Origin of the sequence: Gilliamella sp. Nev3-1, assembly GCF_001690435.1 — a bacterium.
Lineage (GTDB): Bacteria > Pseudomonadota > Gammaproteobacteria > Enterobacterales > Orbaceae > Gilliamella > Gilliamella apicola_C.
The window spans coordinates 1-40,380 of record NZ_LZHN01000025.1 but is presented as its reverse complement, the minus strand read 5'-3'; the positions used below and the strand labels follow the sequence as shown (position 1 = coordinate 40,380).

General features: G+C 36.0%; 34 protein-coding genes, 1 rRNA gene and 1 pseudogene. 18 read left to right on the top strand and 18 right to left on the bottom strand.

Translation table 11 applies throughout. The features are described 5' to 3' along the window. Positions 1–41: 41 nt before the first annotated feature. The 7 genes from A9G40_RS04975 to murA all read right to left on the bottom strand — a co-directional run bounded on the left by A9G40_RS04975 (position 42) and on the right by murA (position 7,629). Positions 42–1,579 (bottom strand): 16S ribosomal RNA (locus A9G40_RS04975). 563 nt (positions 1,580–2,142) lie between these two features. Next, positions 2,143–3,213, bottom strand: coding sequence for an acyltransferase (locus A9G40_RS04970; RefSeq protein ID WP_176700439.1), 1,071 nt, complete (start codon positions 3,211–3,213; stop codon positions 2,143–2,145). A 148-nt stretch (positions 3,214–3,361) separates the two neighbouring features. Continuing rightward, a complete protein-coding gene (locus A9G40_RS04965; protein WP_065579610.1) occupies positions 3,362–3,613 on the bottom strand; it encodes a GNAT family N-acetyltransferase in 252 nt (83 codons plus the stop codon). Positions 3,614–3,832: 219 nt separating this feature from the next. Further along, positions 3,833–4,795: a 6-phosphofructokinase gene (gene pfkA / locus A9G40_RS04960; RefSeq protein ID WP_065567323.1), complete on the bottom strand. Its 963-nt coding sequence runs from the start codon at positions 4,793–4,795 to the stop codon at positions 3,833–3,835. A 93-nt stretch (positions 4,796–4,888) separates the two neighbouring features. Further along, positions 4,889–5,785 carry a cation diffusion facilitator family transporter gene (locus tag A9G40_RS04955; RefSeq protein ID WP_065582146.1) on the bottom strand — a complete coding sequence of 299 codons (897 nt, stop codon included), beginning with the start codon at positions 5,783–5,785 and terminating at the stop codon, positions 4,889–4,891. Between the two features lie 12 nt (positions 5,786–5,797). Further along, positions 5,798–6,373 (bottom strand): protein deglycase YajL, encoded by a 576-nt coding sequence (yajL, locus tag A9G40_RS04950; RefSeq protein WP_065582145.1) that lies wholly within the window; start codon positions 6,371–6,373, stop codon positions 5,798–5,800. After that, entirely contained in the window at positions 6,373–7,629 is a 1,257-nt protein-coding gene (gene murA, locus A9G40_RS04945) for a UDP-N-acetylglucosamine 1-carboxyvinyltransferase (RefSeq protein WP_065582144.1), read from the bottom strand. The genes yajL and murA overlap by 1 nt, the downstream gene beginning before the upstream one ends. Before the next feature lie 308 nt (positions 7,630–7,937). Between murA and A9G40_RS14200 the strand changes: the two are divergent. From A9G40_RS14200 to can, 4 genes and pseudogenes are all read left to right on the top strand, one after another. Continuing rightward, positions 7,938–8,134 (top strand): annotated as a pseudogene (locus A9G40_RS14200) (CstA-like transporter-associated (seleno)protein). A gap of 132 nt (positions 8,135–8,266) precedes the next feature. After that, complete coding sequence (locus A9G40_RS15755) at positions 8,267–8,401, top strand: GTP-binding protein (protein ID WP_081295765.1); 135 nt, start codon at positions 8,267–8,269, stop codon at positions 8,399–8,401. A 626-nt stretch (positions 8,402–9,027) separates the two neighbouring features. Then, entirely contained in the window at positions 9,028–10,089 is a 1,062-nt protein-coding gene (locus A9G40_RS04935) for an FAD-binding protein (protein ID WP_065579615.1), read from the top strand. 62 nt (positions 10,090–10,151) lie between these two features. Continuing rightward, complete coding sequence (can, locus tag A9G40_RS04930; RefSeq protein ID WP_065567317.1) at positions 10,152–10,811, top strand: carbonate dehydratase; 660 nt, start codon at positions 10,152–10,154, stop codon at positions 10,809–10,811. 14 nt (positions 10,812–10,825) lie between these two features. Here can and nrdG read toward each other — a convergent pair whose 3' ends face one another. From nrdG to trxA, 5 genes are all read right to left on the bottom strand, one after another. After that, positions 10,826–11,290, bottom strand: a complete 465-nt coding sequence (nrdG, locus tag A9G40_RS04925) for an anaerobic ribonucleoside-triphosphate reductase-activating protein (protein ID WP_065582142.1) — start codon at positions 11,288–11,290, stop codon at positions 10,826–10,828. Between the two features lie 16 nt (positions 11,291–11,306). Then, a complete protein-coding gene (gene nrdD / locus A9G40_RS04920) occupies positions 11,307–13,445 on the bottom strand; it encodes an anaerobic ribonucleoside-triphosphate reductase (RefSeq protein WP_065582150.1) in 2,139 nt (712 codons plus the stop codon). A gap of 340 nt (positions 13,446–13,785) precedes the next feature. Continuing rightward, positions 13,786–15,201, bottom strand: coding sequence for an NADP-dependent phosphogluconate dehydrogenase (gene gndA / locus A9G40_RS04915; RefSeq protein WP_065582141.1), 1,416 nt, complete (start codon positions 15,199–15,201; stop codon positions 13,786–13,788). A 176-nt stretch (positions 15,202–15,377) separates the two neighbouring features. Then, positions 15,378–16,640 carry a transcription termination factor Rho gene (gene rho / locus A9G40_RS04910; RefSeq protein WP_034910472.1) on the bottom strand — a complete coding sequence of 421 codons (1,263 nt, stop codon included), beginning with the start codon at positions 16,638–16,640 and terminating at the stop codon, positions 15,378–15,380. Positions 16,641–17,019: 379 nt separating this feature from the next. Further along, positions 17,020–17,346 (bottom strand): thioredoxin TrxA, encoded by a 327-nt coding sequence (gene trxA / locus A9G40_RS04905; RefSeq protein ID WP_065582140.1) that lies wholly within the window; start codon positions 17,344–17,346, stop codon positions 17,020–17,022. 151 nt (positions 17,347–17,497) lie between these two features. On the opposite strand from trxA, the gene rhlB reads away from it, so the two are divergent. The 3 genes from rhlB to A9G40_RS04890 all read left to right on the top strand — a co-directional run bounded on the left by rhlB (position 17,498) and on the right by A9G40_RS04890 (position 20,723). Beyond that, on the top strand, positions 17,498–18,727 hold the full coding sequence (gene rhlB, locus A9G40_RS04900) for an ATP-dependent RNA helicase RhlB (RefSeq protein ID WP_065582139.1): 1,230 nt from the start codon (positions 17,498–17,500) through the stop codon (positions 18,725–18,727). Between the two features lie 928 nt (positions 18,728–19,655). After that, a complete protein-coding gene (locus tag A9G40_RS04895) occupies positions 19,656–19,907 on the top strand; it encodes a hypothetical protein (protein ID WP_065582138.1) in 252 nt (83 codons plus the stop codon). Between the two features lie 297 nt (positions 19,908–20,204). Next, positions 20,205–20,723, top strand: a complete 519-nt coding sequence (locus A9G40_RS04890) for an endonuclease V (RefSeq protein WP_065582137.1) — start codon at positions 20,205–20,207, stop codon at positions 20,721–20,723. 56 nt (positions 20,724–20,779) lie between these two features. Here the strand turns inward: A9G40_RS04890 and glnS are convergent, their stop codons facing one another. From glnS to A9G40_RS04875, 3 genes are all read right to left on the bottom strand, one after another. Next, the gene (gene glnS, locus A9G40_RS04885; protein WP_065579731.1) at positions 20,780–22,456 is read right to left on the bottom strand and encodes a glutamine--tRNA ligase; all 1,677 of its coding nucleotides are present in this window, start codon (positions 22,454–22,456) and stop codon (positions 20,780–20,782) included. A 283-nt stretch (positions 22,457–22,739) separates the two neighbouring features. Beyond that, complete coding sequence (locus A9G40_RS04880) at positions 22,740–24,083, bottom strand: ATP-binding protein (protein WP_065582136.1); 1,344 nt, start codon at positions 24,081–24,083, stop codon at positions 22,740–22,742. Continuing rightward, complete coding sequence (locus A9G40_RS04875) at positions 24,080–24,808, bottom strand: response regulator transcription factor (RefSeq protein WP_065582135.1); 729 nt, start codon at positions 24,806–24,808, stop codon at positions 24,080–24,082. The genes A9G40_RS04880 and A9G40_RS04875 overlap by 4 nt, the downstream gene beginning before the upstream one ends. Positions 24,809–24,917: 109 nt before the next feature. On the opposite strand from A9G40_RS04875, the gene A9G40_RS04870 reads away from it, so the two are divergent. From A9G40_RS04870 to A9G40_RS04855, 4 genes are read left to right on the top strand one after another with little or no spacing between them, the layout of a single operon-like run. Next, positions 24,918–25,700: an MtnX-like HAD-IB family phosphatase gene (locus A9G40_RS04870; RefSeq protein WP_218057738.1), complete on the top strand. Its 783-nt coding sequence runs from the start codon at positions 24,918–24,920 to the stop codon at positions 25,698–25,700. Positions 25,701–25,712: 12 nt separating this feature from the next. Further along, complete coding sequence (locus A9G40_RS04865; protein WP_065582134.1) at positions 25,713–26,546, top strand: alpha/beta hydrolase; 834 nt, start codon at positions 25,713–25,715, stop codon at positions 26,544–26,546. Beyond that, positions 26,546–26,902 (top strand): EamA family transporter, encoded by a 357-nt coding sequence (locus A9G40_RS04860; protein WP_065582133.1) that lies wholly within the window; start codon positions 26,546–26,548, stop codon positions 26,900–26,902. Before A9G40_RS04865 ends, A9G40_RS04860 begins: the two co-directional genes overlap by 1 nt. A gap of 1 nt (position 26,903) precedes the next feature. Further along, positions 26,904–27,305 carry a DMT family transporter gene (locus A9G40_RS04855; protein WP_065582132.1) on the top strand — a complete coding sequence of 134 codons (402 nt, stop codon included), beginning with the start codon at positions 26,904–26,906 and terminating at the stop codon, positions 27,303–27,305. Between the two features lie 56 nt (positions 27,306–27,361). On the opposite strand, the gene A9G40_RS04850 is transcribed toward A9G40_RS04855, so the two are convergent. The 3 genes from A9G40_RS04850 to A9G40_RS04840 form a co-directional block, all read right to left on the bottom strand. Further along, positions 27,362–28,240 (bottom strand): arginase family protein, encoded by an 879-nt coding sequence (locus A9G40_RS04850; RefSeq protein WP_065582131.1) that lies wholly within the window; start codon positions 28,238–28,240, stop codon positions 27,362–27,364. Further along, positions 28,237–29,286, bottom strand: a complete 1,050-nt coding sequence (locus tag A9G40_RS04845) for a GNAT family N-acetyltransferase (RefSeq protein ID WP_065582130.1) — start codon at positions 29,284–29,286, stop codon at positions 28,237–28,239. The genes A9G40_RS04850 and A9G40_RS04845 overlap by 4 nt, the downstream gene beginning before the upstream one ends. A 66-nt stretch (positions 29,287–29,352) precedes the next feature. Beyond that, entirely contained in the window at positions 29,353–30,762 is a 1,410-nt protein-coding gene (locus A9G40_RS04840; protein WP_141675190.1) for an aspartate aminotransferase family protein, read from the bottom strand. Between the two features lie 168 nt (positions 30,763–30,930). Here A9G40_RS04840 and A9G40_RS04835 point away from each other — a divergent pair, with 168 nt between their 5' ends. The 7 genes from A9G40_RS04835 to gyrB all read left to right on the top strand — a co-directional run bounded on the left by A9G40_RS04835 (position 30,931) and on the right by gyrB (position 40,209). Further along, positions 30,931–31,680, top strand: coding sequence for a MipA/OmpV family protein (locus A9G40_RS04835; protein ID WP_065582129.1), 750 nt, complete (start codon positions 30,931–30,933; stop codon positions 31,678–31,680). Between the two features lie 113 nt (positions 31,681–31,793). Next, positions 31,794–32,702: a recombination-associated protein RdgC gene (locus tag A9G40_RS04830; protein WP_065582128.1), complete on the top strand. Its 909-nt coding sequence runs from the start codon at positions 31,794–31,796 to the stop codon at positions 32,700–32,702. Positions 32,703–32,895: 193 nt separating this feature from the next. After that, complete coding sequence (gene ompA / locus A9G40_RS04825) at positions 32,896–33,990, top strand: porin OmpA (protein WP_065582127.1); 1,095 nt, start codon at positions 32,896–32,898, stop codon at positions 33,988–33,990. A gap of 167 nt (positions 33,991–34,157) precedes the next feature. Further along, entirely contained in the window at positions 34,158–35,516 is a 1,359-nt protein-coding gene (gene dnaA / locus A9G40_RS04820) for a chromosomal replication initiator protein DnaA (RefSeq protein ID WP_065582126.1), read from the top strand. A 15-nt stretch (positions 35,517–35,531) separates the two neighbouring features. After that, positions 35,532–36,635, top strand: a complete 1,104-nt coding sequence (gene dnaN, locus A9G40_RS04815) for a DNA polymerase III subunit beta (protein WP_065582125.1) — start codon at positions 35,532–35,534, stop codon at positions 36,633–36,635. A gap of 46 nt (positions 36,636–36,681) precedes the next feature. Further along, positions 36,682–37,755, top strand: a complete 1,074-nt coding sequence (gene recF / locus A9G40_RS04810) for a DNA replication/repair protein RecF (RefSeq protein WP_065582124.1) — start codon at positions 36,682–36,684, stop codon at positions 37,753–37,755. A 42-nt stretch (positions 37,756–37,797) separates the two neighbouring features. Continuing rightward, positions 37,798–40,209: a DNA topoisomerase (ATP-hydrolyzing) subunit B gene (gene gyrB, locus A9G40_RS04805; protein ID WP_065582123.1), complete on the top strand. Its 2,412-nt coding sequence runs from the start codon at positions 37,798–37,800 to the stop codon at positions 40,207–40,209. Positions 40,210–40,380 lie beyond the last annotated feature (171 nt).

The window sequence follows — 40,380 nt, the reverse complement described above, 5'->3', positions numbered from 1 at the left end:
TTCTAAACAAACAATCTGTGTGAACACTTACGAGCTCTTCGTAAGGAGGTGATCCAACCGCAGGTTCCCCTACGGTTACCTTGTTACGACTTCACCCCAGTCATGAACCACACCGTGGTAAACGCCCTCCCGAAGGTTAAGCTATCTACTTCTGGTGCAACCCACTCCCATGGTGTGACGGGCGGTGTGTACAAGGCCCGGGAACGTATTCACCGTGACATTCTGATTCACGATTACTAGCGATTCCGACTTCATGGAGTCGAGTTGCAGACTCCAATCCGGACTTAGACGTACTTTATGAGGTCCGCTTGCTCTCGCGAGGTCGCCTCCCTTTGTATACGCCATTGTAGCACGTGTGTAGCCCTGGTCGTAAGGGCCATGATGACTTGACGTCGTCCCCACCTTCCTCCGCTTTATCAACGGCAGTCTCCTTTGAGTTCCCGGCCAAACCGATGGCAACAAAGGATAAGGGTTGCGCTCGTTGCGGGACTTAACCCAACATTTCACAACACGAGCTGACGACAGCCATGCAGCACCTGTCTCACAGTTCCCGAAGGCACTCCCATATCTCTACAGGATTCTGTGGATGTCAAGACCAGGTAAGGTTCTTCGCGTTGCATCGAATTAAACCACATGCTCCACCGCTTGTGCGGGCCCCCGTCAATTCATTTGAGTTTTAACCTTGCGGCCGTACTCCCCAGGCGGTCGATTTATCGCGTTAGCTTCGGAGCCCATCACTCTAGGCAACAAACTCCAAATCGACATCGTTTACAGCGTGGACTACCAGGGTATCTAATCCTGTTTGCTCCCCACGCTTTCGCATCTCAGCGTCAGTATCTGTCCAGAAGGCCGCCTTCGCCACCGGTATTCCTCCACATCTCTACGCATTTCACCGCTACACGTGGAATTCTACCTTCCTCTACAATACTCTAGTTAACCAGTTTTAAGTGCAATTCCTAGGTTGAGCCCAGGGCTTTCACACCTAACTTAATTATCCGCCTACATGCCCTTTACGCCCAGTCATTCCGATTAACGCTCGCACCCTCCGTATTACCGCGGCTGCTGGCACGGAGTTAGCCGGTGCTTCTTCTGTAATTAACGTCAATTGTTGCACCTATTAGATACAACACCTTCCTCATCACCGAAAGTACTTTACAACCCGAAGGCCTTCTTCATACACGCGGCATGGCTGCATCAGGGTTCCCCCCATTGTGCAATATTCCCCACTGCTGCCTCCCGTAGGAGTCTGGACCGTGTCTCAGTTCCAGTGTGGCTGGCCATCCTCTCAGACCAGCTAGAGATCGTCGCCTAGGTGAGCCTTTACCCCACCTACTAGCTAATCCCATATGGGTTCATCAAATGGCGCATGGCCCAAAGGTCCCATGCTTTGGTCTCTCAACTTTATGCGGTATTAGCAGTCGTTTCCAACTGTTGTCCCCCTCCATTCGGCAGATCCCCATACTTTACTCACCCGTCCGCCACTTGTCATCAAGTGCAAGCACTCATGTTACCGTTCGACTTGCATGTGTTAAGCCTGCCGCCAGCGTTCAATCTGAGCCATGATCAAACTCTTCAATTTAAAGTTTGATGCTCAATAACTGTCTCTGACATATTCAAATGAATCTTCAGTGTCACTTATCAAGACTTAATTTTTTAGTCCGTAGACTTTAATCTTTTGTCTCGCAAGTGCCCACACAGATTGTCTGTTTCTTATTTTTAAAGAGCTAACAGCCTTTTTAAACCAATCAACTTTCCGTTAATTTACTTCGCTGTCTCAAGGGTTGCGTATACTACGCTAACCTTTTTTATTCGTCAAGATCTTTTTTCAAAATTTTTGATCTTAATTTTTCACTAACTTGCCTCAGCTTTTCGCTGACGCCGTGTCAGTGGATGCGGATTATAGGGACTTCATTTTTTTTGGCAAGCATTAATTTCAATTTTTCTCTCGTTTGTTTTTTATTTGTTCAAACCCTTTTATTCGCCACATTTGATGTAAATATAAAAATCCTCGTATTTTCAATAATTTTTTCAAAATTAATTTATATTTTGACTATATTTAAAAAGAGAACGATTATTCTCACTATAGTAATTATTCTTTTTTTACCAAAAGCATTAAAAAGCACTAAATATAAATAACGTGATTTAGCGAATTCCACCTATAAGATATTTTGCGTTATTTTTGAAAATTAATTTTATTATGTTAGCAATCATAATACTGATAACTAAAGTAGAGACTAAAAAAGTTACAGCCCCCAATGATGCTAACCAACCATTATCCGTTTTAATTATATTGCTTAGTGGAGAGATATATAACAAATGCTCAAGCTGTAACACAATGATTTCATGAATAAAATAGATGGGAAAACTTATATTTGCCATATAAGAGAAAAATTTATAAATCTTTCCTTTATTCTCTTTGTGATTGAGCCCATCTAAAAAATAAAGTGCTAATATAAATAAAACGATCTTTTGTAATGTATCATAATATAGCTTTTCTACAACCAAATGAGTCATATAGCGATAAGCAAATGGAATGAAAAAACATAAACAAAAAAAGGATATTATCAAAAACAAATTATCTTTTACTGATTTGATAATAGTTTCATAATTTTGTTTTATCATCATACCAATTAGATAAATAGGACCGTAATGCAGTAAATTTAAAAACGGTTTAGTAAAATCTGGTTTAGTAAACATCACAACCCAAAACATAGCAATCAAACCTGCAACAATTAATTTTTTTTTCGACCAATAAAAGAAAAGTGGTCCCATTAAATATATCATGATAATCATTGGCATAAACCATAAAGGTAGAAGCTGTGTGCCAGTTAGCATCATGTGAACTATCGCATTCATAACACTAGGCTCAATTGATGAGAACCATGGCAAATTGGATAAGTACTGATAATGAAAAAAGATAAAACAAAAAAGTGATACCGAAATATAAGGGCATACTACTGTCTTAAATTTTGATAAATAGTATGCTTTAGTATCATATTTGTAAGTCAAGTGTTGAAATAAAAAACCGGCAATTAATACAAAAAAAGTAGTGAAATTAAATGCAAATAAATTTAAAAAAGAAAATAAATAACTATTTGTAATTAAATGATTATTTTTAAATACACCTAAGCAGTGACTAAAAACAATCATAATAATCGCAACACCACGTAATACGTGAATAGAATGAATTTTTTGCGGTTTTTCTGTTACCATTTTCGATAGTGTGAATAATGAAAGTGAATGTGCATACATTATCACATATTTATGTAACTAGAATACTCTTTTACAAAAAAAAGCATATAAAAACACAGTAAAAATATCAATATAAATCAATGCAATAATTGGATAACGCTTGATTTGACTACCTAACCAATTTATTCGCCGCAAATGAACAAATAGGAATAATTTCTCGATTTTCCTGCCGTAGACGTTTGACCACTAACTCTAATAAATTATCAGCGATACCTTGCCCTCGATATGTCGGATCGGTATAAGTATGATTAATAGTCGCTTTATCTTTTCCCACTCTTGTAAAAGTCATTTCAGCGATTTCTTTATTATTAGCATCACAAACATAAAAGCGATTGCTTTCTTCTAAAAAACGTAATGACATAAAATTACCCGCATAATATGTGTAATTAATTGATTATAAATTACATCCATACTTAATAAAATCCAAGAATTTTTTATAATAACTGAAATCTATTACAGGAAAACATGTAGAGAAAAAAATAGGTGACTGTTTTAAGATTTTATCTTTAACAGCTCACCTATAGCAAAACAGAATGATATTAATTAATGTAGATTATGCTTTAGTTGCACAATAAACGATTTAAAATAATCGTTTGGCAGTATTATATAGATCAATATCAAATGGGCGTTTCATATTATTGATAGCATCAACAATATTATGATGCACTAATTTATTATTTTGTACACCTACGCTTCTACCTGCCTCACCTTGTAACAATAATTCAACGGCATAAGCTCCCATACGAGAACCTAAAATACGATCATAAGGAACCGGTGAACCGCCTCGTTGAACATGCCCTAATACTGTTGCCCGTGTTTCGTGATGGACTGCTGCTTCAATGTCTGCAGCAAGTTGCTTAACATCACACATATGCTCGGTAACAGTCACAATCGCATGTTTTTTACCTTTAGCAAAGCCGAGTTTAATCTCTTCGATTAGATCTTCTTTAGTATATGAAACCTCAGGAATAATCATAAACTCACACCCACCAGCAACTGAGGCATTTAAGGTTAGATCGCCACAGTCTCGTCCCATAATTTCAATTACTGAAATTCGGTTATGTGAAGAACAAGTATCGCGTAATCTATCAATAGCTTCAACAGCAGTGCTAAGCGCAGTAAAATAACCAATAGTATAATCAGTGCCACGAATATCATTATCAATAGTACCTGGTAAGCCAATACATGGGAAACCTTCTTCAGTCAATCGCATTGCCCCCATATAGGAACCATCACCACCAATAACGACTAAAGCATCAATTTGATGTTTTTTCAAATTAGCAATGCCCTTTTGTCTTACTGCTTTATCTTTAAATTCTGGAAATCTAGCCGAACCAAGAAATGTGCCACCACGAGTAATAATATCTGACACACTTGAACGTTCTAGTTGAACAATGCGATCTTCACAAAGACCCATATAACCATCATAGATACCAAAAACATCTAGCCCTTCTGCCAATGCAGTTCTAACTACACCACGAATAGCTGCGTTCATTCCTGGAGCATCGCCACCACTGGTTAAAATACCTATTTTTTTTATCATATTAAATAACTCCAATTTATTAACTTTTCGTTATTATAGAGTCTTAACAGATATCTAACAATAGACAATAAAAGCTATTTCTGATTAATTTTTCTACTTTTTCATTTCAGCAGGCACAACAGAAACTGGGTCTTGATGAATAATTACTGTTGCAGGTGAAAATTCTTCTGCAATATATTTTTCAATAGCATCCGCAATAGCATGAGCTTTAATTAAAGGCATGTCATCATCGAGTTCAAGGTGCAATTGAATAAATTTTATAGGTCCTGCTTGTCGTGTTTTTAGATCATGAAAACCTAGAACATCGGGGTATGAAGAAATGATTTCAGCAATTCGTACATTATCACTATCAGGCAAAGCGCGATCCAACAGATCTTGGATAGCATGATAAGCAATATGGTAAGCATTATAACAAATATATAAAGCAATCAAAGCTGCAAAGACAGCATCAGCATAAGTAAGTCCATACCAACTTAAGCAAAGCGCAATGATAACAGCAATATTCATCAACATGTCGGAGGAGTAATGTAGCATATCAGCCTGAATAGCATGACTATGAGTCATTTTTACAACTCGCCTTTGATATAAAACAAGGAAACCTGTGATTACCGCTGAAACTGTCGAAACCATAATTCCTAATAAAGGGATTTGCAATTCGCTAGGATGAATAAAAGATCGAACACTAGAAAATAATAAAATTATCGCCGAGCCAATAATAAATGCGCTTTGTGACAATGCAGCCAAAGATTCAGCCTTGCCATGACCAAAAGTATGCTCATCATCAGCAGGTTTTAACGCATAGCGAACTAAAAAAAAATTGAAACCAGATGCAAGTAAATCAATACTTGAATCCAGTAATGAAGCAAATAAACTTATTGAACCAGTTAACCAACACGTAATAAATTTAATTAAAATTAGAAAAATAGAGGTCAAAACGGCAATTAACGTTGCTCTTTTAACTAACTTTTCGTACAAATGTGAATTTGACATTTAGTACCTAATTTATTGATAAGACTCAATTCCCAACGGAAGAACTAACTGCTCGGCAACCTCAGCAGCCTTTGTTCGGCCTAACAATACATCGATAATTTTTAAAGCAAAATCAATAGAAGTCGCAGGACCTTGACTAGTAATAACGTTATTCGACTTGTCAAAATAAACCCTATCTGCTTTCCAATTTTTGAATGCATCTTTAGTAGTTGGGTAGCCTGTCATATTAGCGTTAGGAAATAAATTATGATGTTGTAAAACCATAGCTGGCGAAGCACAAATTGCAGCAACAATGCCACCATTTAAATGCGTTTGCTTTAATTTCTCAATCAATAATGGACAATCTCGAAAGTTTTCAGCTCCTTTTAACCCACCAGGCAACACCACTACGTCAAAATCGATGTATTGAATGTCTGAAAATACTTTTTGAGCCAAAATTGTTACGCCTCGAGAGCAGGCAATTTCACGAGAACTTGAAATGCTAGCTGTCGTAACATTAATTGCTGCTCGAGTTAATAAATCAATTGTTGTTACAGCTTCTGTTTCTTCACAACCGTCCGATAAAAACACCAATGCTTGTTTTGTCATTATTTTATTATCCTTTCAATATTGGCACCTAGTTTTCTTAATTTTGCTTCAATATTGTCATAGCCTCGATCAATATGATAAATACGATCAACGGTAGTTAGCCCCTCAGCTATACAACCCGCTAAAACTAAACTTGCTGAAGCTCGTAAGTCCGTTGCCATTACTTGTGTACCACTGAGCTTTTCGACACCGTGAGTTATTAAGGTGTTACCTTCAATTTCTGCTCTGGCTCCCATACGAATTAATTCAGGCACATGCATAAACCGATTTTCAAAAATCGTTTCTTTAATGATCCCTGTGCCTTCAGCAACCATATTTAATAATGAAAATTGAGCTTGCATATCAGTAGGAAACCCTGGGTGAGGTGCGGTATGAATATTCACTGCTTTCGCTCTTTTTCCTTGCATATCTAAACACACCCAATCTTTACCAAATTCAATTTTAGCACCAGCTTCCTTCAGCTTAGAAAGCACAGCATCAAGCAAAGTGGGATCAGTATTACGACAAGTAATTTTACCTTTGGATATCGCAGCTGCCACTAAAAAAGTCCCTGTTTCAATGCGATCAGAAACTATCTCATGAACACCACCACCTAAGCGTTCAACACCTTCAATCTCAATACGCATAGTACCAGCACCTGTAATTTTGGCGCCTAGCATATTTAAAAATTTAGCTGTATCAACAATTTCAGGTTCACAAGCTGCATTTTCGATTATCGTTTTACCTTCCGCTAAAGTTGCTGCTGACATAACAGTAACGGTTGCACCAACACTTACTTTATCCATCACTATATGAGCACCTTTAAGCCGACCATTTACTGATGCTTTAACATAACCTTCATCAAGCGTGATAGTTGCACCTAATTGTTCAAGACCTGTAATATGAAGATCGACAGGCCTTGCTCCGATAGCGCAACCACCAGGCAATGAAACTTGTCCTTGCCCAAATCGTGCTACAAGTGGACCTAAAGCCCAAATTGAAGCTCGCATAGTTTTAACTAACTCATAAGGCGCACAATAGTTATTAATATGACCCGCATCAAGATGAATAAAGTCATTTCGCTCACATTTTACACCTAGCTGACTTAGCAATTCCAAAGTCGTATCAATATCTCTCAACTTGGGAACATTTCTAAGTTCAACAGGCTTTTCAGCCAAAATGGCAGCAAATAAAATTGGCAGCGCAGCATTTTTTGCGCCAGAAATAACCACTTCACCGTTTAACGTGGTAGGGCCTTTTACGTGAAACTTTTCCATTATTAACTCTTATGCGTGATAAATTGGCAAACATTATAGAAGTTATTTACTAATAGATAAATGAATTTCATGAAAAAATTAAAGTGCTATTCTTTTCAAATCAACTAAAAGTACAGAAAATCAAACGCTATCAAAAATTTGATTTTTATTTGCGAATCTAATAATCATTACAATTAATCAATGATTGGCTCAGGCAAATTCCCACCTTTATTGGTATATACTGCATTCGTCATTATAATTTGAGTTATGCGATATAACCATTTAAAGATTTTATATTTCAATAATATCGTATTCAATCTGAGAAAAATATGTTTGATTCTCTCTCTAAAGTAGGGAAATACCTTGGTCAAACTGCAAAACTGATGGTGGGCACTTTTGGTTATGATAATTATGTTCAGCATATGAAGCTTACCCACCCAAAGCAACTCCCTATGTTTGATAAAGTTTTTTTAAAAAGCACTAGAAGGAAAAAGTCAATGGCAAAGGTGGTTTTAAATATTGCTAATAATTAAAAAGCTATAAGTAAAAGATTTTATTACAAATTCATTATTACCTGTAATCTTAATAACTTTCTTCGCTCAGGTAAGACAACACACCTTAATTATTTATTAAAACAACATAACCGTGATGAAAAGCCATTATTATCGAAAACGAATTTAGCTCAGTAAGCATTGATAGTAATTTGTTAAATATTAACACTAAAATTCAAATCGTTGAAATGACCAATGGCTGTATTTACTGTAGCGCGCAAGGAAAACTAACCGAAGCATGATATAAATTACACGTAAAACACTAAGCAGGGTGAATTACAATTTGATTGGTAGATTATCCTACCAACTGATCTTGCCAATCTGGGATCTGGCACCAATGATTCGAGCCGTTTTTATTGATGATCTAATTCGAGAAAAATCCAACTTGATCGATTATTACACAGGTAGATGCGCAACATATTTTAAAGCATTTTACTGAATATCACATTAATGAATATCACATAGTTCTTTCACAAATTGTTTTTTCAAATCGCATCATTTTTTAACTAAAACTGATCACGTTGGCAATGAATAAAAAGCTAAAGTGATTCACCGAATTTATAAAATCCACCACAAAGCGACTATCTTTGAAGAAGTAAAAGAGCAAATCCCAAAATCATATTGGCTTGCTATACAGCTCTTTGATCAAAGTAATGAACTATATCAAGCATTAAAAAAACAGCATCAGGTCAATAACAAAATTAACATATTGAAAAAAATTATATTATATGCTGAAACGGTATACATTCCTGAAACTTTTTGACAAGCTAGTTGGTATACAGAAAACGACATCTCTAATAGCCACATTGAATTTAATTTGCTAACATGAAAGCTTTTTTAACCGTGATAAAGCAAGCAGTACAATAACATGGATTATGATATCGCAATTATAGGGCTTGGGCCTGCAGGCAGCACGTTAGCTCGTTTACTTAGCCCGTCGTTCAAAGTCATTGCATTAGATAAAAAACATCAATCTACAGATGAAGGTTTTCATAAACCTTGTGGTGGATTATTAGCAGATGATGCACAAAAAGCTTTTGTTCGACAAAAGCTGAATTTACCCACTGATATTTTAACTAATCCTCAAATTTTTAGTGTCAAAACTTATGACTTACAAACAAAACTTGTTCGCAATTACCAACGAAGTTATGTGAGTTTTGATCGACACAAATTTGATCTATGGTTAAAATCACTAATACCGTCAAAAGTAACCGTTCTTCATAATACGCTTTGTAAAGAAGTAAGGCGCATTATTGATGGCTATCAAATCACTTATATTGATGAACACAAAACCGAATATAATATCACAGCGCAATATGTAGTAGGTGCTGATGGCGCCAACTCGCTTGTCAGAAGAATGCGATATCCTCAGCATACAATAAGGCAATATGTAGCTATACAACAATGGTTTGTAGAACAACACCCAAATCCATTTAATTCGTGTATTTTTGATAATCAAACAACAAATTGCTATGCTTGGAGCATTTCAAAAAATGGTTATTTTATTTTTGGTGGTGCTTTTCCTAAAAAAGTGGCAAATCAAAATTTTGAGCAATTAAAAGAAAAATTAACAGCTCAGGGGTTTATTTTTAGTAAACCAGTCAAAACAGAAAAGTGTTTAGTGGTTTACCCAAATCGGTTACGTGATTTTTATACTGGCAATGAAAACATATTTCTAATTGGCGAAGCTGCAGGTTTTATTAGTGCTAGTTCTTTAGAAGGAATTAGTTATGCATTGGATAGTGCGGAAATTTTAAGTAAAATTTTAAACAGTAAACATCCGAAACCAAATAAATGTTATTATCAACGCACAATTCCACTACGTTTAAAACTCTATTGCAAAATTGTTAAAGCTAAATTATTAACGACGCCTTTCTGGCGTAAGTTGATCATGAAAAGTAAGATTCAACATATTAGGCAAATTGAATAACGTAAAATAAACAAAAATATAATAATAAAAATAAAAATGAAATAGATGAGGAAATATCAATTATGTTTGATGTACAAGATTTGATTCGTTTTAATCACGAATGGTCAGAAAAAATAGAGCAAGAAGATCCAGAATTTTTTAAACAACTTGCCATTGAACAAAATCCGAAATTTTTGTGGATCGGCTGCTCAGATAGTCGCGTTTCAGCAGAAAAACTTATTAAGCTAAAACCGGGTGAATTATTTGTACATCGAAATGTCGGTAATCTTGTAATACATACTGATTTAAACTGTTTATCAGTCGTTCAATATGCTGTAGATGTTCTTAAAATCGAAGATATCATTGTTTGTGGTCATCTAGGCTGTGGGGGAATTCGTGATGCGGTTGAAAATCCTGATTTAGGGTTAATTAATAACTGGCTGTTGCATATCCGCGATTTATGGTTTCGCAATAGCTCCCTACTAGGAGAATTCCCACCCGAAATTCGTTTGGATGTATTGTGTGAACTTAATGTGGTTGAGCAAGTCTACAACCTCGGCCACTCTACAATTATTCAATCAGCATGGCAACGAGGGCAAAAAGTGAATTTACATGGTTGGGTTTATGGAATTCATAATGGTAAAATTACTGACTTACACATATCCTCGTCAAGTAGCGAAAATCTAGAAATTAACTACCGTGAAGCGATTTCCTATCTTCTCAATTTACACAAATCCCAATAATTCACTAATCATTTTTATTTAAAACGATGGATAATTTGATTGCTGCTTCCTCGCCATAATAGACGAGGATCAGCAAGTTCTTGCACAAATTTTCCATCAATTAACACATCAATATAAGGAACAACAGCTTGTTGTTCAGCGGTTAACTCATCAAGCTTATACCCCGTCCAAAGCCAAATATCTTTATTATCGCATTCAGATTTAACACGTTGGACCAGTTTTAATATAGTTGGAACGTTCTGAGGATGCAAAGGATCACCACCAGAAAGCGATAATCCTTGACGTTTTATTTCGGTATCTTGTAAATCTTTAATAATTTGATCTTCAAGTGATTGAGTAAATGGCGAACCAGAATTGATACCCCATGTACTTTTGTTATAGCACCCTGGGCACTGATGTACACAGCCAGCAACGAAAAGAACACAGCGAGTTCCTTCCCCATTAACAACATCAACAGGATAATAACGATGATAATTCATAAATATTTATTGATTATTAACCAATTTGACCATTATTTAAATGTTTAACTCGACGTTTTACTTCTTCTTGTTTACCTGAATTGAATGGGCGAGCATCAGGACTACCTAAATATCCACAAACACGACGAGTAACCGATACTTTTGAAGAATCATGATTACCACAACTTGGGCAAACAAAGCCTTTGCTGGTACAAGAAAATTCACCGGTATAACCACATTCATAACATTCATCTATTGGCGTATTAGTCCCATAATAAGGAACTCGAGAATAACTATAATCCCAAACATCTTCTAACGCTTTGATATTATTAATCATATTTGGATATTCCCCATAGCAAATGAAACCACCATTGGCGACTTGAGGATAAGGTTTTTCAAATTCGATTTTTTCGTACGGATTAACCTTTTTCTCAACATCAAGATGGAAACTGTTAGTATAATAACCTTTATCAGTAACACCAGGAATTACACCAAACTCAGCCGTATCAAGCCGGCAAAATCGATCACATAAATTTTCGCTTGGCGTGCTATATAAACTAAACCCATAACCAGTTTCACTCTTCCATTGATCTACCGCATTACGTAAACGCTCAACAATTGCCACACCTTTTTTGCGTAATTTATCACTATCAAATGGATGCGTTTGATTTCCGTAAAGTGCATTTAATGTTTCATGAAGACCAATATAACCTAAAGAAATTGAAGCGCGACCATTTTTGAAAATCTCAGAAATATTGTCGTCTTCGTTAAGTCTCACACCACAAGCACCTTCCATGTATAAAATAGGAGCTACACGTGCTTTTACGCTATCAAGTCGAGCAATACGCGTCATTAATGCTTTTTTACATAGCGCTAAACGTTTATCTAAAATTTCCCAAAAGCGAGCTTCATCACCTTTAGCTTCTATAGCAATACGCGGTAAATTAAGGCTAATGACGCCTAAATTATTACGCCCATCATGAATTTGTTGGCCGTCTTCTTCATAAACACCCAAAAAGCTGCGACATCCCATTGGTGTTTTAAATGATCCTGTTACCTCAACGACTTTATCGTAATTTAAAATATCCGGATACATCCGCTTACTTGCACACTCAAGTGCAAGTTGCTTAATATCATAATTAGCATCGCCCTGTTTATGATTAATACCATCTTTAATTGCAAAAACCAGTTTTGGGAAAACCGCTGTCTTGTGATTTTTGCCAAGTCCTTTAATACGAACATTTAAAATAGATTGTTGAATTAATCGTGATTCCCAGCTAGTCCCTAACCCAAAGCCAAAAGTAACAAATGGTGTTTGGCCATTAGCGGTATGTAAAGTATTGACTTCATACTCTAGAGACTGAAACGCATCATAACACTCTTTTTCGGTACGGCTTTCAGCATAAGCTTCTGGATTTGGGATATTCCACTCTTCAGCCACTTTTTTGTGTTTGTTATAACTGATGGTAACAAATTTTGCTAAAACTTCATCAATGCGATTAATTGTCGTACCGCCATAAATATGGCTAGCAACTTGCGCAATAATTTGTGCCGTTACAGCTGCCGCTGTTGCAATTGACTTTGGCTGCTCAATTTCAGCATTACCCATTTTAAATCCGTTAGTTAACATACCATCTAAATCAATTAACATACAGTTAAACATTGGGAAGAATGGCGCATAATCTAAATCATGATAATGAATTTCACCGCAATCATGAGCTTGAGAAATGTCTTTTGGTAAAATATATTGTTTAGCATAATGCCTTGCCACGATACCCGCAAGTAAATCGCGCTGAGTCGGTATTACTTTGCTATCTTTATTAGCATTTTCATTTAAAATAGCAACATTACTTTGCTCAATTAACCCTCGAATATCTTGATTTAGCCGGCTACGTTCTTCACGAGCACGATCACGATCGTGACGATATTCAATATAAGTTCTCGCTAATTTTTTATAAGGGCCTGACATTAACTGATTTTCAACTGCATTTTGAATTTCGTTAATATCAACGCTATCACATTCACTCATTTGATTAGTCACAACACGAGCAACTGTTGCACAATAATCTGGATCATGAACATTGGCTGCCACAGCAGCTTTAACAATGGCATCGTTAATTCGAGTCTCATCAAATGCAGTTTGACAACCATCTCGTTTAATTACTACAGGCATAATATGCTCCTCAATATTCATTAATAATTAGCAATTGGCATAGATTTATATCAGTAAAAATATTTATATAATTATTATTTTTTATCAGAATATTAAGCTTTTATGATAGAAATCAAGGTTTTCACATTGCTTAGAAAATACTATATATAGTAAATATGAGCAAATTATACACCATATATAGTGTTTTTCTAGTTTTTTAATAAATAAAATAACTTGACAAGTTTAAAATCAATAATGACAAGTATTTATAAATTATTGGGATATAAAAAGAGAAAAGAAGAAAAACAAAAGTGCACGCAAGTTCTGCACTTTTGTTAAAAAATAGAATTAGAAATTGAAAATACTATGATTCAATATTTAACCAATCGGTGTGAAACACACCTTCTTTATCTATACGCTTATAGGTATGTGCACCAAAGTAGTCTCGTTGCGCTTGAATTAAATTAGCGGGTAATACCGCAGAACGATAACTATCATAGTAGGCAATAGCTGCCGAAAGTGTTGGAACCGCAATACCTTGTTGTACAGCTAAAGACACCACATCACGTAATGATTGCTGATAAGCCTCAACTGTTTGATTAAAATAAGGTGCCAATAATAAATTATCGATCTCATTGTTATCAGCATAAGCATCAGTAATTTTTTGTAGAAACTGGGCGCGAATAATACATCCAGCTCTAAAAATTTTAGCAATTTCACCATAATTTAAATCCCATTGGTACTTATGAGATGCGGCTTTTAACTGCGCAAAACCTTGCGCATAAGAGATGATTTTAGCCATATACAGTGCTTTACGAACCTTCTCTATAAGCACTTTCTTATCACCACTATATGGTTCGTTTTGCGGACCTTTTAACACTTTTGCAGCCGAAATGCGCTGATCTTTAATGGCTGATAAATAGCGTGCGAATACAGACTCAGTGATTAAAGATAAAGGTTCCCCCAAATCCAATGCACTTTGGCTGGTCCATTTCCCTGTGCCTTTATTACCTGCTGCATCCAAAATCACATCAACTAAATAATTACCCTCATCATCTTTATGTCTAAAGATATCGGCTGTGATTTCAATCAAATAACTATCTAATTCACCTTTATTCCAGTCGGTAAACACATCAGCTAGTTCATCATTAGTTAAACCCGCAGCATGTTTCAATACAAAATAGCTTTCAGCTATCAGTTGCATATCGCCGTATTCAATACCATTATGAGCCATTTTCACATAATGACCCGCGCCATTTGGGCCGATATAAGCGACACAAGGTTCACCATTAGCCTTAGCGGCTATTTTCTCTAATATCGGTGCAACTAGCTCATAAGCCTCTTTTTGTCCACCAGGCATAATTGAAGGCCCTTTAAGTGCACCTTCTTCACCACCAGAAACTCCTGTACCAATAAAATTAAAACCTTCATCTGAAAGCATTTTATTGCGACGAATGGTATCTTCAAAATAAGCATTCCCGCCATCAATAATAATATCGCCTTTATCTAATAATGGGCGTAGCTCATCAATTACCGCATCAGTCCCTTTACCTGCTTGCACCATAATAAGAATACGACGAGGCTTCTCTAATGCATTGACAAAATCTTCAATCGTAAAGTAAGGAGCCAACTGTTTATCAGAATGCTCAGCCATGACTTGCTCGGTTTTATCTTTAGAACGATTATAAATAGCAACAGAAAACCCGCGACTTTCGATATTAAGTGCAAGATTTCGCCCCATAACCGCCATTCCAATAACACCGATTTGTTGTTTTGACATAATTTGGCTCCTTTATTAAACCTTTATAACCTTAACCATAAGGTTTTTTTTAACAATATCTATAACGTACTTAAGTTTTATAAATTACGCTATATTCTGCCATAAAAAAAGCCGTATCAGAATACAATACGGCTATTTTTCATTACTTTAATAATATTTATTATCAACTGAACAAATCATGAACGCTTCATCATTTCAAAAAATTCATCATTAGTTTTAGTCATGGCAAGTTTATCAATTAAAAATTCCATCGCATCTGTTTCACCCATTGGGTTAAGTATTTTGCGCAAGATCCACATTTTTTGTAGCTCATCCGGTGAAGTCATTAAATCTTCTTTACGCGTACCAGAACGATTAAAGTCAATAGCAGGGAACACACGGCGCTCAGCAATTTTACGTGATAAATGAACTTCCATATTACCCGTACCTTTAAACTCTTCGTAAATGACTTCATCCATTTTAGAACCCGTATCAATCAACGCAGTTGCAATAATAGTTAAACTACCACCTTCTTCGACATTACGAGCAGCACCAAAAAAGCGTTTTGGTCGATGTAGCGCGTTTGCATCCACACCACCAGTTAATACTTTACCTGATGATGGAACAACGGTGTTATAAGCTCGAGCAAGTCGAGTGATCGAATCTAATAAAATAATTACATCTTTTTTATGTTCAACCAAACGTTTTGCACGTTCAATTACCATTTCAGCGACTTGAACGTGCCTTGCTGCTGGCTCATCGAAAGTCGAAGCAACAACTTCGCCTTTAACTAGACGTTGCATTTCGGTCACTTCTTCTGGGCGCTCATCAATCATCAATACCACTAATTCACATTCAGGATGATTGACTGCTAGACTTTGAGCAATATTTTGTAAAAGCATTGTTTTACCAGCTTTAGGCGGTGCAACAATCAAACCACGTTGACCTTTACCAATTGGCGATGCTAAATCAAGTACTCTGGCTGTGATATCTTCTGTAGAGCCATTACCTCGTTCCATACGTAAACGAGAATTTGGATGAAGGGGAGTTAAGTTTTCAAAAAGGATTTTATTGCGGGCATCTTCTGGCTTATCATGATTGACTTCGTTAACTTTCAGTAAAGCAAAATAACGTTCGCCTTCTTTTGGTGGGCGAATTTTACCTGCAATAGTATCGCCCGTCCGTAAATTAAACCGCCGAATCTGGCTTGGTGATACATAAATATCATCTGGTCCTGCTAGGTAAGAGCTGTCAGCAGAGCGTAAAAAGCCAAAACCATCTTGTAAAATTTCCAGCACACCATCACCAAAAATATCTTCACCACTTTTGGCATGTTGCTTTAAAATCGCAAAAATAATATCTTGTTTTCTAAGGCGGGCAAGATTTTCAAGCCCCATTTTTTTCTCACCAAGCGCTACAAGCTCAGAGACAGAAGTGTTTTTTAATTCAGTTAAATTCATAATTTTAAAAATTCTTGAGGATAAAATTGATATGTTTGCAATTAATACTATTTGTGTATCTTTGTTTCATTTACTTATAAAAAATTCTTTCCCTTACAGCACATAAATTCAATCGATTACTAAGCTATTGATGATAATTAAAGATCTGTATATAGAATTTCACCACTTTACCAATAAAAACAATGAATTTGTAGAAAGGAGTATTTGTAAGAAGCTCGCAATTTACACTAAAAATATCAATATGTCTAGATTTAATTGCATTAATTAGTCTTGTTTGTAAAAATAAGCAAAAAGAGCGGTACACAATGCACTACTCTCTTAATAATTATTATCTTAGTTTTTATTCAATTCTTAGTTCTTATGCAATATAAAGGCTATTTCATAATTGAGAATCGATAAAATTTTTAAGCTCCGCTTTAGATAGCGAACCGACTTGAGTCGAAACCACTTGCCCATTTTTAAAAATCAACAATGTTGGAATGCCTCGTATACCGAATTTAGGCGCTATATTAGGGTTTTCTTCAACATTTAATTTAGCAATAACGATTTTATCCGCATATTCTTGAGCTATTTCTTCCAAAATCGGAGCAATCATTTTACAAGGCCCACACCAAGAGGCCCAAAAATCAACAAGTACTGGTTTTGCTGATTCATTAATTGTCCTATCGAAAGTAGCTTCCGATAACTGAACGATATTATTACTCATTTTTACCTCCAACATATTTTACTTAATGCAATAATAGATGAGTTTAAATTACTCGACTAGTAATTAGTATAATAGGATATAATTATTAGTGATGTCACGGTATTTAGTGTGTTATAATCTCGAGATTCTGATAATTATATCTGCAACCATAATGATTCAATCATATCTTACCCAAACAACTTTTAGTCAATTTCCTCTTCATCCTTTGGTGTTAAAAGCACTTGAGAAAAAAGGGTTTGTTTACTGTACGCCAATCCAAGAAAAAACATTACCATTAACCACTACAGGGATCGATATTGCTGGGCAAGGGCAAACAGGAACTGGCAAAACAATGGCTTTTTTAGCCTCAACATTTAATCACCTGTTGAATCATGAACCTTTACCTGATCACAAAACCAATCAACCAAGAGCTATAATTCTTGCACCAACACGAGAATTAGTTGTGCAAATTTATCATGATGCACAAGCGTTATCTGAAGAAACAGATTTAAAATTAGGATTAGCTTTTGGTGGCGATGGCTACGATAAACAATTAAAAATGCTATCTAACGGCGTAGATATATTAATTGCCACAACAGGAAGATTAATCGACTATGCTAAACAAAATTATATCAACCTAGAAGCGCTTCAAGTTGTCGTTTTAGACGAAGCCGATCGTATGTTTGACTTAGGATTCATTCGTGATATACGTTGGATTTTCAAACACATTACGCCGCCGCAAAAACGGCTAACCATGCTATTTTCTGCAACATTAACACATAATGTGCGTGAGCTCGCATTTGAACATATGAACAATCCACAGTATGTTGAAGTTGAGCCAGAACAAAAGATTGGTCACAGAATCAAAGAAGAACTATTCTTTCCATCAAATGAAGATAAATTAGCGCTTTTACAAACACTTATTGAAGAAGAATGGCCAGATCGCTGTATTGTGTTTGCTAATACCAAAGTGGCTTGTGAAAAGATTTGGCGACATCTTGTTGCTGATGGTCACCGTGTTGGATTACTCACTGGCGATATTGCTCAGAAAAAACGTTTATCAATTTTAGAGCAATTTACACAAGGTAATCTTGATATTTTAGTTGCGACCGATGTGGCTGCTCGAGGTTTACACATTCCTAATGTTACCCATGTATTTAATTATGATCTACCTGATGATTGTGACGATTACAGACACCGTATTGGTCGTACAGGGCGGGCGGGAGCTGAGGGATACTCGATTTCCCTTGCCTGCGAGCGCTATTCGCAAAACTTACCCGCAATTGAAAAAGCAATTGATCATGCTATTCCCGTTAGCCAGTATGACCCTTCTGCATTATTAGTTGATTTACCAACGCCAAAACCTTTTCGGCGTCCATCACGTAGAAAGTCTACAAACTAGATAAGTAAACAGTGAGGTACAAGAATTATATATTCGTTACTATTTAATCTGACACCATATTTGCAAAAGTGAGCGTTGCTGGTTTTGAGATAAGATACTAAATCTACAATTAAAAATATGGTATATCAGCTTATGTTTGAGCTAGCAATTGTAGTAGCTTAAACATGAGCTAACAGACACTAACTATTCATTAGAATTTATGTTAACAAAACACTGAACCGATGAGTAAAATAAATTCTGCAGTGACTTTTCCTTAACTAGCGCCTTTGGCACCTAACCAAGTTTGCCAAGGCGTTTTACCTTAACAATACTTGTCTCAATGAGCTATTTCTTTATTATAAAATTGAAGCCATTACTCAATTTTCTTTTTATTTTCAGATAATTAAGTGCAGATATTGCGTCTAAACATAACATCATAATATTCAGCTTTCATTGTTTTATTGAATTATTTAAAAATACCACTAGTCTAAAGAAGGTAAGCCTTGGTTTCTGTATACTCAATATCCTCAATTAAACTATTTTTCCGTGTACACTTTGGCAAAAAAGCTTTGAATAATTATTGATAAAAACTTGTTAAGATGTTTCCCCAATTTCTGTGATGCATCCTACATAATAGATATCTTGCGCACATAAGCACATAAGTAGCCGAGATGCTGGCTCTCAATTTCACCATGAACCTCAAGACACACTTTTGCTTACCCAAGTGTTTGCAACTGGTTTTCTATCAATACATAACTTTCTTGAGCTACTTTCATTTCTAGGGCAATTAAATGTTTTTTAAACTTTCTAAATCGTAGTGCAATCAAATTGAGTACGCACACTACCTGAAATATTCCTTGTTGACGCAATTGATTATCAACTTGATGTTAACCACCGCTTATTTAATATACGAATTATTTCCTAAAATGACAGCTATCTGACTTGCTCATTGCATGCTAGCATTCATTATAAAATCAATGATAAAGATAAAAATTGGCATAAACTTGACGAGTATATTATTCGAAGTACAGATAAAGATAAGGATGATAATAACCAACATATCAGTGTTAATTTAAATATCAAACAGTCAAAAATTAAAGCCATTAATGCCTGTTCTGATGAACCACCACCGATTATTACCTTTGACCGTAACCAAATGAGCGTTATATTTAATAGCACAAATAATCAACCTTTCATTTAATTTAGGGAGCAACGAAAACAACCACTACATCACTAAATGGAATAGATTTACTTTATTCCCAATTTAATGTGCGTATTTGATGCACCACAAACCTTTATTGGCGAATAATGTGATGCTAGCAGGGAAAAATGTTACCTACAACAAAGAGTGAATCGGCAGGCGATGCTTTTTACTTAAATAGTTAATTTGCGTTTGTTTAGTAATTGGTACTATTTTGTTAATGATTATTGTATTAAAATTAACTAATGAAGTGAAAAAAATCATCATGATAAACAGGTAAAAAAACTATAACTCACTATGATACTTGCAATTGATGCCTATTACATTAATGACCGAGCCAAATCGGTCGGCGTTTTATTTAATCATTGGACTGATTCGAAAAATGCGGTTGAAAGCTTAATCATCGATTATCAAGATAATGTTGCGCCTTATCAATCTGGTCAATTTTATCAACGTGAATTACCTTGCATAATGTCACTGCTTAATAAAGTTGATTTAAGCCAGATCTCAACCATCGTTATTGATGGCTATGTCCATTTGAATGACGGTAAGATAGGCCTTGGTGGGCATTTGTATAATGCGTTAAACAAAATGATCCCAATTATTGGCGTTGCTAAAAAACCTTTTGCGGGGAATAGCGAATATTTGATTGAAGTTATTCGTGGCCAAAGTAAACACCCACTATATGTAACGTCAATGGGTATATCGTTAGAGCGTGCAGCAGAAAATGTGCAATCAATGGCGGGTAAATACCGAATGCCTGATTTACTCAGCTATTTAGATCAACAAACAAAATTGTTTAAACATGAAAAGTAAAGTCATCTAGTTAGTTATCATTCGCCGACTCGTGCCGGCGATGATTGCACGTTTAATTATGCTTCGTTCCAACTATCTCTTAAGCCAACGGTTCGGTTAAACACTAGCTTATCTTCAGTTGCAAATTTGCTATCCAAGCAGAAGTAACCTTCGCGCTCAAATTGGTAAGCATGCCCGATATCCGCATGTTGTAAGCTTGGTTCAACAAAACCTTGTTTAATTACCAAAGAAGTCGGGTTAATGGTTGATAAAAAGTCTTCCGCTGCACCTGGATTTGGTGTGTTAAATAAGCGATCATACAAGCGAATTTCAGCAGGTTTGGCAAATTTTGCTGAAACCCAATGAATAACACCTTTCACTTTACGCCCATCTTCAGGGTTTTTATTTAACGTAGCGGGATCGTAGCTACAATAAATCGTTTGAATATTGCCTTCAGCATCTTTTTCAACGCGATCAGCTCGGATAACATAAGCATTACGTAGTCGCACTTCTTTGCCTAATACCAAACGTTTGTAATTTTTGTTGGCTTCTTCTCTAAAATCAGCGCGGTCAATATAGATTTCACGTGTGAATGTGACTTCACGGTGACCAAGTTCAGGACGATTAGGATGATTTGGCATACTGAGCACTTCATCAAGGTTTTCTGAAAAGTTTTCAATAACCACTTTAACCGGATCAAGCACAGCCATTGCGCGTGGTGCGTTTTCGTTAAGATCTTCGCGAATACAAAACTCCAGGGTGCTCATTTCAACCGTGTTTTCTTGTTTTGTGACACCAATTCGGCGACAAAAGTCACGAATAGAGGCTGGTGTATAACCTCGACGACGTAATCCTGATACGGTTGGCATACGTGGATCATCCCAGCCATCAACAATTTTTTCGGAAACTAATAAGTTTAATTTACGCTTAGAAGTAATAGCATATTCTAAATTCAATCTTGAAAATTCATATTGGTGAGGGCGAGCTTCAATCGTAATATTATCTAAAACCCAATCATATAAGCGACGATTGTCTTGGAATTCAAGTGTACAGAGTGAATGCGTGATATTTTCGATCGCATCAGAAATACAGTGGGTAAAATCGTACATTGGGTATATGCACCATTTGTTGCCTGTTTGGTGATGCTCGGCAAATTTAATACGATATAGCACCGGATCGCGCATGACAATAAATGGCGAGGCCATATCGATTTTAGCACGTAGGCAGGCTTTTCCTTCTGCAAATTTGCCTTCTTTCATTTGAATAAAAAGTGCTAAGTTTTCATCAATACTACGATCACGATATGGGCTATTTTTGCCGGGTTGAGTGAGTGTTCCTCGATATTCACGGATTTCATCAGCTGACAACTCATCAACATAAGCAAGCCCTTTATTGATTAGCTCAATTGCATATTCATATAGTTTGTCAAAATAGTCAGATGAATAACAAATTTCGCCATCCCACTCAAATCCTAACCAGCGAACATCTTGTTTAATTGATTCAACATACTCTATATCTTCTTTGGCTGGGTTGGTATCATCAAAACGTAAATTACATTTACCTTGATAATCTTGCGCAATACCAAAATTTAAACAAATGGATTTAGCATGGCCAATATGTAAATAACCATTAGGTTCTGGAGGGAATCGAGTATGTGTTGTTTTATATTTTCCCGCCGCTAAATCAGCATCAATAATTTGACGAATAAAGTTAGTTGGACGATTATCTGTCTCGGCCGGTAATGAACCGCTCATAAAAAACCTCTGATGATATATTGATTAATAACAAATTTAGAATATTTGCTTTGTCATTACTTGTAATGTTAACCGAAGAATATAACAAATTTTTCCTATTTCTGAAACGGAAAACAAGCTATTTGCAACGACAAAAATGGTTTGTAAATAAATCTTTTAATTAAAACAGATCGTTATTGCATAAAAAGCGCGATCTTTCACAAAAAACAGCCAAATAAAAACTTCAATAAAATCAATAGCTTTTCTGACGCACTTTTACAAGGTGCGATAAAGAACAATTGTTTTAAGCATCACCTGATTTTAACGAAACCACAAATCTTGCACCACCAAGCGGGCTGGTTACAACAAAGGCTTTGCCATCATGAAATTCTGCCATTAATTTTACATAAGCTAAACCAAGCCCATAACCACCGGTTGAGCGGGTTCGACTAGTATCAAGCCGAGCAAAAGGCATAAAAATCTTTTCACGCGCATCAAATGGAATTCCGGTACCATCATCATCAATCTCAAAGATGACTTGATTTCCTTGTTTAGTGATATTTAAAACTGCTTTATGTGCTGCATATTTAAAGGCATTTAGTAACAAATTTTTAACAATCGTTTCAACTAAATTAGTATCAATTATCGCTTGCACATCTTGGCAATTACAAGTGAGTTCAAATCCTTTTGGCTTAAATAATGTGAGTGATTGGCAGATTTTGTCACCCCACGCTTTTAGCGATACGGACGTTAGGTTTAGTTCAATATTACTTTGTTGCATTTTGAAGTAATTTAAACTAGCCGTAATTAATGTTTCAAGTTCGTTAATATCATCACTCATGCCTTTTTGTAAAAGTCGTTTTTCTTGCTCGTCGTTAGACTCTTCCAGCATACTAAGTTCAAATCGCATACGCGCAAGCGGTGTGCGTAATTCATGCGCCATGGCATGAGATATCGTTTGATTAGTGCTCACTAAGTGTTCTATATGCGTTCCCATATTATTTAACACATTAGCAAGTGGCTTAAATAACCAGCCTTTTACATTTTCAGTTCGTGCTTTTAAATTACCTTGCCCAAGCTGTTCGGCAGTTTGTCTAATATTGACTAGATCTTTCCAAACCGCACTAAAAGCCAGATAAATTAAAATAAAAAAGATGATTGCACTAAATAATGCCCAAATAATCAAAAATAGGGTTAATGACATGGTGTTGGATGCCAAAATATCCCGCACAACTATTGGGCCTAATTGGAGCAAATGCTCATCTTTTACATCAATATAAACGACCTCTTTGTCGCTATCATAAGAAAACCCAAGCTTTGCTAGCTCGTCAAGCACCACTTCGGATAACGGAGTATTTACAGACAGTACTTTGATAGGATAAGCAAAATAGGGTTGTAGTTCGTTAACCACTTCTTGAAGAGGGCGATCTTTATGCTGGTTGATTTGCATACGAATAAGGTTGACCGTGCCACGCTGAGATTCTCGAAACACAATATGATCATCTGGTATATCCGTTAATGAAGAAGGTAATGAATCAAATACAAGTAAAGCACCATAAGCAATAATACTTTGTAGCAGTAGTAAGATGACGAGATAGAATATAATTCGGCGATTAAAAAATAGCGGTTTAGCTAATAGTTGGCTCAATGGCTGTCTCCTTCTCGCATAAATAAATACCCCTTTCCTCGAACTGTTTTAATGCGTGATGGGTTATCTGGATCATCGAGTAATTTACGTCGAAGCCTTGAAACTCGAGCATCAATTGAACGATCGCTACCATCAAAATCGATACCTCTGACCTGAGAAAAAATGTCATTTCGAGATAAAATGATCCCTGCATTATGCGCAAGCAACCATAACAGATCAAATTCCGCAGTGGTTAAATCAATTTCTTGCTCTTGCAGTAGTACTTTGCGATTTTCACCATCAATAACTAAATTATCAAATATAAGGGTTTTATTGTTGTGTGGCACAATCCATTCTTTAGTATGCTCTTTATCCGTTTCTATCTGTTTTCGGCGGAATAAAGCCCGTATTCGTGCCAACAATAATCTTGGCTCAACAGGTTTTGCCAAATAATCATCGGCCCCTAATTCAAGCCCAACAATTTCATCAATATTATCTTCGCTAGCCGTCATGATGAGAATATAGTTAGTAAACCATGTACGTATATCACGACAGATATCAAAACCCGTTTTTTCAGGAAGCATGACATCTAATATCACCAAATCGGGATTAAGTTGTTGAATTTTTTCTTCGGCTCCTTTACCACTATTATGCCATTCCACAAGGTATCCTTGGCGAATTAGATAAACTTGAATCAAATTGGCTAGCCGTTGATCATCTTCAATGATTAATATACGTTCACTCATTATGCGCTCTTAATTGCGTAGCTGATATTTAGAGGTGCCTCATTATACAGACATTTTATTGGCCGTTACAAAACATATACAAAGAGTCTACAAAGTTTATTGCCACTCTATGAGAAAATCTGCGCCAATATTTATAAATAAACTAGTTTTATATCAAATCAATATGGATGCTTTTTCATCAATAACAAATTCCCTTTCTTCTCCAAATTATACACAACATAAGACGCCAATTGTCTTGTGTGATTTTGATGGAACCATTAGTGTAAAAGATGTGACAGATACATTACTGAGCCACTTTGGGCAAGCTGGTTGTGATGAACTTGAAGAATTGTGGGTAAGTGGCAAAATTGGCTCTCAAGAATGTATGAGCAAACAAATTGCCTTAATGGATGCAAGCCTCGATGAACTCAATGAAGTCTTATCTCAAATTGAAATTGACGCGGATTTTAAATCTTTTATTAATTACGCCGAACAAAACAATATTCCTGTTCACGTGGTTAGCGACGGGCTAGATTATGCAATTGAGTTTATTTTAAAACGTCATGGCATTGCGCGTTTACCTATTTTCGCCAATAAATTGATGCATAATGATTTGCGCAGTTGGCGTCTAGAGTTCCCTTATGCGAATAAAGACTGTATTAAACAAAGTGGCAATTGCAAATGTCATCATGTTAAAAAACAGCAATATTTTCCGCAAATACTCTATGTCGGCGATGGCACATCAGATTACTGCGTATCACATCATGTTGATTTTGTGTTTGCCAAAGATAAACTAGTTAATTATTGCAAAGAAAATCATATTAATCACTGCAAAATTACCAGCTTCGCAGAGGTAACCACCGCATTAAAACAGGCTAAACATGCTGTTATCCCCGTCACAATGGTAAAATAACAAGGAATACTAATGAGTACAATTCAAGATTTATCTTACTTTTTACCTGGAAACAGAAATGGCGTGTTATTAATTCATGGTTTAACTGGCACCCCGAATGAAATGCGAATTTTGGCCAATGGCTTACATAAAGCAGGATTTACGGTTTATGCAATCCAACTCGCTGGGCATTGTGGCACCGAAGAAGATCTGTGTAAAACAACATGGCAAGATTGGTATAAAAGCGTGCAAGATGGTGCTGATTATTTAGCGCAGCATGTGGATAATATCTTTGTTGCTGGACTATCAATGGGGGCACTCCTTGCGCTCAAACTGGCAGTAGATAGACCTGAACAAATTAAAGGAGTTGGCGTATTAGCGCCCACATTTTGTTACGATGGTTGGAGTATGCCATTTTGGGCAAAAAAACTGTTTTTCTTACTTGTTTACTTTAAAAAATTGGGTATTTTTCAAAAACAGGTTTTCATTGAACAACCACCTTATGGGCTTAAAGATGAGCGCATTCGTGCGGTAGTCTCTGAAAGTATGTTAAGTGGTGATGCCGCCTCAGCAGGGCTTGCGGGTAACCCTTTTCCGGCTCTTGCTGAGATGCAGTTATTAGCAAAACATATGCGCAAGCAATTACCCAAAGTCATTTCGCCTTGCTTAATTATGCATTCTGGTAATGATGATATCGCCAATATAGAAACTAATGCAAAATTGGTTGAAAAACAGGTGTCAGGACCAACAAAATTGGTAGTATTAAATAATAGCTATCATTTAATTACCATCGATAGCCAACGCCGTGAAGTGATTAAGGAATGCGCCTCGTTCTTTGATAATATAGCAGAAGGAATAAAAGCATAATGTCACCATTAGTTATCATACTTTGGGTTTGTAATATCTGTTTTGATACATTAGGGCAAGTCGCTTTTAAATTTGCAGCCATCGCACCCAATAATCGTGATGGTTGGTATTACTGGCTCGATTTATCTAAAAATAAGTGGATTTGGGTTGGGATTATATCCTACGTTGCTGAATTTTTACTATGGTTAGCCTTTTTAACCTTAGTTCCTCTTTCTCAAGGGGTGTTACTTGCTTCATTTAATATCATTACTATCATGGTGGTTGGGCGCATTATTTTCAAAGAACTACTAACTATTTATCGCTTAATTGGAATGCTATTAATTACTGCTGGTGTCGTTTTTGTAGGGATGTCTTAATATGGCTAGATTCTATGTTATTGGTTTTTCTGTATTGCTCTTTTTTGACACAATTGCGCAATGCAGCTTCAAATTGACGGCTATTGAGGCTCAACCGCTAGAAATGAGCATTGAATGGCTAATTCGCGTATTTACTAATCCTTGGATTTATATCTCAATAGCGGGGTATATTCTAACTTTCTTTACTTGGATGACGCTATTAAAAAAAGCGCCAGTAGGCCCAGCTTTTGCCGCATCACACTTTGAAGTCGTTACGGTGATGATTGCATCAATTTGGTTATTTAATGAACAAATCACCTTGTTCAAATTCGTTGGCACCATACTCATTGTTTCTGGAATTCTATTTTTAGCTATCGCTGAAAGTAAATTGGCTAAACAAGAATCCAGCAATCAAACCCACTAAAAATAATTACTCAAAAAAAGCAGGGTTATACTCAAACCTGCTTTCCTTGAAATTTTTTATAACGACAATGCTAATGCGTTTAGTAATGTCAAATTTAGCTGATGCTGTTCTTGTTGCCACTCATTTAGCTTTTCAGATGAAATAATGGGTTGCTTATCTAATGAGCTTAAAAAACGCTTAAACCAACTCGATGGCTGCCATATTGATAACTCACCAGTGATATCACTACCAACAATGCGTTGTTTAATTGAGGAAATCGTATCTAATAAATGGTAAGTTTGCAACTGACCTTGATCCCAATTAGTGTGGATCACCTCTTCGCTTAATACATCTTTATCAATCGATAAGTAAATGGGCTGGGCACAATGGTATTGTTCCGATAAAAAACTGGCAATGAGATCATCTGGCGATTCAAAATATCGAAACGCGTGAGCCAAACCGATTTTTCTCGCCCAAGCGGTATTCACGTTTAAACTCCAGTAAGTGAGCTTTTTATGAAAAAGCGGTGCCCATCTATTTTCCCAAAAATGAGTAAGCCCAATATCATTAGACGTAATTCCAAGCACATGTACATGACTCACAAAAGGCAAACTTGCCACATAGCTAACCCATGAACCACAATGAATGCCAAATAAATAACGCATATTATCTGGGTGATTATCAAAAACCACAACTTGAATTGGATTTTCGGCTGAATATTGTTTAGCGAGATTTTCAATTAATAATAACGAAATATGGTGATAATCGCCACTGCCTATAAGTACCGTGCCATAATTTTCAGGTAAAGATTGTTCTAGTAATAATTGAAATTGTTTGAATTTTTTTTCACTACAACCAAAGCGAATACTCTCTTGCCAGTTATTAACATCAATTGTTTTGGCATCATTAATCTGACCGACGCTGTGATCAAAATTGAGTATAATTGGGGAGGTCATGCTACTTTCTCCTTGTCACTTTCAAAATGACCAATGAATTTGCGTAATATCACCCGTAATAATGGATTTCGGATATAAACTAAATGCTTTGATAATGTAAAACTAGCGCCAAGAGAGGCTTTAACTTCTGGATCAGTCCAACCGGCAATATAATGACTAAATCCTTGCTGTAGCGCATATTCAAGATTAAAAAACCAACTAACATAGTAGAGGTTTAACTCTCTCGCTTTGGGATAAACCATGCCAATATATTTATCTACCAACATATTGTTAACAACAAAACAGATATTATAACCGACTAATTGATCATCATCATAATAAGTAACAATATGCGCATTTCTCGTTTTACTCTGTAATAACTGCGTAAAAAAGGGTTTGGTAAGTAAATCAAAATGCACTTCGCTTTGCTGATAGACATTAAGATAAAGTTGATAATACTCATCTAAAACAGCATCGTTAAAAAAAGATTCATCACCACTATGCAAAACCTTGATACTCAGTTTTTCGCGTGAGCGTAGTTTACGTCTGAAATTTTTACGGCGACTATAAGAAAAACGCGATAAAACTTCATCTAAGTTTTTAAAATCAATCGGCACCCAAGCTAATGCTTGACCTTCTACTTCGATAAATCCTTGTTCTTTTAAGGCTGAAATAAATTGTGTTGAATATTGATTATCTTTTTTACTCAATAAAGGAGATGCAGACGGTATATCTTTGATAATCATAAAAGGATATTGCTTCGCATAGGCTTTTTTAAGATTATTCGCCAACTCATTAGCATCAACATCATTAGTCAACAACGCATTTTCAGAAACCGTCGATCCCACAAAACAAGTTTTGGGTTGTAACCAGTGACGCCATTTTTTTGAAAATGGTAATTTCTCGATTTTATTTTTAAAATTGTCATCAGCAGTAGTAAGTAAATCGAACTTAGCAGAAAAAACAGGCACACCATCTTCACTCAACCAAGCTGAAAAATCTTGTGGTGGATGAGTTAAAAAATTGTCGATTAATTCATTCGGTTCTAACTGATTGATGTATTTCATAACAATATAACGAGTAATTGATTCAATTCGATAAGAAGCCCCGCCAATAAAATTGACGGGGAATGATTAAAGTTCTTTTTTAGCACGTGTAATAAGTTGATCGAGTAATTCAATACCTTGATCAATCTCTTGACGAGAAATATGTAACGATGGAGCAAAAGTAATGACATTTTTGTAATAACCACCAATATCAAGTACTAAGCCCATTTTTTTACCATTCCAATCAAGATCACCTGACATACCAATATCAACCATCTTATCAACTAAAGCTTTATTGGCAGTAAAGCCATCTTCAGTACAAATTTCAGCACGAAGCGCTAAACCTAAGCCATCAACTTCGCCGATCTCTTTGTGTTTCTTCTCAAGTGTTTTTAAACCTTCTAGGAAGTAAGCACCACTCTCCATGACCATTTTTTCGTAATCGGTTTCAGAAGTCATTTTTAACACTTCAAGACCAACTGCTGTACCAAGTGGATTTGAGGCAAAAGTTGAGTGAGTTGAACCAACTGGGAATACTTGTGGATTAATTAATTCTTCACGTGCCCATAAACCGCCTAGTGGATTAAGTCCATTAGTTAATGCTTTAGCAAAAACCACAACATCAGGTTTGACATCAAAGTGTTCAATTGACCAAAGTTTACCTGTACGGTAAAAGCCCATTTGGATTTCATCAACGACTAATAAAATACCATACTGATCTAACACTTTTTTAAGACCTTTAAAGTAATTACGCGGTGGCACAATATAACCACCTGTTGCTTGTAAAGGTTCGGCATAAAACGCTGCATATTCCGCTTGTCCAACTTTTGGATCCCAAACACCGTGGTATTCGGTTTCAAATAAACGCGCAAATTCAGCCACCAAATGTTCACCATATTCTTCTGCTGTCATGCCTTTGGGACGGCGGAAAGGGTATGGGAATGGAACAAACATAGCACGATCGCCAAAATGACCATAGCGACGACGATAACGATAACTTGATGTGATAGATGAAGCGCCTAAAGTACGACCATGGTATCCACCTTGGAAAGCAAACATTAATGATTTACCACCCGAGGCATTACGAACTAATTTTAATGAGTCTTCAATACATTGTGAACCACCTACATTGAAATGTACTCGACCTTCGTAACCAAAGCGTTTTTCCATACCTTGCGCAATGGTTTTAGCTAATTCAATTTTAGTTGGGTGCAAATATTGGCTGGCACATTGTGGTAAGATATCAATTTGTTTTTTTAGAACGTTGTTTAGACGTTCATTAGCATAACCAAAGTTACATGCTGAATACCACATTTGTAGATCTAAGAAAGCTTTGCCTTCTTTGTCGTACATGTAGCTACCTTCACAACCATCAAAGATTTTTGGCGGTTCAACGTAATGAACAGTGTCACCAAAAGAACAATATTTTGCTTCATCTGCTAACAAAGTCGCATCATCAGGACGACTGTTAATCATTTCTAAAGTTGGTTTACTCATAATTATCTAACTAATCCATATTCAAACACGATAAAATGTGGCATTATTATTAAAGAAAATGGATTGTAACAATGTACGATTAGTGTATAGATTTTGTGACGATAACCCTGAGAGGCAAAATTATTGCAATAATTGTCTTGAGTCATATTGCGAGAAGTGGGTATCAGAATGAAAAATTTAAGCTGCATAATTTCAATCTTATCAATGTTTCCTTTAGGCTATACTCAAATTGCATCAGCCGATCCCACATCATTAGGTATCGGCTTAGGCTGGTCTAATTCACCCTATAAGAGTTATCGCTCAAGCTTCTATCCTATTCCTCATATTGATTATGATAATGGTTCCTTTTTTATTGATGATCTCTCTACCGGTATTTACGCATTAAACGACGACAACCAAAGTCTATCATTTGGTGCTCGCTATCTTGCTAATGAATTTAAACCTCATGATGCTAACAATCGCATGCTAAAAAAATTTAACAGCCGTCACTCTACTTTATTGGCAGAAGTAAATTACGATATCATTACAGATTGGGGGATTTTTTCAAGCAGTATTGGCGCTGACGTTCTTGGTAAAAGTCACAGTATCTTAGTGAATACTGACTATACCGTGCCTTACATACAAGGTAATTTAATTGTCGCACCCACGATTGGTATAAATTGGGCTAATAGTAAACATAATACCTATTATTATGGCGTTTCTCATAAAGAGTCTTCACGTTCAGGTTTGCGTTATTTTAATTCAAATAGTTCTGTTACGCCTTACTTTGAAATTGGTGCACAATATTCTTTAACCGATAATATTGCTACTTTCGGTGGTATTCATATTGATGAACTGACAGGTAATGTAACTCACAGCCCTATGATTGATAATAATGTAACAACCTCAATTTATGCAGGTGTATCTTATAATTTTTAATTCATAAACATCGATACTGACAATGAAAAGATAACGACTTGTTACTCACTATCAGTTAGTATCAGTTTAAACAAAATAAAATCTTCATCACAAAATTCAGGAAATAGAAAAGTATGCTTTGGTTTAAAAATGCCATAATTTATCAACTTAATAGTGACACGCTACTTAATAAAGATGCGATAGAAAAAGCCTTAAAATCTCACCCTTTTACTCCCTGCGGTAATTTAGATACCACAAAGATGGGATGGGTTTCGCCTTATCATGATAATAATCAAGATGATTTGATTGTCGATATGCAAGGGCATTTATTATTACGTATCAAAAAAGAAACCAAAATATTACCAGCTCCCGTCATCAAACAAGCGCTATTAGAAAAAATTGATAAACAAGAGCAAGCACTAAGTAGAAAGCTCAGTAAAAATGAAAAAGCCACTTTAAAAGACGAAGTTATGATTGATTTGATGCCAAGAGCATTTAGTAAATATAATCACTATTGGCTATGGATCGATATGCACAATAAACGCATTATTGTTGATTGTAGTAGCTTTAAACAAGCTGAAGATATTTTAGCAATTTTACGCAAAGAGCTTGGTTCACTAGCATTAACGCCATTGTCTATTGACAAACCACTTGAACAAATCATGACTACATGGGTTAAAGAAAATCTGAATTTTCCACCATTTGTATTAGGCGATCAGGCCGAACTTAAAGATACCCTTGAAGGTAATGGGATTATTAGTTGTAAAAATCAAGATATCACCAGCGATGAAATGCGCGTCCATTTTGATTCAGGGAAATGGATAACTAAGATTAAAATTATTGATGAAAGAGGCATAAGCTTTATCATTAATAGCGATTTAACATTTAAACGAATTAAATTTGATGCTATTATTTTAGACGAAAATGAAGATATAGGATCAGATGAATTTGATAAAAAACTGGAAGCAGACTTTTTTATTATGGCTAATACATTAGCCAATACAATTGATGACTTTTACCTGACAATTAACAAAATTATTTGATAAAACTATTTAAAAATTTTCATATCATGATGGCAATAAATATAGCTTTGCCTATTATCTATGCTATACTAGCGTCAGATTATGTGTAGCATAATTATATAAAAATAAGTAATTGTTCTTTTTATTTGAAGTAAATTTTAAGCAACAAAAAACTAAACATCGTCTATAACAACATATAAGTTGAGGCAATAAAATGAAAAAAACAACCCTAGCTCTAGCAATCGCAGTTGCAAGTTTAACAGCCACTGCAGCTAACGCAGCATACGAAGACAACACTTTTTATACAGGTGCTAAATTAGGTTGGTCAGAGCTTTATAAATTAGATGCAAATAAAGTTCGTATTTCAGATCACTTTGGCATCAGCACTTCAGATCGTAGCAATGTTGCTGGCGGTGCTTTCCTTGGTTTCCAAGCAAATCCTTACTTAGCTTTCGAATTAGGCTACGACTGGTTAGGATCTGCTAAATATAAAAGATCTTTCAGTTATGCTGGAAAAAGCTATGATGTAGGTCATAGTAAAGTTTCTGCACAAGGTGTTTCTTTAACTGGTAAATTAAGTTATCCTATCATTGACGGTCTAGATATTTATGGTCGTGCAGGTGGTATGGTCACTATCGCTAAATGGAAAAACGGTGGATTGGTTAAAAAATATGACGCGCTTAGTCATGGCACGAAAACTGATCTATCCCCAGTTTATGCATTAGGTGTTGATTATCGTTTCGACGAAGACTTCTCTACTCGTTTAGAGTACCAATACGTTCACAATATTCATACTAAACCTGGCGCATCTCCAGATGCAGGTACTGTGAGTTTAGGTATTACTTACCGTTTAGGTTCACCAGCTATAGTTGCTCCTGTTGAATTAAAAACTGAAGTAAACCGTTACGTGTTAAATGAAGATGTTCTATTTGCTTATGCAAAAGCTGACTTAAAAGCTGAAGGTCGTCAAGCATTAGACAACTTACTTACAAATCTAGTTAAGATCAAACCAACTGAAAGTGCTATCGTAGTAATTGGTCATACTGACCGTATTGGTTCAGTAAGCTACAACCAAAAACTATCAGAACAACGTGCTAATTCAGTAATGAAATACTTAGTTGCCAATGGCGTGCCTTCTCACGTTATCAGTGCACGAGGTATGGGCAAATCTCAACCAGTTACTGGCACTAAATGTAATGCGCTTCGTGGTGCTAGCTTAAAAGCTTGTTTAGCCCCAGATCGCCGTGTTGAAATTGAAGTTAAAGCACTTAATGAAAGAGAAGTTGAAGTAATTAAATCAACAAAATAATCTTTGTTTCTTAACTTATTGATTAAAACCCAGTTAAAAGCTGGGTTTTTTTATCTATCTTTTTTGTTAACAACTAAATTATATATCACCTTAGAACTACAAATTATCCACAAAAAAGATTATAATGCTTTACGATATTGTTAGTAAGAAAAGTTGAAGGAGTTGCCGTGCCTACCGCTATTTGGCAAGATTGCCTTTCGCAATTACAAGAAGAAATCCCTACAACGGAATTCAATTTATGGATTCGCCCGTTGCAAGCGGAAATGGTCGATAATAAACTCTATATTTATGCGCCAAATAGGTTTGTCCTAGATTGGGTAAAAAATAAATATTTACCCACCATTAACCAATTATTAAATAAACTTTTTAATGATGATTCTCTAAAATTATTTCTTGAAGTTGGCTCAACCATATCCACTGATAAAAAAGCCCAAAGTAGCCAACGTAAAGCAGATGTTGTGCCTGCTTGGAAAACGACAAAGGAAACAAAGAATAATCATGTCTACCATTCAGGTATCAACCATAAACATACTTTCGATAGCTTTGTTGAGGGTAAATCAAATCAGCTTGCAGTGGCCGCAGCCAAACAAGTCGCTGAAAATCCAGGTAAAGCTTATAACCCTTTGTTTTTATATGGTTCTACCGGTTTAGGTAAAACGCACTTATTACATGCAGTTGGTAATCAAATAATGGCAGAAAAAAACAATGCCAAAGTTGTCTATATGCATTCAGAACGCTTTGTGCAAGATATGGTAAAAGCGCTACAAAATAATGCGATTGAAGAGTTTAAAAATTATTATCGCTCAGTCGATGCATTACTTATTGATGATATCCAATTTTTTGCAAATAAAGAGCGATCGCAAGAAGAATTTTTTCACACATTTAACTCTTTATTAGAAGGCAACCAACAAATTATCTTAACCTCTGATCGTTATCCAAAAGAAATTAATGGCGTTGAAGATCGCTTAAAATCGCGTTTTGGCTGGGGGTTAACCATCGCAATAGAACCGCCCGAGCTTGAAACTCGAGTGGCAATTTTAATGAAAAAAGCAGAAGAAAATAAAATAAAATTGCCCGAAGAAGTCGCTTTTTTTATTGCTAAACGATTACGTTCCAATGTTCGTGAGTTAGAAGGGGCACTTAACCGAGTCATCGCTAATGCTAATTTTACGGGGAAAGCTATTACCATTGATTTTGTTAAAGATGCCTTAAAAGATTTGCTAGCTTTACAAGAAAAACTGGTTACTATTGAAAATATACAAAAGACGGTTGCCGAATATTATAAAATTAAAGTATCAGATTTACTTTCTAAACGCCGTTCTCGTTCTGTTGCAAGACCAAGGCAGGTCGCTATGGCGCTTGCAAAAGAGCTTACTAATAAAAGCCTGCCTGAAATCGGTGATGGCTTTGGTGGCAGAGATCACACAACGGTATTGCATGCATGTAGAAAGATTGCAGAATTAAAAGAAGAAAGTAATAATATAAAAGAAGATTACTCCAATTTAATTCGAACTTTATCAACTTAACAAAGAATCAATACTATGAAATTTATTATCGATCGTGAAAAACTGATTAAACCATTGCAGCTTGTCAGTGCACCTTTGAGTAGTCGCCCTACACTACCTATTTTGGGTAATTTACTATTACAGGTGAGCGATAACACGCTATCAATGACGGGAACTGATCTTGAAATAGAGATGATATCGCATATACCATTAGTTGAACTAAGTGAACCTGGTGCAACAACCGTGCCAGCTAGGAAATTTCTTGATATTTGCCGAAACCTACCTAATAATGCTCAAATTTCAATAAGTGTCGATGATAATCGATTGATGATTCAATCAGGTCGTAGTAAATTTTCTTTATCCACACTGCCCGCTAGCGATTTTCCTAATTTAGAAAACTGGCAAAGTGATATTGATCTTTCCGTTCCACAAAAAACTATAAAACGGCTAATTGATGCTGTTCAATTTTCTATGGCTAACCAAGATGTAAGATATTACTTAAATGGTATGTTATTTGAAATTGAAGATGGATTATTAAAATCAGTTGCAACAGATGGGCATCGATTAGCTTTATGTGCACAGCCTATTGAGCAAGATACTAAAACTTCTTGTTCGGTCATTTTACCAAGAAAAGGGGTGCTTGAGCTTGCTAAACTGGTTAGTGATAACGACGAATTAATCACTATGCAAATTGGTAATAATAATTTGCGTGTTAACCTTGGTGACTTCACTTTCACATCAAAACTGATTGATGGAAGATTCCCCGATTACAAACGCGTATTACCACGCAATCCCGATAAACCACTTGAAGTATCCTGTGATGAGCTTAGAAACGCCTTATCACGTGTTGCGATCTTATCTAATGAAAAATTCCGTGGAATTAGGCTTCATGTCCATAACAATCAAATAAAAATTACGGCAAATAACCCCGAACAAGAAGAAGCAGAAGAAGTCATTGACGTCAAATATGCATCATCAGAGCTTGAAATTGGCTTTAATGTAACCTATTTACTTGATATATTAAACACATTGAAATGTGATAGCGTACAACTGTTATTAACTGATGCAACATCCAGTGTACAAATTGAAGATATTAATAATCAATCCGCCACTTATGTTGTTATGCCAATGCGCTTATAATCAACCACATCTAACTTTCCGGTTTCGGCCGGAATAATATAAGCATATGACTCTTTCAAAAATCCAAGTTCATCATTTCCGTAATATTGCTTATGCACAACTGTCTTTATCGCCACACTTTAACTTTATTGTTGGTGACAATGGAAGTGGGAAAACCAGCTTGCTTGAAGCTATTTACATGCTTGGCCACGGGCGTGCATTTAGACATACACAATCCAATCGAATTATCCAGCAGGAGCAACCTGAACTTGTGTTATTTAGTGAAATAAAAAACACCAACCAACAGGTTCATTCAATTGGTCTTGCAAAATCACGTAATAGCAATAATAAAATCAAAATAGATGGTGATGAAGGCTTTCGATTAACCGATTTAGCCAAATTATTACCCATTCAATTAATCACACCAGAAGGGTTTGATTTATTGACAGGGGGGCCCAAATATCGTCGTGCATTTATTGATTGGGGATGCTTCCATCATTATCCTGAATTTGTTTATTTATGGAATAATTTAAAGCGACTATTTAAACAGCGAAATGCATTATTAAAGCAATCCCAGAATTATAATCAATTATTACATTGGGATAAACAAATCGTACCTATTGCTGAAAAGATTAGCAACATTAGGGCAAATTATTCGCAACAAATTTTTCCTGAAATTATTCAAACTTGCATGGACTTTTTACCTGAATATCACCTTAGTTGCCACTATTATCAAGGTTGGGAACATGACACTGATTATGCTGAAATATTAAACAAGCACTACGAACGAGACAAGCTGCTTAACTACACATCAGTAGGGCCGCATAAAGCGGATATTCGGTTACGTGTCAGCAATATTCCTGTTGAAGACTTATTATCCCGCGGTCAATTAAAGTTATTAATGTGCGCTTTACGTTTAGCTCAAGGCGAATATTATTCAAAGCAAAATACTCAATCTTGTGTTTACCTAATTGATGATTTTGCCTCTGAATTAGATAACCACAAACGAGAGTTATTAGCCAAACGTTTAAAATTAGCCAATTCACAAGTATTTATTACCGCAGTTAACCAAGAACAAATTACCCATATGATCGATGAAAATGATAAGATTTTTCACATAAAATCTGGTATAATTTCGTAAATTTATAGAATGATATAAACAATTAATTAAGTCGAGAAATCCATGTCTAATTCTTATGATTCTTCTAGCATTAAAGTACTCAAAGGACTTGATGCTGTCCGTAAACGTCCAGGTATGTATATTGGTGATACTGATGATGGCACAGGACTTCACCATATGGTTTTTGAAGTGGTCGATAATGCCATTGACGAAGCATTAGCAGGTTATTGTCGCCATATTGAAGTCACTATCCATCCTGATAACTCCGTTTCTGTGCGTGACGATGGTCGTGGCATTCCAACTGGAATCCATGAGGAAGAAGGTGTTTCAGCGGCTGAAGTTATCATGACTGTATTACATGCTGGTGGTAAATTCGATGACAACTCATATAAAGTCTCTGGTGGCTTGCATGGCGTTGGCGTTTCAGTGGTTAACGCTTTATCAGATAAATTAGAATTAGTTATTTATCGTGAAGGGAAAATTCACCAACAAATTTATCAATTAGGCGTACCACAAGCCCCTCTTAAAGTTATTGGCGAAACCACTGAGTCTGGAACCTATGTCCGTTTCTGGCCAAGCCCTGAAACATTTACTAATATTGAATTTGTTTATGAAATATTAGCGAAACGACTACGTGAATTATCGTTCTTAAACTCAGGTGTATCAATAAGATTACTTGATGAGCGAACAGGCAAAAGTGAGCATTATCATTATGAAGGTGGTATTCAAGCTTTTGTTGAATACTTAAATAAAAATAAAAACCCTATTCATCCGAAAATATTCTATTTTAGTACTGAAAAAGATAACATTGGTGTCGAAATTGCATTGCAATGGAACGACGGCTATCAAGAAAATATCTACTGTTTTACTAATAATATTCCTCAACGAGATGGGGGAACGCATTTAGCTGGTTTCCGTGGAGCAATGACTCGCACATTAAATAACTACATGGAAAACGAAGGATACAGTAAAAAAGCCAAAATCAGTGCAACTGGCGACGATGCGCGCGAAGGGTTAATTGCCGTAGTCTCAGTCAAAGTGCCAGATCCTAAATTTTCCTCACAAACCAAAGATAAATTAGTGTCATCAGAAGTTAAATCTGCGGTTGAATCCGTCATGGGTGAAAAATTAGCAGAATATCTTCTTGAAAACCCAAGTGATGCCAAAATTGTAGTTGGGAAAATCATTGACGCAGCAAGAGCCCGTGAAGCAGCCCGTAAAGCTCGAGAAATGACCCGTCGTAAAGGCGCTTTAGACTTAGGCGGATTACCCGGTAAACTTGCTGATTGCCAAGAAAAAGATCCTGCCTTATCTGAGCTTTACTTAGTGGAAGGGGACTCTGCGGGGGGCTCGGCAAAACAAGGTCGTAACCGTAAAAATCAAGCAATTTTACCACTAAAAGGTAAGATATTGAACGTCGAAAAAGCCCGTTTTGACAAAATGCTTTCTTCGCAAGAAGTGGGAACACTAATCACCGCTCTCGGTTGTGGAATTGGTCGTGATGAATATAACCCAGATAAAATGCGTTATCATAGTATTATTATCATGACCGATGCCGATGTCGATGGTTCACATATTCGTACTCTATTACTAACGTTCTTTTATCGCCAAATGCCAGAAATCATAGAGCGTGGCTATGTTTATATTGCACAGCCGCCCTTATATAAAGTCAAAAAAGGCAAGCAAGAGCAATACATCAAAGATGATGAAGCAATGACGCAGTTTCAAATTGCTTTAGCCCTTGAAGATGCCTCATTACATGTTAATGACCATGCCCCTGCACTTGCAGGCGAAGCGTTAGAAAGACTCATTGCCGAATATCAAAAAGTCGAAAAACTGATTACCAAAATGGAGCGTCGTTACCCTAAAGCGCTACTTTCTGAATTGGTTTATCATGACGTATTAAACGAAAGTATTTTACAAAACCATCAGCAGGCTGAAAATTGGGCAAAAACCATTGTTGAAAAATTATCGAACAAGGAGCAACATGGCAGCAGCTACCTGTATTCAACTGAATATAATGAAAAAACACAATTATATGTGCCAATCATTAAAATCAGAACCCATGGTGTTGATACACATTATCCATTAGATCAAGTCTTTATCCATAGCAATGAATACCGTAATATCTGCCACCTTGGCGCACAATTAAAAGATCTGCTGGAAGAGAGTGCCTTTATTCAACGCGGTGAGCGTAAACAGCCAGTTGAATCTTTTGAAGAAGCCGTTGATTGGTTAATTAAAGAGTCTCGTCGTGGCTTAACTATTCAGCGTTATAAAGGTCTTGGCGAAATGAACCCTGAACAATTATGGGAAACCACCATGGATCCAACCAGTCGCCGTATGTTACAAGTCACCATCAAAGATGCAATTGAAGCAGATCAATTATTTACAACCCTTATGGGCGATGAAGTTGAACCTCGACGATTATTCATTGAAGAAAATGCCCTTAAAGCAGCTAATTTAGATTTCTAAATATTACTGCTATAAAAAACCAACAGAAAAACCAGACGCATGTCTGGTCAGATTGATGACAAACCTCGATATAATTCGGGGTTTATTTTTTTATTTAAACCATAAATAGGATTTTTAATTTGGATTTTATTAAATAAATTAAAAAATAGCTTAAAAAAACGTAACAAAAAT

Coding starts and splice junctions, on each gene's coding strand:
- A9G40_RS04970 (WP_176700439.1), bottom strand. CDS start 3,213: ATGGTAACAGAAAAACCGCAAAAAATTCATTCTATTCACGTATTACGT.
- A9G40_RS04965 (WP_065579610.1), bottom strand. CDS start 3,613: ATGTCATTACGTTTTTTAGAAGAAAGCAATCGCTTTTATGTTTGTGAT.
- pfkA (WP_065567323.1), bottom strand. CDS start 4,795: ATGATAAAAAAAATAGGTATTTTAACCAGTGGTGGCGATGCTCCAGGA.
- A9G40_RS04955 (WP_065582146.1), bottom strand. CDS start 5,785: ATGTCAAATTCACATTTGTACGAAAAGTTAGTTAAAAGAGCAACGTTA.
- yajL (WP_065582145.1), bottom strand. CDS start 6,373: ATGACAAAACAAGCATTGGTGTTTTTATCGGACGGTTGTGAAGAAACA.
- murA (WP_065582144.1), bottom strand. CDS start 7,629: ATGGAAAAGTTTCACGTAAAAGGCCCTACCACGTTAAACGGTGAAGTG.
- A9G40_RS04935 (WP_065579615.1), top strand. CDS start 9,028: ATGGATTATGATATCGCAATTATAGGGCTTGGGCCTGCAGGCAGCACG.
- can (WP_065567317.1), top strand. CDS start 10,152: ATGTTTGATGTACAAGATTTGATTCGTTTTAATCACGAATGGTCAGAA.
- nrdG (WP_065582142.1), bottom strand. CDS start 11,290: ATGAATTATCATCGTTATTATCCTGTTGATGTTGTTAATGGGGAAGGA.
- gndA (WP_065582141.1), bottom strand. CDS start 15,201: ATGTCAAAACAACAAATCGGTGTTATTGGAATGGCGGTTATGGGGCGA.
- rho (WP_034910472.1), bottom strand. CDS start 16,640: ATGAATTTAACTGAATTAAAAAACACTTCTGTCTCTGAGCTTGTAGCG.
- trxA (WP_065582140.1), bottom strand. CDS start 17,346: ATGAGTAATAATATCGTTCAGTTATCGGAAGCTACTTTCGATAGGACA.
- rhlB (WP_065582139.1), top strand. CDS start 17,498: ATGATTCAATCATATCTTACCCAAACAACTTTTAGTCAATTTCCTCTT.
- A9G40_RS04890 (WP_065582137.1), top strand. CDS start 20,205: ATGATACTTGCAATTGATGCCTATTACATTAATGACCGAGCCAAATCG.
- glnS (WP_065579731.1), bottom strand. CDS start 22,456: ATGAGCGGTTCATTACCGGCCGAGACAGATAATCGTCCAACTAACTTT.
- A9G40_RS04875 (WP_065582135.1), bottom strand. CDS start 24,808: ATGAGTGAACGTATATTAATCATTGAAGATGATCAACGGCTAGCCAAT.
- A9G40_RS04870 (WP_218057738.1), top strand. CDS start 24,918: ATGAGAAAATCTGCGCCAATATTTATAAATAAACTAGTTTTATATCAA.
- A9G40_RS04865 (WP_065582134.1), top strand. CDS start 25,713: ATGAGTACAATTCAAGATTTATCTTACTTTTTACCTGGAAACAGAAAT.
- A9G40_RS04860 (WP_065582133.1), top strand. CDS start 26,546: ATGTCACCATTAGTTATCATACTTTGGGTTTGTAATATCTGTTTTGAT.
- A9G40_RS04855 (WP_065582132.1), top strand. CDS start 26,904: ATGGCTAGATTCTATGTTATTGGTTTTTCTGTATTGCTCTTTTTTGAC.
- A9G40_RS04850 (WP_065582131.1), bottom strand. CDS start 28,240: ATGACCTCCCCAATTATACTCAATTTTGATCACAGCGTCGGTCAGATT.
- A9G40_RS04845 (WP_065582130.1), bottom strand. CDS start 29,286: ATGAAATACATCAATCAGTTAGAACCGAATGAATTAATCGACAATTTT.
- A9G40_RS04840 (WP_141675190.1), bottom strand. CDS start 30,762: ATGAGTAAACCAACTTTAGAAATGATTAACAGTCGTCCTGATGATGCG.
- A9G40_RS04835 (WP_065582129.1), top strand. CDS start 30,931: ATGAAAAATTTAAGCTGCATAATTTCAATCTTATCAATGTTTCCTTTA.
- A9G40_RS04830 (WP_065582128.1), top strand. CDS start 31,794: ATGCTTTGGTTTAAAAATGCCATAATTTATCAACTTAATAGTGACACG.
- ompA (WP_065582127.1), top strand. CDS start 32,896: ATGAAAAAAACAACCCTAGCTCTAGCAATCGCAGTTGCAAGTTTAACA.
- dnaN (WP_065582125.1), top strand. CDS start 35,532: ATGAAATTTATTATCGATCGTGAAAAACTGATTAAACCATTGCAGCTT.
- recF (WP_065582124.1), top strand. CDS start 36,682: ATGACTCTTTCAAAAATCCAAGTTCATCATTTCCGTAATATTGCTTAT.
- gyrB (WP_065582123.1), top strand. CDS start 37,798: ATGTCTAATTCTTATGATTCTTCTAGCATTAAAGTACTCAAAGGACTT.